The organism is Murinocardiopsis flavida (genome assembly GCF_003014485.1).
Lineage (GTDB): Bacteria > Actinomycetota > Actinomycetes > Streptosporangiales > Streptosporangiaceae > Murinocardiopsis > Murinocardiopsis flavida.
Genome location: NZ_PYGA01000010.1, coordinates 56,579 through 114,249 on the forward strand (window position 1 = coordinate 56,579; position 57,671 = coordinate 114,249).

General features: G+C 72.8%; 39 protein-coding genes (2 of these 39 running past the window's edge). 11 read left to right on the top strand and 28 right to left on the bottom strand.

The window, feature by feature from the left end; all coding sequences use genetic code 11:
• From CLV63_RS15075 to CLV63_RS15110, 8 genes are all read right to left on the bottom strand, one after another.
• On the bottom strand, positions 1-1,943 hold the 5' portion of the coding sequence (locus CLV63_RS15075) for a hypothetical protein (protein WP_146165570.1). 178 nt of this gene lie to the left of the window's left edge; 1,943 of the gene's 2,121 nt are visible here — the first part of the coding sequence; the start codon lies at positions 1,941-1,943; the stop codon falls past the left edge of the window.
• Positions 1,940-5,932 carry a DUF5682 family protein gene (locus tag CLV63_RS34585; RefSeq protein WP_245928834.1) on the bottom strand — a complete coding sequence of 1,331 codons (3,993 nt, stop codon included), beginning with the start codon at positions 5,930-5,932 and terminating at the stop codon, positions 1,940-1,942. The genes CLV63_RS15075 and CLV63_RS34585 overlap by 4 nt, the downstream gene beginning before the upstream one ends.
• A gap of 846 nt (positions 5,933-6,778) precedes the next feature.
• Complete coding sequence (locus tag CLV63_RS15085) at positions 6,779-7,954, bottom strand: ATP-binding protein (protein WP_106583655.1); 1,176 nt, start codon at positions 7,952-7,954, stop codon at positions 6,779-6,781.
• Positions 7,955-8,163: 209 nt separating this feature from the next.
• Positions 8,164-10,596, bottom strand: coding sequence for a hypothetical protein (locus tag CLV63_RS15090; RefSeq protein ID WP_106583656.1), 2,433 nt, complete (start codon positions 10,594-10,596; stop codon positions 8,164-8,166).
• 172 nt (positions 10,597-10,768) lie between these two features.
• Positions 10,769-11,806, bottom strand: a complete 1,038-nt coding sequence (locus CLV63_RS15095; RefSeq protein ID WP_106583657.1) for an abortive infection protein — start codon at positions 11,804-11,806, stop codon at positions 10,769-10,771.
• A 126-nt stretch (positions 11,807-11,932) separates the two neighbouring features.
• The gene (locus CLV63_RS15100; RefSeq protein WP_106583658.1) at positions 11,933-16,810 is read right to left on the bottom strand and encodes a hypothetical protein; all 4,878 of its coding nucleotides are present in this window, start codon (positions 16,808-16,810) and stop codon (positions 11,933-11,935) included.
• The gene (locus CLV63_RS15105) at positions 16,807-17,706 is read right to left on the bottom strand and encodes a DUF4132 domain-containing protein (protein WP_106583659.1); all 900 of its coding nucleotides are present in this window, start codon (positions 17,704-17,706) and stop codon (positions 16,807-16,809) included. The genes CLV63_RS15100 and CLV63_RS15105 overlap by 4 nt, the downstream gene beginning before the upstream one ends.
• A 247-nt stretch (positions 17,707-17,953) precedes the next feature.
• Positions 17,954-18,907 (bottom strand): heme o synthase, encoded by a 954-nt coding sequence (locus CLV63_RS15110; protein ID WP_106583660.1) that lies wholly within the window; start codon positions 18,905-18,907, stop codon positions 17,954-17,956.
• A 698-nt stretch (positions 18,908-19,605) separates the two neighbouring features.
• Between CLV63_RS15110 and tkt the strand changes: the two genes are divergently transcribed.
• The 4 genes from tkt to zwf all read left to right on the top strand — a co-directional run bounded on the left by tkt (position 19,606) and on the right by zwf (position 26,225).
• Positions 19,606-21,648 (top strand): transketolase, encoded by a 2,043-nt coding sequence (tkt, locus tag CLV63_RS15115; protein WP_394339781.1) that lies wholly within the window; start codon positions 19,606-19,608, stop codon positions 21,646-21,648.
• An 81-nt stretch (positions 21,649-21,729) separates the two neighbouring features.
• Complete coding sequence (gene tal, locus CLV63_RS15120) at positions 21,730-22,836, top strand: transaldolase (protein ID WP_106583662.1); 1,107 nt, start codon at positions 21,730-21,732, stop codon at positions 22,834-22,836.
• A gap of 127 nt (positions 22,837-22,963) precedes the next feature.
• The gene (locus CLV63_RS15125; protein WP_106583663.1) at positions 22,964-24,610 is read left to right on the top strand and encodes a glucose-6-phosphate isomerase; all 1,647 of its coding nucleotides are present in this window, start codon (positions 22,964-22,966) and stop codon (positions 24,608-24,610) included.
• A gap of 85 nt (positions 24,611-24,695) precedes the next feature.
• On the top strand, positions 24,696-26,225 hold the full coding sequence (gene zwf / locus CLV63_RS15130) for a glucose-6-phosphate dehydrogenase (protein ID WP_106583664.1): 1,530 nt from the start codon (positions 24,696-24,698) through the stop codon (positions 26,223-26,225).
• 84 nt (positions 26,226-26,309) lie between these two features.
• Here zwf and CLV63_RS15135 read toward each other — a convergent pair whose 3' ends face one another.
• From CLV63_RS15135 to CLV63_RS15170, 8 genes are all read right to left on the bottom strand, one after another.
• Positions 26,310-26,714 (bottom strand): hypothetical protein, encoded by a 405-nt coding sequence (locus tag CLV63_RS15135; RefSeq protein ID WP_106583665.1) that lies wholly within the window; start codon positions 26,712-26,714, stop codon positions 26,310-26,312.
• Between the two features lie 69 nt (positions 26,715-26,783).
• On the bottom strand, positions 26,784-28,346 hold the full coding sequence (locus CLV63_RS15140; RefSeq protein ID WP_106583666.1) for a polymorphic toxin-type HINT domain-containing protein: 1,563 nt from the start codon (positions 28,344-28,346) through the stop codon (positions 26,784-26,786).
• Positions 28,347-28,610: 264 nt separating this feature from the next.
• Positions 28,611-29,018: a hypothetical protein gene (locus tag CLV63_RS15145; protein WP_106583667.1), complete on the bottom strand. Its 408-nt coding sequence runs from the start codon at positions 29,016-29,018 to the stop codon at positions 28,611-28,613.
• A 44-nt stretch (positions 29,019-29,062) separates the two neighbouring features.
• On the bottom strand, positions 29,063-29,533 hold the full coding sequence (locus tag CLV63_RS15150; RefSeq protein ID WP_146165571.1) for a hypothetical protein: 471 nt from the start codon (positions 29,531-29,533) through the stop codon (positions 29,063-29,065).
• 37 nt (positions 29,534-29,570) lie between these two features.
• Positions 29,571-30,980, bottom strand: a complete 1,410-nt coding sequence (locus CLV63_RS15155) for a polymorphic toxin-type HINT domain-containing protein (protein ID WP_106583669.1) — start codon at positions 30,978-30,980, stop codon at positions 29,571-29,573.
• 120 nt (positions 30,981-31,100) lie between these two features.
• Positions 31,101-31,337: a hypothetical protein gene (locus CLV63_RS15160; protein ID WP_146165572.1), complete on the bottom strand. Its 237-nt coding sequence runs from the start codon at positions 31,335-31,337 to the stop codon at positions 31,101-31,103.
• A gap of 77 nt (positions 31,338-31,414) precedes the next feature.
• Positions 31,415-32,917 carry a polymorphic toxin-type HINT domain-containing protein gene (locus CLV63_RS15165; RefSeq protein WP_106583671.1) on the bottom strand — a complete coding sequence of 501 codons (1,503 nt, stop codon included), beginning with the start codon at positions 32,915-32,917 and terminating at the stop codon, positions 31,415-31,417.
• 158 nt (positions 32,918-33,075) lie between these two features.
• Positions 33,076-34,551 carry an aminotransferase-like domain-containing protein gene (locus CLV63_RS15170; protein WP_106583672.1) on the bottom strand — a complete coding sequence of 492 codons (1,476 nt, stop codon included), beginning with the start codon at positions 34,549-34,551 and terminating at the stop codon, positions 33,076-33,078.
• A 60-nt stretch (positions 34,552-34,611) separates the two neighbouring features.
• Between CLV63_RS15170 and CLV63_RS15175 the strand changes: the two genes are divergently transcribed.
• A complete protein-coding gene (locus tag CLV63_RS15175) occupies positions 34,612-35,814 on the top strand; it encodes a trans-sulfuration enzyme family protein (RefSeq protein ID WP_106583673.1) in 1,203 nt (400 codons plus the stop codon).
• A 757-nt stretch (positions 35,815-36,571) separates the two neighbouring features.
• Here CLV63_RS15175 and CLV63_RS15180 read toward each other — a convergent pair.
• The 5 genes from CLV63_RS15180 to CLV63_RS15200 all read right to left on the bottom strand — a co-directional run bounded on the left by CLV63_RS15180 (position 36,572) and on the right by CLV63_RS15200 (position 43,235).
• Positions 36,572-38,845 carry a serine/threonine-protein kinase gene (locus CLV63_RS15180; RefSeq protein WP_106583674.1) on the bottom strand — a complete coding sequence of 758 codons (2,274 nt, stop codon included), beginning with the start codon at positions 38,843-38,845 and terminating at the stop codon, positions 36,572-36,574.
• Between the two features lie 301 nt (positions 38,846-39,146).
• The gene (locus CLV63_RS15185; protein WP_211301321.1) at positions 39,147-40,319 is read right to left on the bottom strand and encodes an MFS transporter; all 1,173 of its coding nucleotides are present in this window, start codon (positions 40,317-40,319) and stop codon (positions 39,147-39,149) included.
• A gap of 131 nt (positions 40,320-40,450) precedes the next feature.
• Complete coding sequence (locus CLV63_RS15190) at positions 40,451-40,867, bottom strand: Dabb family protein (protein WP_106583676.1); 417 nt, start codon at positions 40,865-40,867, stop codon at positions 40,451-40,453.
• 35 nt (positions 40,868-40,902) lie between these two features.
• Positions 40,903-41,757 (bottom strand): SDR family oxidoreductase, encoded by an 855-nt coding sequence (locus CLV63_RS15195; protein ID WP_106583677.1) that lies wholly within the window; start codon positions 41,755-41,757, stop codon positions 40,903-40,905.
• 56 nt (positions 41,758-41,813) lie between these two features.
• On the bottom strand, positions 41,814-43,235 hold the full coding sequence (locus tag CLV63_RS15200; protein ID WP_245928835.1) for an MFS transporter: 1,422 nt from the start codon (positions 43,233-43,235) through the stop codon (positions 41,814-41,816).
• Positions 43,236-43,428: 193 nt separating this feature from the next.
• Here CLV63_RS15200 and CLV63_RS15205 point away from each other — a divergent pair, with 193 nt between their 5' ends.
• The 6 genes from CLV63_RS15205 (at position 43,429) to CLV63_RS15235 (ending at position 50,790) form a co-directional block, all read left to right on the top strand.
• Positions 43,429-46,107: an AAA family ATPase gene (locus CLV63_RS15205; RefSeq protein ID WP_106583679.1), complete on the top strand. Its 2,679-nt coding sequence runs from the start codon at positions 43,429-43,431 to the stop codon at positions 46,105-46,107.
• A 184-nt stretch (positions 46,108-46,291) separates the two neighbouring features.
• Positions 46,292-46,732, top strand: a complete 441-nt coding sequence (locus CLV63_RS15210; protein WP_106583680.1) for an SRPBCC family protein — start codon at positions 46,292-46,294, stop codon at positions 46,730-46,732.
• A gap of 264 nt (positions 46,733-46,996) precedes the next feature.
• Entirely contained in the window at positions 46,997-47,914 is a 918-nt protein-coding gene (locus CLV63_RS15220; protein WP_106583682.1) for a glucose-6-phosphate dehydrogenase assembly protein OpcA, read from the top strand.
• Positions 47,911-48,696 carry a 6-phosphogluconolactonase gene (gene pgl / locus CLV63_RS15225; RefSeq protein WP_106583683.1) on the top strand — a complete coding sequence of 262 codons (786 nt, stop codon included), beginning with the start codon at positions 47,911-47,913 and terminating at the stop codon, positions 48,694-48,696. Before CLV63_RS15220 ends, pgl begins: the two co-directional genes overlap by 4 nt.
• Positions 48,697-49,233: 537 nt before the next feature.
• Entirely contained in the window at positions 49,234-50,274 is a 1,041-nt protein-coding gene (locus CLV63_RS15230) for a methyltransferase domain-containing protein (protein WP_106583794.1), read from the top strand.
• A gap of 33 nt (positions 50,275-50,307) precedes the next feature.
• Positions 50,308-50,790, top strand: coding sequence for a hypothetical protein (locus tag CLV63_RS15235; protein ID WP_106583684.1), 483 nt, complete (start codon positions 50,308-50,310; stop codon positions 50,788-50,790).
• Positions 50,791-51,316: 526 nt separating this feature from the next.
• Here the strand turns inward: CLV63_RS15235 and CLV63_RS15240 are convergent.
• The 7 genes from CLV63_RS15240 to CLV63_RS34595 all read right to left on the bottom strand — a co-directional run.
• Positions 51,317-51,568: a DUF397 domain-containing protein gene (locus CLV63_RS15240; RefSeq protein WP_106583685.1), complete on the bottom strand. Its 252-nt coding sequence runs from the start codon at positions 51,566-51,568 to the stop codon at positions 51,317-51,319.
• Positions 51,568-52,428, bottom strand: a complete 861-nt coding sequence (locus CLV63_RS15245) for a helix-turn-helix domain-containing protein (protein WP_245928836.1) — start codon at positions 52,426-52,428, stop codon at positions 51,568-51,570. The genes CLV63_RS15240 and CLV63_RS15245 overlap by 1 nt, the downstream gene beginning before the upstream one ends.
• A 223-nt stretch (positions 52,429-52,651) precedes the next feature.
• Entirely contained in the window at positions 52,652-52,933 is a 282-nt protein-coding gene (locus tag CLV63_RS15250) for a hypothetical protein (protein WP_106583687.1), read from the bottom strand.
• Between the two features lie 25 nt (positions 52,934-52,958).
• The gene (locus tag CLV63_RS15255; protein WP_106583688.1) at positions 52,959-54,614 is read right to left on the bottom strand and encodes a sodium:solute symporter family protein; all 1,656 of its coding nucleotides are present in this window, start codon (positions 54,612-54,614) and stop codon (positions 52,959-52,961) included.
• Between the two features lie 221 nt (positions 54,615-54,835).
• Complete coding sequence (locus CLV63_RS15260) at positions 54,836-56,533, bottom strand: solute symporter family protein (RefSeq protein ID WP_106583689.1); 1,698 nt, start codon at positions 56,531-56,533, stop codon at positions 54,836-54,838.
• Positions 56,530-56,844 carry a DUF485 domain-containing protein gene (locus tag CLV63_RS34590; protein WP_245928837.1) on the bottom strand — a complete coding sequence of 105 codons (315 nt, stop codon included), beginning with the start codon at positions 56,842-56,844 and terminating at the stop codon, positions 56,530-56,532. Before CLV63_RS34590 ends, CLV63_RS15260 begins: the two co-directional genes overlap by 4 nt.
• Positions 56,845-57,617: 773 nt before the next feature.
• Positions 57,618-57,671: the final stretch of an OmpA family protein gene (locus CLV63_RS34595; protein ID WP_106583691.1), read on the bottom strand. 1,095 nt of this gene lie beyond the right edge of the window; 54 of the gene's 1,149 nt are visible here — the last part of the coding sequence; the start codon falls outside the window, past its right edge — the gene reads right to left on this strand; the stop codon is at positions 57,618-57,620.

Below are 57,671 nucleotides of genomic sequence, written 5' to 3' on the forward strand. Positions count from 1 at the left end.
TCGGCGGCGCCGCCCATCCCGGACCTTTTCAGGGTGGGCACCAGTGCCGCGATCGCCGGGGCGGCGCCGCGCCCGCCCTCAGCGATGCGATGCAGTGCCCGGCGCAGTGCACCGGTAGGCGGCCGAGGTCCGGGGGCGGGCTTCGCCGCTGTCGCTGAGCCTCTTCCGGACGCCACTGCGGGCGCGTCGACCGTCGCCTCGGACTCCCCCGCCGCGGCGGCACCGGGAGGGCCTTCTCGCGAGGATGGCGGCGGGCTCGGCGGTGGGGCGTCCAGCTCGTCAAGTCCCAGGTTCACCCGGCCCGCGTACCGTTCGGGCAGCGGGTATCCCTGTCCCGTGGCGGAACGAGAGGCGGGTCCGAAGGAGGCGCCAAAGACGGGACCAGAGGCGGGTCCTTGGGCCGGGGCGAGGGCGATGGGGACCAGCGTGCGCGGCCGACCCGGGACGGGGCGGGCGACGATGCGGGCCGCCGTGCCGGGTCGGGCCGCCACCCGTGCCAGGTTGCGCGCCGTCATGCGGTCGTCGGGCGCCGCCGGTGCCAGGGACACTCGGCCGTCAAGACCGACCACCGCGGCCGTGACGGTGCCGTCCGGGCCCGGCCCGATGTCGGTGACGTCGGCGAACACGAAGTCCTCGCCCGTCCGGTGGGACGGTGCGGCCAGTGCCGCCAGCGCGCGTTCGACCTGCCTGCCCGCCGGCTCCTCCCACAGGCTGCTCAGCGGCTCTTCCCACCACGTGGCGCCGCCGACGGCAGCGGCGGTGGCGGCCGTGCCGCCGCTCAGCCTGCCGTCGGCGCTGCCGCTCGCCGCCTGCGCGAGGGCCCCCGAGCGGGTGAGGTCGCGGTGGCTCATCGTCAGCCCGCCGAACTCGACCGGCCCCCGGTACGCGGCGGTCACCTGGCCGGGGCCGCCCGGAACGACGCCGCCGATGCGCCACAACGTCGGCGGCCCGTACGACCCCGCGGCGACGACGTGGCTCACCACCCCCGCGTAGCCCGACCCGGTGACCACGCGCTCGCACGCCAGCCCGTAGAGGCGCAGGCCACCGATTTCCGTATAGGCGCGGCGGGCCACCCCGGCGTCGGCGAGCACCGCCGCGGGGCGCGGCCCTTCAGGGCCGCCGCCCAGCCGCCAGGCGAGTTCGAGCAGGTCGGAGAGTGCCGCCGCGTAGCCGGAGAGCGCGAAATCAGGGGTCTCCGCGTCGCGGATCCCTGCGGCGGCGGTCGTGCACGCCGCCGCCAGCCGCGGCAGCCGGGCGGCGCGCGCCGCCGACGCGGCCCGGAGCAGGCCGGTGCGGTGCGGGACGCCGGCCGCCCGGACTCCCGTTGCAAGCAGGTCGGCGCCCGCGGCCCAGGCCAGGCGCGCGGACTCGGCTGCGTCGGCGCCGAGTGCGACCGGAGTTCGGAGACCGGCTGAGGGCTGGACACCGGCCGGGGCCTGGGACCCGTCCGGGGCCCGGCGACCGGCCGGTACGCTGCGACCGGCGGGATCCTGGAGACCGGCCGAATCCTGGGGCCCTGCCACTTCGGGCCCCGGGCCGGGCGCTCCGTCCGCAGCGGGGCTCCCCCCGGCGGGCTCCTCCGGGTCATCGGTGGCAACGTCGAGGACGCCGATGACGGCGAGCAGGTGCAGGCAGCGGGGGCCGAGCAGGCAGCTGCACCCGACCTCGGACGCGTCGGTGAGCACGGCCGCGTCCAGCCGCACGGTCTCCGCTCCCGCTGCGACGCGCCACCCGCCGTCCTCGCGCGTCCACTGCCATTCCCGCGCGGCACGCGGGTCGGCGTCGAGCTTGCGGCGGACCCGCGCCGGCGCCGCCTCCAGCAGCCGCGCCGCAAGCCCTGCCTCGATCACGGGACGCTCGGGGCCCGCAGCGGGCTCCCGTCCCTCTGCCTGTTCCTGTGACTGTCCCTCTGCCTGTCCCTCTGCCTGTCCCTGTGCTGTCATCCGCGCACCTTCGACCCGATCCAGGCGGCGAGCTCCTCGGGAGACAGCGCCGCAACGGGCATGCCCGCCGCTGCGAACCGCTCGGCAAGGGCCCGGTTGTACACCGGTTTCCCGGTGTCATCGAGTGCGGCCAGCCCGAGGACGTGGGCGCCGCTGCCGACCAGGGCCCTGACCTCGCCGAGGGTCCGCGACAACCGCCCGCCCTCCTCGAAGTCGGTGATCAGCGCGACGATGCTGCGCCGGGGCACGGTGACGCGCGACCGCGCGTGCGCGAGCCCTGCGCCGATGTCGGTACCGCCGCCGACCTTCACCTCCAAGAGCAGGCTCAACGGGTCGCCGACCCGGTCGGTGAGGTCGACGACCTCGGTCGAGAACGCCGTGAACGACACGCTCAGGGCCGGGAGCCCGTGCAGGACTGCGGCGACCAGCGCGGCGTAGATCGTGGAGCGCTCCATGGACCCCGACACGTCGACCACGATGTGCACGTGCCAGTCGGCGCTGCGCCTGGCGCGGCTGCGGAACACCGGCCGCTCGGGGATGACGATCGGGGCGCCGTCGTCCCCGCTGCGCGCCGTGTGCAGGTTCGCGCGGATGGTCCGCCCGAGGTCGAGCCGCCCCGACTGGCGGCGCGTGGGCCGGGGCACGCTCAGCCCCGCCAGTGCCGGTCGCATGCGCCGCGCCAGCTGTGCGACGAGCATCCGGGTCAGCGCGGCGACGAGCGGCCGGAGCCGGGCGAGCCGGGACTCCGGCAGCGCGCCGCTCAACGCCAGGACGTGTTCGAGCAGGCCGACCGATGGGACGACCCGTTCGGGGTCGAGCTCGGTCAGGACGTCGGAGCGGCCCCGCTCGGCCGCGCGACCGATGACCTCCTCGCGGACCCGCGTCCCGAACAGCGCCTCCAGTTCGGCGGCCCATTCCCGGACCGACGGGGCGGACGCCCCGGTCCCCCCGGTGGTGCCGCCGCCTCCCGTGCCGAACGGCCCCCCGTCCCGCGAGCCTTCACCATGGCCGCGCCCGTAGAGCTGGTCGAGTGCCGCGGCGGCGCGGCCCCCGTCGGATCCGGCCGAGCAGCCGGGGGGTTGGCCGAGGATCAGCCGCCAGCGTTCCAGTGGTCCGATGACGGGGACGGGGCTGGGACGGATGGGGGCGGGCGGCCGGGCGCCACCGCCGCCACCAGTCCGCGGTTCACCCGCGGGAAGGGACATGCCCGGAGCCGGAGGGAGGGGCGCGCCCGCGGAAAGGAGCACACCCTCCGAAAGGGCCGCGCCCGGTGGGAGGGCCGCGCCCGCAGGAAGGGCCGCGCCCGCGGCGGCGTCGCCCAGCACACCGGGGGCGAGGGCCTCGGCGGCGGAACGCCCCGCGAGGTCGGCCGCCACCCATGCGGCGCGGCGGTCGGCGTCGAGGACGAGGTCGCCTTCCGCGAGCTCGCCATGGTGCTCGGTGATGGCATCGAGGAAACGGGAGCGGGCAGCGGCCGACAGGGCGTCGAACCCCTCGCGGAGTGCGGGGAGCCGGGTGAGGAAGTCGCGGTCGGGCCACGACTCGATGCGGTCGCTCATGGCGTCGAGGACGGCGGGGTCGGCCTCGATCAGGGGCGCCGCGACAATCAGGACACCGGCGAGGCGGTGCGCGAGCGCGCGACCGCCGGAGCCCTCAGCGCCGTCAGCCTCCGCGGGCCGCACCATTGCACGCCCGGCGTCCTGATCCACCGCTCCCCCAGCCGGGCTTGCCGCTCCCCCAGCCGGCCCTGGCGAGCCACCGACCGGACCCGAAGCGCCACCAACCGCGTCCGGCGCGCCACCACCCGACCCCTCAGCGCCACCAGCCGCCACCGGCCGCACACCGGCACGCCCCGCGTCCGGCCCGCTCCCCGCGCCGATCGGACCGTCCACTCCCCCTCGCTGAACCGGCGCGTCCGCCGCCCCGGGCGAAGGTCCCGACAGGTCGAGCCAGCCTGCGAGGCGGGCGGCGAGGTCGGCCGGGGTGAGGGCGTCGACCAGGACCAGGGCGGACGTTGCCGCGCCCTGGGCCAGGGGTCCGCCGTCGGCCGCGAGTCGGCGCAGGTGCCACAGCAGCCGTTGGGGGCCGACCGCGCCGGGGATCGCGGCCTGGGCCTGGACCAGGCGGACGACGTGCAGGAGCGCCGCCGCGTCGGCGCGGTCGGTGCTGCCCGCGATGCCGGGCACCGATGCGACGGCGGCCTCGGCGAGCCGGGTCCGCAGCAGCGGGATCGCCGACGGCGCCGCGGCCATGCCGGGAACGCCCCCGTCCGCGACACGGTGCACCTGGTCGTGCAGCGCGACCGCCTCTGCCAGTCCGGCCCGCGGCAGTACCGCGGATCCGATGCGCTCGCCCAGTTCGGCGACGAGATCGGGCAGCCCGCACTCGGCGGCGTGCACGAGCAGTGCGCCCGCTGCGGCCGGGGTGAGGTCGTCGCCCGCCGCGCGCAGGTCGGCGGAGAGGCGCCCGCGCGCCGCGCCTTCGAGGGTGACGCCGAAGCACGACGCGATCTCCAAGGTGGCGTCGGTCGTGGCGAGCCACTGGGCGCGCCACCGGCGGCCCAGCGGTTCGGCGCCGCCGAGGCCCGAGACGTCGGACTCCTCTGCGTAGGAGACTCCGGCGGCGCGGGTGCGGCTCAGCGCGACGTGGCGGGCGCGGTCGCGCTCGTTGCGGAACGGTTCGAGGCGCAGGTCGCGGCGCTCCCTGCCGCCGGGCCCCGGCAGCCCCAGTTCGGTGAGCACCGCGGCGGCATGGACGAGGAGCCCGGACGCCGGGGCGTCGGACGCCGGTGTGCCGCGGCGGTCGCCGACGAGTTCCCGCTGTGCCGCCGCTGCGACGGCGCGGGCCCTACCGAGTGGCTCACCCTGCGCGAGAGCGCTGGTCATGCCTTCGATCAGTTCGCGCCGCCCCGGGGCGGGCAGGCCGCGGATGGCGGCGAGGTCGCGGGCCATGCGGAACGCGGCGGTGGAGTCGGGCACCCCTGCGGCGTGGCCGGTGTCGCGCAGGCGGCGCGTCACAGCGGCGAGGCGGCGGGCGGCCGCCTGCGCGACGAGCGCGGGGTCGCCGCCGGAGCGGTGGACGTCCTGCTGCCACTCGGGGTCGCGGATGCCCGCCGGGTAGCCCGACCGGGAGTCGAGCAGGTCGAAGGTGTAAGGGATCAGCGCGGTGCGGATCGTCCCCGCGCCACCGGGCTCGGGGACGGGGACCTCGTGGGTGGCCGGCAGCGCAGGGAGGCCGGGCTCGGGGACAGGAACCTCGTGGGCGGCCGGCAGCGCAGGGTGACCGGCCCCCGGACCGCCGTCCTCGGGCAGCAGAGCGGGGGCGTGGAACGCTCCGACGACCGCGACGGGGCGGCGCGCGCCCACTTCGGCGACCGTCTCCTCGACGCGGCGGCGCATCCACGCCTCGCGCATCAGGTCGCGGGGCGCCACACCGCCCCGCGCGTCCTCGTCGGCGCGGTTCAGCCAGCCCATGGCGAGCCCGGCGCGGCGGACCCTCTCGGGGTCGGCGCCGTAGGACCGCGCCTCGACCAGCCGGTCCCATAGCTCCTCGCCGCCGTCGACGCCCTCGGCGCGGGCGACCGCCGCCGCCGGGCCTGCTCCGGGCGGAGCGAGCGCCGGGCGGTCCTGCGGGGAGGGGACGGACGCGGGAAGGTCGATCGCGCGCACCGGCACCCCGTTGTCGCGTGCCCACCGCACCGCTGCGAGCTCCGGGGAGAAGTCGGCGAACGGGTAGCAGCCGTAGTCCCACTGCTCCCCCACCACGAGCGCCACCGGAGCGGTGGTGTCGGGATGGGCAAGCCACGGCAGCCACGGCTCGGCCTCCAGCGGCAGTTCAACGAGGAGGAGGTCGGGCCGTGCCCGGTCGAGCAGAGTGGGCATGGCCGCGGACAGCACGGGTGAATGGTGCCGGATGCCGATGAGATACGGGGTGTCGGCCGCCGCCAGAGCGTCGGCCGCACCGGCGGGATCAGTGTCGCTACTGCTCACAACGGCCTCCGCTCGTCGGCAGCCGCAGCGATGACGCGGCGTGGGTCCGCCGAGACACAACGGCGCGAGGAACACGAAGGCGCTCTCGCGGCCCTGCTGGTCGGCGGAGGTGGCCTGCCGCCGCGGGCCCCCGCTGCGCGATACTCCGCGAAGCAGGCGCAGTAGGGAGTGCGGAACACCCGGCGGCGCGGAACACCGCACTCGGGTGTTCTCTCCGGCCCCGCGCCCGCGAAGGCAGCGGCCCGCCGCCCGGGATCCGATGCCTCAACGGGACCGTCGCGCTATGTGCCGCTCCTATGCCGTTGACTTCAAGCGTGGATCTCGGTCCTGCGCAGAGGGGGGTCGACGCCGAGAGCGTCCTTTCCCACAGCGGGCCTGGGCAAGGCTCCTGTTCCTTGGGGTCAATGACGCCCTCGCCCCTGGAGGCCAGCTCTCCTGAGCGCTCGTGCTCTGGGGCGGCCTTGCTCCGGGACGCTCCCGCCCCGAGGCGGTATCGCCTCCAAATGCTCGCACCGGGATGCCCTTTTCTGGGACGCCCTCGCTCCCGGACGGTCTCGGCCCTGGATGCGAGGCCCGGCGCAGATTGCTCAGACTCCTGGCGGGACAACCTCGGCATGTCGCTGCGCACGCACCTCCCGCGCCCGCTTCGCGGAGTCACGCACGTCCCGCGCCCGCTTCGCGGAGTATCGCGAAGCAGGGGCCCGCGCGGCACCCCGATCGAATGTCCACCGGGCGGGCCCACGGCCGTGCGCGCCTCGGGTTCCGGCGACGCCCCGCGATCCGACGGCGTCCCGGGCTCCGGGGTCGTCCCGGGTTTCGGCGACGCCCCGGGTTCCGGCGGGGTCATCAGTCCCCCAGCACGTGGCGGAGTTCGTAGAGGTGTTTCCACAGGCGGGCGCCGTCCTCGGCGCGGTGTCGGACGGTGGAGTCCCAGTAGGCGAGCAGCCTCCCCTGGTCCTCGGCGTCGTCCTTGCGCACCGTTCCCAGCAGGTAGCCGGGCAGCAGCGACACGGGGTCGCGCACGTCGAAGTAGGCCGTCTGCAACGCGAGGGAGGTGGTGACTCCGACCGCCTCGGCCGTGCTCATGACGGTCGTGGGGCGGTCAACGGCCCAGCCCTCCGCCGACCGGCCCGAGCGGAGGTCGCGAAACGCGGTGACCAGCGCTTCGATCACGGCGTCATCGACGCCGAGCCCGCGGTCGTGGCGGGCGATCGCCGCACCGGCCTGCCGCCGCACCAGGGCGACCTCGGCGTCGAGGTCGGCGATGGGCGGTACCACCTCGAAGTTGAAGCGGCGCTTCAGCGCTGCGCTCATCTCCGAGACACCGCGGTCGCGCAGGTTCGCGGTCGCGATGACGTTGAATCCCGGGCGCGCCAGGAAACCCCCTTCGTCGGCGGCGGAGCCGTCGCCGTCCGCCGTACCCGCCAGCTCGGGCACCGCCATGCGGCGGTCGGACAGGATCGACACGAGGGCGTCCTGCACCTCGGGAAGGCAGCGGGTGACCTCCTCGACCCGGGCGAGCCGGCCGGAGCGCAGCGCGGTGAGGACCGGGGAGGGCGCGAGCGCCGCCCGGCTCGGGCCCTTGGCGAGCAGCAAGGCGAAGTTCCAGCCGTAGCGCAGGTGCTCTTCGGTGGTGCCGGCGGTGCCCTGGACGGTGAGCCCGCTGGTGCCGCTGATGGCTGCGGACAGCAGCTCCGACAGCATGGACTTTGCGGTGCCCGGCTCGCCGACCAGCAGCAGCCCGCGTTCGCCCGCGAGGGTGACGACGCTGCGTTCGACGAGCCCGCGCTCGCCGACGAATTTGGGGGTGACCTCCGCACTGGACGGCACGCCGTCGACCGGCGCGGGCAGGTGGAGCACACCGTCGCCGCCCATGATGAAGGTGACGACGGCGCGCGGGGTCATCAGCCACCCGGGCGGGCGGGGCCCTGGGTCGTAGGCGGCGAGGAACGTCAGCTCAGCGGCGTGGCGCAGCTCGGCGGGTTCGATCTGGGCGGTCTCCGAGGGGTTGTGCGCGCTCACTCCGGTCCATTCTTCGCAGTGGTTCTCGGGTTACGGGGTCCGGGGTCCGGGGGTCCAGAGTCCGGGGTCCGGGTCGGACCGGTCTGGCTCACGGTGGGCACGACGTGCGTCGGCCGCCGCGGGCACCGCTGCGCGATAATCGCGAAGCGGCGCAGGGGGCGCGGAAGCGGGCACCGCCCGCCGCCGACCGGCACCCGCGCGCGGCGGCGTCATGAAATGCGCGCGCGGAGGGACGCAAGGTCCTTCCCCAGGTTGGCGGCCTCGCGGACCAGGCCGGTGACGCCGTCGGCGAGCCGGGGGTCGACCCCCGGAAGCAGGCGTTCGACCTCGGCGCGGGTCTCGGGGAGCTGGGTCCGGTCGTAGCGGCTACGCGTGCCGATCTCCGCGTCGGCCGTGCGGATGAGGGCGTGCGCGGCGTCCTCGGTCGTGGCACGCAACCGGGCCGAGGAGTCGGGGTCGCGCGGGACCAGGTGGGCCACGTACTCGGGACGCAGGGGTTCGGTGGAACCGTCGGCATCGCGCCAAGTCAGGTTGTGAGGGAGAACGTCCATGCGTACCGACCAGAGGATCTCCTCGCGCTCGCCGCTGCGGTCGACGATCTCCAGTCGCGGATTCCCTCGGTAACGGTGCGACCGGTCGCGCACGACCACGTCGGCCGGGTCGGCCCCGGGCGGGCACCACCGGCCGGGCGGGTCGTCCTTGCGCACCTCGATGACGTCGTCGGCCGATCGCGGCGCGCCTCGGCGCAGCACGATGCTCGTGAAGCTAATCGAGCGCGTGTCTCCGGTGCCTTCAGGCTCCCCGGGAGGATCGAGGGTCTCGGACTCCCCGGAGAGAGCGGTGGAATCGCCCTCCCCGGAAAGCGCGGGGTTGCCGTCATCGAGCACCGCGCCCAACATGGGGGCGCCGGTGCCCATGACACCGTCGTCTGGATATATCGAGGTGTGCAGCTCCAGGAGCTGCGCGTGGCCCGCCGTTCCCTTGGGCCAGTCGCGGGGCCGGCTCGTCTGGATGATCCGTTTCTGCTCGGGGATGTGCAGCTCGTCGATGATGCCGCGGCGGAGCGTGCGCGCGAGGACGGCGTGCGCCTCGGCGCCGCGGACCCCCTCCGCGAGGTGCGGCGCGGCGGTCCAGCACCGCGGGTCGACGCCGACCAGGCGCGCCAGCGCCGCGCGGGCCGTGTGCAGCCCCGCGTGGAGTTCGGCGATGTGCTCCGCGAGGCGCGCCTCTGCGAGCGGGCGCAGGGGCGGCACCGTCCAGAGGCCGTAGGCGCCGTGGTGGGACACGCTGCGGTCGACCAGCGCGGCGACTGTGTCGGCGTGGCGGGGGTCGGCAAGGAGGGGCGCGTACCCGTGGGGCCCGAGAGGCAGGTCGGTGCGCCGCCCGGACAGCAGCGAGGGGATGTCGGCCTTGGCGCCGCCCTCATCGACCGGAACGCGCTCGCCCACGGCGGTGTCGAGTAGGGCGAAGCGCAGCAGGCGGTGCCCCTGGCGCAACTCGGTCCAGACCCGCACCGGGACGGCGTCGGCCCGCAGGCGTTCGGCGAGCGGCGCGACCAGGGTGAGGACGGCGTTGTCGGGCTGGCCCCGCCACGGGTCGTGGATCGCGGCGGTGACGATGCGCTCCAGCCATTGTGCGGCCTCGCCGTGTTCGCCCGTGGCGGCGAGGTGGTCGACGGCGCGGCCGTCGACCAGCAGCGGAACCCAGTACTCGGGGTCGGCGCGGATGGTGCCCTCGGCGAGGCGCAGCAGCGCGGCGCGGATGGCGGGGTCCTCGCGTGCGTGTTCGGTGATGGCGGCCGCGTTCTTAGTCCAGAAGCCGTCCTCGGCCTGGGCGGTGGCGGGCAGTTCGAGGAGGTCGCGCAGGAGGTCGCGCCGGTCGGCCTTGTGGTCGCGGCCGGCCCGCCGCGCCCAGGTGCCGACTTGGGCGACGAGGTCGACCCACGGGGCGACTCCGCCGCGGCAGCGGCGCAGTGCGAGGTCGCGCAGGCCGTCGTGGGCGCGGGCGGGGCCGTGGCGCGCGCCGAGGTCCTCGACGTACTCCTTGACCTCCCGCACGCCGACCGCGCCGACCAGCGAGAACTCAAGGTAGGTGGCGCGGACGGATTCGAGGTCGGGCGGCTCGGGAAGGGCGCGTTCGGCCGCGCGCGCGGTGGAGAAGCAGCGCTGGGCGTAGGTGCGCCGCTCGGCCGCTGTGAAGGCCCGCGCGGCTTCGTCCCACATGGGTGCGGCGTGGCGGGCCGGGAGCCGGGCGGCGATCTCGGCGTAGTCGGTGTGGGCGTGCCCGGGCTTGGTCGCGGCGCGCCGCGCGGCGGCCTCCAGCCGCCGCGTGACGGCGAGCGCCGTCGTCGCGTGGTCGGGGTCGTGCACCAGCGCCCAATACGGGTAGCGGAGCGCGGTGTCGGCGTGTCCGCGGGTCAGCGGGCTGCCCGGCTGCGCGGGGCCGAACCCCAGGTGGGCCAGTGCGGCGTCCTCGGCCGGGGCGACGGGGTCGGCGACGTGGCGCACGACCGGCCGGGCGAGGGCGGGATGGCGGTAGGTGCGCACGCGGAACGGCTGCGTGCCGGGTGTGCCGGTGTCGGGCGGCGCCAGGCCGGCCGCCGCGAGCGCCTGGTGGTGGTCGTGGGCTGCGGTGGGGGCCACGGCGTCTCCTCGTCTGCTTCGTCGGGTCCCCATGCTTACCAGTGGGTGGGGACGAAAGCCCCATCCCGTACGGGGTTCGCGGCCGACGCGGACGTCCGGCGCGCGGCGACTCCGGGCGCCCGCGCTCCCGGTGGCTCACGAGGGACGGCAGGGCGCAGCGGACGCCCGGCGGTCATAGCGCGGCGTAGCTGCGCGCGACCGCGTCGAAGGCGGACTTGGTGGGGCGGCTGCCGCCGGAGTAGGGGGTGGGCCCGTCTTCGGCGCCGACCTTGACCAGGCCGTAGCCCGCGCGGTCGAGGTCGTGCCGCGGGTCGTCGGGGTCGTGCGGGTTGTAGGGCTCGATGAACTCGAAGACGAACGCGCCGTGCAGTCCCTCGCTGGCGTAGACGCTGATCAGGTCGGCGAGGTAGGCGGCTTGGACGGTTTCGTCTCGGGGCGGCGGGGGGTCGGTGAGCGCGGGCCGCTCGCCGGTCCAGTCGATGATCCCGTGGGACGCGGGGCCCTTGGCCGCCGCGCCCTCGTGCGCGCCGCAGCCGAACTCGGTGATGGCGACCGGCTTGCCGTGCCGGTAGTGGCGGCGCAGCCCGGTGATGTACCGCCGCTGGTTGTAGGCGAGCCGGTAGTAGTTGAGGCCGACCACGTCGAACGGGGTCCAGTCGACCTGTTCCCACAGCGCTCCGGAGTAGGTGAGGGTGCCTGCGAAGTGTCGGCGGGCCGTCGCCGCCGCCTGTGCGAGGAGGGCGTTGAGCCGCCGGTTGAACAGCGGGAACCGGATCCAGCCGAGGGGGTTGGACAGCAGGCCGGTGCGCGCCTCGAAGTCGTCGCCGGGCATGATTCCCGCGGTGAAGATGGTCATCTCGCAGCCGACGTTGAGCACGGTCCCGGAGCCGCGGCGGTCGAGGTCGGCGGCGAGTACGGCGGCCTTGTCGAGGTGGGTGAGGTAGGGCTCGGAGGCGGCCTCGATCAGCCGGGGCTGCAACCAGACCTGCAAGCCGTGGTCCTGGGCGGTCTCGGCGGCCTCGGCGAGGCGGTCGAGGTCGGTGCCGTAGACGCAGACGGCGTTGCAGTGCAGCTCTTCGGCGATGCTGCGCATCTCGTCGCGGACGAGGTCGGAGCGCCACACGGCGCGCGAGGTCCGGCCCGGGGTGTACTCGGTTCCGACGTCGTAGTTGATGCCCTTGAGGGTGAGCCCTGTGCCGTTCCCGGACATTGCGCGGCTCCTCGCCGTCCATGTTCTGTATATATCGTAAACAATTATGTTTCTACCATACACAGAACATGCATCGGATGGGATGGCCGCCCGGCCGTGCGAGCACGCCCGGGCGGCCGCCGGGGGTCAGCCCTGACGGTCGCGCTCCGCCCACGCCTGCGCGAAGATCTCCGGCAGCGGCCGCAGGACCGCGAAACGCTCATGCGGCCCCGAGGGACGGCCGAGGGTGTCGGTCACCAGGCCGTACAGTGCGCACTTCGCCGCCTCGAACGGCTTGTTCGGAGCCTTCGCGTCGAGCCACCCACCCGGGAGGAACAGCGAGCGGCCCGCGCGGGCCCGCTTGTCCGACACCACGAGCCCGTGGTCGGCCAGCTCCCGCCCCGCCGCCCGCAGCCGCGCCGAGGTCCACCCGTTCCACCGCTTCACGTTCGCGTCCGTGGGCTCCAGCAGCGCCAGGTACTGGAGGTACAGCCGCGCGGCGTCGGCGGAGACCCCGAGGTGCCCGGCCGCCTCGGCGGCCAGGGCGGGCACTGCCACCGCCGGGTCCGACTCGCAGCCCGCACCGGTGCCGCCGCCCGCGGCCGCGACGCGCTCGGCGATGGCGGTGAAGCCGTCGCTGCGCAGCAGGTCGATCCGCGCCGGCAGCCGCACCCCGTAGGGGTCCTGCTCGGTCGCGGCGCGCAGTGCGGTACTGCGCGCGTCGTGTCCGAGCAGCGCGGGGCGCATGAACAGCGTGATGTCGTACCGCCCGGCGGCCGCCACGGTGAGCCCGTCGTCGCGGACGTCGCCGTCGATCTCCGCGCCGCCGGGGGCCCGGTACGGCTCGGTGCCGAACAGGTCGGCGATCCGCTTGTCCGTATGGAAGAAGCACGCCTTGAACAGCAGCCCCGGGTCGGCGAGGCGCGCGCGGAGCAGCCGCAGCGCGGCGGGGATCCCCGCGCGGACGGGGTCGCCGACCGGCAGCTCCGCGTACGCCCACGGGATGAGCGCCGCGAACGTCGACACGATGTCCGGCAGCCGCTCGGTCGCCTCGTCCTCGTACCGGACGATCGGCCGTGACCCGCTGTCGCCGACGAGTCGCGCCCGGGCCTCGGTGGTCAGCGGCGCGGACGACTCGGGGGCGCGCAGCGCCGCCAGCATCGCGGGGAGCCCGCCGCCGAGCCCGGCGCCCGCCGCGAGGGCGAGCGTCGCCTCCGCGATCGGCTCCTTGCGGCCGAACTGTTCGACCCACGCGTCGGCGATCCGCTCGGCGGCGGTGCGCATGCCGCCGGGCCGCCACAGGGCCGCGATCTCCGCCTCCGGGTCGGGGAACACCGAGGCGAGGACGTCGCGGCGCGTTCCCAGCCCGCCCTGGCCGAGCTCGCTCTGGCCGATGCGCGCCTCGGCCGCCGTCACGCCGAGGATCCCGCGCAGGTCCTTGCCGAGGAAGTCGGCCGCCCAGCTGTGGCCCCGGGGCCAGCCCGCCAGCAACTGCGCCGCGGCGCCGCGGCCGAGGCCGGTCCGCTCGGACAGCACCCCGACCGCGTCAGGGTCCCAGGGGATCGGGCCGTGCGCGGCGACCTGGTCGAGCACCGCGCCGATCTGCGCGGCCGTCCCCCACCGCAGGTCGGCGGCCGCGCGGCGCAGCACGATGTCGTCGCCGTGCGGCGGCAGCGGCGTGCCGGACGTGCCGACCTCGATGAAGTAGCGGAGCTTCCCCTCCTCGGCGCGGTCGTCGAAGAGGCCGCGGTCGAAGAAGCTCTCCCACACGTCGGCCCGGCGGCGCCCGTCGACCGCCTCGAACACGGCCTTCTTCCCCCGGCGCAGCACCACGCCGAACGCCAGGTCCGCCGCCGGGTCGGCGAACGGGGTGGTGGACCACAGGCGCAGGAACGCCGTCAGCGCCTCACGGACGCCGTCGCCGGTGGACGGGAGCGCGGCCAGCCACGCGGCGGCGCCGATCCGCCCGGTGAGCCCGGCCCAGTTGAGCCCGGAATCGCCGTGCCCGGTCATGGCGTCGGGAGCCAGTTCGCCGCCGAGGAACGCCGCGACCCGGCGCAGCTCCGCTTCGGCGTTCTTGAGGCGGCCCCGCGCCTGGACCAGGTCGCCCAGCCCCTTGCCCAGCAGGGCCGGGTCGAACGCCGGGGCCGCTTCCCGCTCCCGCTGCCCGCGCGTGAGGAACGCGGTCCGGCGGCGCGCCACCTTCGCCACGCCCTCGACCGCGTCGAGGACGCCGTCGGCGACGGCCGGGTGCGCGTCGGCCCCGAGGAGCTCCTCGACCAGCTTCTCCGTTGCGGGCAGGCTCCCGGCGGGGACCTCGCGGTCCGCGCGCGCATCGAGGTCGGCGATCGCGGCGTCGAGCAGGGCGCGCGCCCGCTCGTCGCCGACCGCGCGCAGCACCGCCGAGGCGCGCGGGTCGCGCGGCCGCAGGAAGTGCCAGAACATCGGCTCGGGCACGAACCGGACCGGTCCGCGGCGCAGGTGGTCGCCGAACCCGACGCGCCACAACGGCCCGGTGCCGTCGGCGGCGTGCAGCTCGACCCCCTTGTCCACGTGGACGAGGACGTGCCGGGCGCCGCCGGGGTAGGCGAGGTGGCCGAACGGCTTCGCGCCGCCGCTGGACCGGATCCCGCTCAGCGCGACCCGGGACTCGGCGCCGTCGGCCCCGACGATGCGGAACCCGGTCGGGCCAGCCCCGCGCTCGTGCCAGGGGCGGGCGTCGCCGAACACGGCGAACCCGGCGAGCCCCCCTGCCGCGCCGAGAGGGCTGTCGGCCGCTTCGGCGGGCAGCGGCGCCAGGGTGGAGTACCGGGGCATCAGCCGCTCCGCGCCGCCCGCCGGCTGCGCCGCCAGGAACGCCGGGAGGCTCGTGCGCCCTGCCGCACCGGTGGCGGGGTCGACCTCGTTCGGGTGGCGGTCGAACTCGCCGCGCCAGACGGTGGCGCCGTCGAAGAGCAGGCCGTGGAAGCGGTGCAGGAGTCGGCCGCCGCGGTCGCCCGGGCGGATGGCATGGCCGGTCTCGATCCGGCCGCCGTCGGGGCCGGCCAGCGGCGACCCGGACCCGTAGGACAGGTGCAGGTCGGACATCGTGCGCAGCCCCGCGTAGTGGTCCTTGACGATGTCGGCCGGGTCGTGCGACCAGTAGAACGACCACTCGTTCGCGAGGCGGAACGCGACCAGGAACTCCCCCGGCGCCGCGCCCCTGGCGTCGACCGGCCCGGTCGGCACGTACGCCGCACGCGGTTCGACGGCGCCGCCGGGCAGCCGCAGGGTGTGCTCGGCGACCCGCCCGCACGGGCCAACGGCGATGGCCTTGGCGGAGGTGCACAGGGTGAGGATCGGCCAGGTGCCGGCGGCGTGCACGGGCGGGCGCACGGGCTGGTCGCCGACGAGTTCCCGCGCGGCGTCGTCAAGGGCCTGCCAGCCGTACTCGTCGTGGACCCCGGCCCGCAGGGTCGCGCCGAGGACCGGGGCGAGGTCGGCGCCCGCGAGGGCGTCGCGCTGCGCGCCGAACGCGTCCAGGGCGGGCCCGGCGATCTCGCTCTCCAGGCGGTCGATGCGGCGCCGGGCGTTGCGCCAGCCGCCCGCTGCGAAGCCGTCGATCAGCGCCGTGAGGTGCTCGCCCACCAGCGGAGCCAGGGCCGGGAAGGCGAGGAAGGCGTCGATGCCCTCCCGCTCGCCGTGCTCGGCCAGCGCGGCGGCCAGGCGGGCGCGCCACGCGGGGTCGGCGACGGCGGAGGCGAGGTCGCGCTGCGGGGCGCCGCCCTGGGCCGCCAGCCACGCGGTGAGGTTCACGCGGGTGAGCGCGCGGGGCGCCACCACCGGGACGCCATGGGCGAGGCAGGCGTCGAGGAGGTCGGCGTCGACGGCTCCGCCGTGCTCGCCGCCCTTGTCGATCGGGACCGGCACCGCGTCGGCGATGAGGCGCCCGGCGACGCGCGGCACCAGCGCGTACAGTCCCGCCGGCATCCTCCAGCGCCCGACCTGCACGTAGTCGGACAGGCGCGCGAACCACGCGGCGGCACCGCCGGGGACGTCCGCCGCGGGGTCGGCGACCAGGTCGAGCGCTCCGGAGGCGTCGAGGAGCCCCAGCCACCACTCCCGGAACCCGTTCGCGTCGGAGCGGGGGAACAGGCCGAGGAGGGTGCGCCGCAGCCCGGCGTCGGCCTTGGCGAGCCGCAGCAGAGCGGGGCGAAAGCCCTTCCAGAAGCCCGCGGCCGCCGCGGCGGTCGCGGGGAGCTCGATGAGTTCGCCCAGCGCGCGATCGGCGGACCCGCCGGGGTCGTGCCCTGCCGCCGCCGCCAGCCCGCGGAGCTGCTTGGGCAGCTCCGCCCAGGGCGGCAGCCCGCCGAGCGTGCGGCGCAGCGCCAGCTCCCAGAACTCGGTGTAGGCGCGCTCGGGCGGGTAGCGCCCGGCGAGTTCGGCGGCGTAGCCGGACAGCGCCTTGACGGTGAGCGCGCCCGCGAACGCGAACTCCAGGAACACGTCGCGCCGGGTGGCCTCGTCCACAGGGAGGGCGTGCACCTGCTCCGCCTCGCGGGCGCGGCCGAACATGGCGGCGGCCTGCCCCGTGGACTCGGCGGCGAGGAAGGCGCGGCCGGCCTGCTCCCAGAACGCGGGGAGGTGCCCGTGCGGGAGGGTCGCCGCGAGGGCGGTGAACGCGTCGGCGGCGGCACCGGGGCGGCTGCGCGCCATGCGCGCGGCGCGCTGGAGGGGGTCGACGGCGGCGAGCGCCGCCCCGGCGTTCGCCGGGTCGTGCACCAGCGCCCATTCCGGGTAGCCGAGCCCCTGCGGGCTGCCGAGGGCGAGCGGGGCGGAGGCCGCGGGCGCGCCGAACCCGAAGAAGCCGAGGACGGCGTCCTCGGCCGGGGACCTGGTGTCGCCGGCGAGCCGCACCACGGGCCGGTCGCCCAGTGCGGGGTGCGTGTAGCGGCGGGCGCGGACCGGTTCGCCGCCGGGCGCCGAACCGAGCGGGGCAAGGCCGGCGTCGAGGAGGGCCGCACCCGGCCCGGATGCGGTGCTCATGCGCGCGGCCCCCCGTCGTCGTCCACCTTGCGCCCGGCGTAGATCGTCTCGGCCATGCGGATGCCCTCGGACCAGGCGATCGGGCCGATGTCCGCCAAAGGCAGCGGGCGCTCGTCGGCGCCGACCCAGATGAGGTCGCCGGTGTAGGCGGGCATGTCGGGGGCGTCGGAGCCGATCCAGTAGCGCGCCTGGACGGTGCGCCCGGCGTCGACGGCGCGGCACACCGCGTAGCCGCCGCGCACGGCGAACCCGCCGCGCTCGGCGCGCCCGGTGGCCTCGCTGAGCCGGTGGAACTCGGCGCCGTCGTAGTCGGCGACACTGCGGGCGTGGGCGGCCGGCTCGGCGGCCCTGCGGTACACCTCGCGGGTGAGCTGCGCGACACCCTGCCGGATGTCGAGTTCGACAGCGAACGCGCGGACGTCGTCGAGGTCCTCGATGTGCACGGGGTGCGCGATGACGACGCGCTCGGCGGTGATCCACGCGGTCTCGGCGTCGAGGTCGACCACGCCGATGCGGCCGTCCTCGCCGACACCGCGCAGGAACCCGCCGTCGCCGCCCGCCTCGGGCACGACGTAGAGGTTCTCCAGCAGGCCGCGCCAGGAGGGGTCGGGCCACACCTCGGCGAGCAGCGCGGCGGGGACGGGCAGCGACCCGAGCATCCAGGTCTCGATCCGCTCGCGGCACTCGCGCTCGTGGCGCTGGAGCCACTGGGTGAGCGCGACCAGCTGCTCGGCCTCCGCTGAGTCGCGGACCTTCTTGGGGACCGACTTGAGCCGCTTGCCCTTGGCGTTGCGGCAGGCGAGCGTGGTTCCGTCGATACCGAGGGAGTAGCCGTCTGGGCCGTCGACCCAGAGGGGCTCCGCAGCGGCGGGCGTGGCGGGAGGGGTGGTTGGCATGCGGCCCGTTATATCGGGACGGTCCGACACGAAGCGAACGCTCTCTGCCTCCTCCCTTCGGGAGAAGGAGGTGAGCTGCCGTCGCGGGCCCCCGCTGCGCGACAATCCGCGAAGCGGGCGCAGTAGGGGACTGCGAAGCACCCGGCGGCACGAAGCACCACGCTGGAGTGTTCCCGCCAGTCCTGTCCGCCGCGACTGGCGGTGCCGTGTCCGAAGCCCCGCGCGGCGGGACCGCGTCGACGGGGTGCTAGCCGAGCCAGCCGGCCAGGATCGGGTCGATCGTCACCGCGGTGAACAGCAGCGCGAGGTAGGCGTTGGACAGGTGGAAGAAACCCATCGTGCGCAGCTTCGCCCCCGTGACCCCGGCGCGGACCTGGGCGAGCAGGCGGTGCGCCTGGACGAGCAGGATGCCGCCCAGCACCGCGGCGACCAGCGGGTAGAGCAGCGTGGTGTCGGCGACCGGCCACAGCGCCAAGGACACCGCCACGGTGGCCCAGCTGTAGAGGACGCACTCCAGCAGCACGCGCTGCTCTGTGGCCACCACGGGCAGCATGGGGACCCCGGCGTTGGCGTAGTCCTCGCGGTAGCGCATGGCCAGCGCCCAGGTGTGCGGCGGGGTCCAGAAGAACACCACCAGGAAGAGCACGAACGGGGCCCAGTCGAGCCGCCCGGCAATCGCCGACCAGCCGATGAGCACCGGCATGCAGCCCGCGATGCCGCCCCACACGACGTTCTGCACGGTGCGCCGCTTCAGCAGCATCGTGTACACGAAGATGTAGAAGCCGATGGCGAACAGCGACAGCGCCGCCGAGAGCCAGTTCACCAGTGCCGCGAACCCGATGGTCGACGCCGCGGCGAGCACCAGCCCGTAGGTCATGGCGCCGCGCGGGGTGACCTGGTCCATGGCCACGGGGCGGCGCCGGGTCCGGCGCATCTCCTGGTCGATGTCGCGGTCGATGTAGCAGTTGATGGCGTTGGCGCTCGCGGCCGACATGGTGCCGAAGACCAGTGTCGCGGCGGCGATCCCCAGCGGGGGGACCCCGCCGGCGGCCACGAACATCACCGGGATGGTGGTGATGAGCAGCAGTTCGATGACGCGCGGCTTCGACAGCGCGGTGTAGGCGCGCACGTAGGCGCCGAGCGTGTGCGTGCGCGGTGCGGGTGCGGCGCCGGCGTGGGGGGCGTGGTTCGACACCGTCATCAGCGCCGTCGGGGCAAGGTCAGGTCGGCGTGCCCATGCACACCGGGACATCTCCGCACACGGATCACAGCCACGCGAAACCTCAACCGACTAGGGAAAGTTCACTGCTCGCCACAGGCCCCGCACGAGTGCCCGGACCTGGCCCGGGGCAGCAGCGGAAGCCTTCAACGACATACTGTAGTACTCGCCCGGCGGGCGCCCCCACCAGGGTCGCGACGGCGCCCTGCCGACCGGTGCCCGCCGGCGCGGGTGCGCCCGCCGCGGGACGCACTCCCCCGCATTGAGCGGCCGGAACAGGCCGCGCGAATGAGATGTGTCGAACATCGGCGCCGAGCCCCGCGGACGATAGGCTCGGTGGCGGTCGCCTCTGCTCCGTTCGGCCGCAGCCACCGGGATTCCCGCCGAGGACCGTGGGCGGCGTCGGGCACCGCCGCCACGATACCGCGCGGCGGCGGTTCCGCGGAGCGGCCCGGGGTAGTGGGACCGCGGTGCTCCCCCGCGTCCGCGGGGGCGGGCCCACCCGGTGCCTCGACCACGCAACAGTCCACATCGGCCAACGTCGGGCGTGTCCGCAGGGCACGCCGGTGCGCTGGTCCCCCCGAAAGGAGCCCTGAGCCCGCGTGAACACCGACACCTCGAAGACCCTTGAGTGGTCCGACCTGGATCGGCGCGCCGTCGACGTGGTCCGCGCCCTTGCCATGGACGCGGTGGAGGAGGCGGGCTCCGGTCACCCCGGAACCGCGATGAGCCTGGCTCCGGCCGCGTACCTGCTGTTCCAGAAGATCATGCGGCACGACCCCAGCGAACCGTCGTGGGAGGGCCGCGACCGCTTCGTGCTCTCGGCCGGGCACTCCAGCCTGACCCTGTACATCCAGCTGTACCTGGCCGGGTACGGCCTGAGCCTGGACGACCTCAAGCGGCTGCGCCAGTGGGACAGCCTCACACCCGGCCACCCCGAGCACGGGCACACCCCCGGTGTCGAGACGACCACGGGCCCGCTGGGCCAGGGCGTCGGCAACGCCGTCGGCATGGCCATGGCCGCACGCCGCGAGCGCGGGCTGTTCGACCCCGGCACGGCGCCCGGCGAGAGCCCCTTCGACCACTTCGTCTACGCCATCTGCTCCGACGGCGACGTCCAGGAGGGCGTCAGCCACGAGGCGAGCGCGCTGGCGGGCACCCAGAAGCTCGGCAACCTGGTGCTGATCTACGACCAGAACCACATCTCCATCGAGGACGACACCCAGATCGCGTTCTCCGAGGACGTCGGCGCCCGCTACGAGGCGTACGGCTGGCACGTCCAGTCGATCGACTGGACCTCCAGCGGCTCCTACCGCGAGGACGTCGAGGCGCTGCACGCGGCGATCCTCGCCGCGCAGGCCGAGACCGAGCGCCCCTCGTTCATCACGCTGCGCACGATCATCGGCTGGCCGGCGCCCAACAAGCAGAACACCGGCGCGGCCCACGGCTCCGCTCTGGGCGCCGAGGAGGTCGCCGCCACCAAGCAGGTCCTCGGGCTCTCCCCCGACACCTCCTTCGACGTGCCCGACGACGTCATCGAGCACACCCGCGGCGCGGTGGCCCGCGGCCGCGAGGCGCGCGGCGAGTGGGATGGCTTCATCGCGGCGTGGCGCCGCGGCGCCGAGGACCGCGCCGACCTGTACGACCGGCTCGCCTCCGGCGCGCTGCCCGAGGGGTGGGAGCGGGCCCTTCCGGAGTTCGACGCCGACGACAAGGGCATGGCCACCCGCAAGGCCAGCGGCGAGATCCTGAGCGCGCTCGCGCCGGTGCTGCCGGAACTGTGGGGCGGCTCGGCCGACCTCGCCGGCTCCAACAACACCACGCCCAAGGGCGAGCCGTCGTTCATCCCGGAGGAGTACTCCACCAAGGCGTTCTCCGGCAACCGCTTCGGCCGGGTGCTGCACTTCGGTATCCGCGAGCACGGCATGGGCGCGATCCTGAACGGCATCGCGCTGCACGGGCCCACCCGCCCCTACGGCGGCACGTTCCTCGTCTTCAGCGACTACATGCGGCCCGCGGTGCGGCTGGCGGCGCTCATGGGGCTGCCCGTCACCTACGTGTGGACGCACGACTCCATCGGGCTGGGCGAGGACGGCCCCACCCACCAGCCGGTCGAGCAGTTGTGGGCGCTGCGCGCCATCCACGGGCTCGACGTCGTGCGCCCCGCCGACGCCAACGAGACCGTCGTGGCGTGGCGGACCGTCCTCGGCAAGTCCGACGGCCCGGCCGGGCTCGCGCTGACCCGGCAGAACGTCCCGACCTTCGACCGCTCCCGGTTCGCCTCCGCCGAGGGCACCGCCAAGGGCGGGTACGTGCTCGCCGAGGCGTCCGGCGGCACACCCGAGGCGATCGTCATCGCGACCGGCAGCGAGGTCGCCATCGCCGTCGACGCCCGCGAGCGCCTGGAGGCCGAGGGCACCCCCACCCGCGTCGTGTCCATGCCGTGCGTGGAGTGGTTCGAGCAGCAGGACGAGTCCTACCGGCACCAGGTGCTGCCGCCGCTGGTGCGCGCCCGCGTGTCGGTGGAGGCGGGGGTCGCCCTGGGGTGGCGCGGCTACGTCGGCGACCACGGCGAGTCCGTCAGCCTGGAGCACTTCGGCGCCTCGGCGCCCTACCAGACCCTGTACGAGCAGTTCGGCCTGACCGCCGACCGCGTCGTCGCCGCAGTGCACGCGAGTATCGCGAAGACCGGCAAAGAGTACGGAACCACAACAGGGAACTGACGTCCGGCGCCGAGGGCCCCACCCCCGAGGGGCCCTCGCGCCGTTGCCCGTCGCAAACCCGTCGAGAGAGGCGAGAGGCACATGGCTACTCCACTTCAGGCGCTCACCGGCTCCGGTGTCGCCGTCTGGTTGGACGACATCAGCCGCGAGCGGCTGCGCACCGGCAACCTCGCGCAGCTGATGCGCGAGCGCGGCGTCGTCGGGGTGACGTCGAACCCCACCATCTTCGAGAAGGCCCTCAAGGAGGGCGACGCCTACGACGACCAGCTCCACGACCTCGCCATCCGCGGGGTGTCGGTGGAGGAGGCCGTGCGCGCCGTCACCGCCTACGACATCCGCTGGGCCGCCGACGTGCTGCGTCCCGTCTACGAGGCGAGCAACGGCGTCGACGGCCGGGTGTCCCTGGAGGTCGACCCGCGGTTGGCGCGCGAGACCGAGCGCACCGTCGCCGAGGCGCGCGCCCTGTGGTGGCTGGTCGACCGCCCGAACCTGTTCATCAAGATCCCGGCGACCGAGCAGGGCCTGCCGGCGATCACCGCGGCGCTCGCCGAGGGCATCAGCGTCAACGTCACGCTGATCTTCTCGCTGGAGCGCTACCGCGGTGTGATGGACGCGTTCATGAGCGGGCTGGAGCAGGCGCGCGCCAACGGGCACGACCTCCACGACATCCAGTCCGTGGCGTCGTTCTTCGTCAGCCGGGTCGACACCGAGGCCGACAAGCGCCTCGACGCCATCGGCACCGCCGAGGCGAAGGCGCTGAAGGGCCGCGCGGCCATCGCCAACGCCCGGTTGGCGTACGAGGCGTACGAGGAGCGGTTCGCCACCGAGCGCTGGCGGGCGCTGGCGGCGTCCGGCGCGGCGCCGCAGCGCCCGCTGTGGGCGTCCACCGGTGTCAAGGACCCCGACCTGGACGACACCCTCTACGTCACCGAACTGGTGGCGCCGGGCACCGTGAACACCATGCCCGAGGCCACGCTCGAAGCGGTCGCCGACCACGCCGCGATCACCGGCGACACGGTCACGGGCGGCTACGCCGGGGCGCGCGCCGACATCGACGCGCTCGCCGCGGCCGGTGTCGACTACGACGACGTCGTCCGGGTACTTGAGGACGAAGGCGTCGAGAAGTTCGAGAAGTCCTGGGAGGGCCTGCTGGCCGGCCTTTCCGAGCAGTTGTCCGCTCAGGCGTAGCACCGGCCGCCCCGCGCGGCCCACCGGTGGGCCGCGCGGGGCGGCCGTGCCGCTCCTGGGCGGCTTCGGGCGGCAACCGGCGGCCGACCCAGGCCGGCGCGGGGATCAACGAGGAGGTTCGTTCGCTGTGAGCAGTGGTCAGGTAGAGGGCGGCAACGTCACGGTCGTGCTCGGCGAGGCCGTGGCCGAGGCCGCCGACGTCGCCATCGCGTCGCTGGTGGCCGAGGGCGTCCCAGCGCGGCTCGCCGCCAAGGACGCGTCGCTGTGGGGGCCCGATGCCGCAGAGGAGGCCGCGGTCCGGCTCGGCTGGGTCGATCTCGCCCGCTCCTCGCGCGCGCTGCTCCCCGAGCTCGGCCGCCAGGTCGACGCGAAGCGCGCCGCGGGGCTCGACCGGGTCGTCCTCGCGGGCATGGGCGGGTCGTCCCTCGCCCCCGAGGTCATCGCCGCGACCGCGGGCAAACCGCTGGTCACACTCGACACCACCGACCCGGCGCAGGTGCGCCGCGCGCTCGGCACCGACCTCGACCGCACCGTGCTGGTGGTGTCGTCCAAGAGCGGCGGGACCGTCGAGACCGACAGCCAGCGCCGCGCGTTCGAGGCGGCGCTGGAGGAGGCGGGGCTCGACCCCGCCGCGCACATCGTCGTGGTCACCGACCCCGGTTCGCCCCTGGCGGCGACCGCCGCCGAGAAGGGGTACCCGACCTTCCTCGCCGACCCCGAGGTGGGCGGCCGCTACAGCGCGCTGACCGCGTTCGGGCTGGTCCCGTCCGCGTTGGCGGGGGTCGACGTCGAGGCGCTGCTCGACCAGGCCGAGGCGCTGTCGGCGACCCTTGCGTCGGAGCCGACCGGGAACCCCGCGCTCGCGCTGGGCGCGGCCCTGGGCGGGTTCACCGGGCACGACAAGGTCGTCCTCGCCGGTTCGGCGCCCGCGGGGTTGGGCGACTGGATCGAGCAGCTCGTCGCCGAGTCCACCGGCAAGAACGGCACCGGCCTGCTGCCGGTCGTCGTCGAGGACGCCGCGGCGCCGGGCTTCGCCCCCGAGGCCGACACCCACCTGGTCGCGTTCGGCGAGACCGGGCCGCCCGACGCGCCGCTCGCCGACACCACCGTCTGGGGTCCGCTCGGCGGGCAGTTCCTGGCCTGGGAGTTCGCCACGGCGATCGCGGGACGGCTGCTCGGCATCGACCCGTTCGACCAGCCCAACGTCCAGGAGTCCAAGGACAACACCAAGGCGCTGCTGGAGAAGTCCGGCGACGGCCCCCTGCCGGTCGACACCCCCCTGCTGGTCGACGGGCCGGTGGAGGTGCACGCCGGTGCCGCGGCCGACTCCGCTGCGGGCCTCGCCGGGGCGGCCGACCTCGACGCCGTCCTGCGCACCCTGCTGCGCGCGGTCCCCGAGGACGGCTACCTGGCGCTGCTGTGCTACCTCGACCGCGGCGAGGACACCGTCGCCGCCGGGCTGCGCCCGGCGCTCGCCGCGCTCACCCCGCGCCCGGTGACCTTCGGGTGGGGGCCGCGGTTCCTGCACTCCACCGGCCAGTACCACAAGGGCGGCCCGGCCAACGGCGTCTTCCTCCAGGTCACCGGCGACAACCCGGCCGACCTCGCCATCCCCGGGCGGCCCTACACCTTCGCCCGGTTGCAGCTCGCCCAGGCGCTGGGCGACTTCGGCGCGCTGGCCGAGCGCGACCGCCCCGTCGTCCGGCTGCACCTGCGCGACCGCGCGGCCGGCCTCGAACGCGTCGCCCAGGCGCTGGGCCGGGTCAGCCCGTGACCCGGCCCTGCGGCCGGGCACCCCGCGCCGCGGCCCCGACACCGTCCACCACTCAACGGGAAGCAGCGTTGTGAAAGAACCGGTGATGCAGGGAGCGGTGCCCAACCCCCTGCGCAACGTCCTCGACAAGCGGCTGCCGCGCATCGCGGGGCCGAGCGTGCTCGTCCTGTTCGGGGTCACCGGCGACCTCGCACGCAAGAAGCTGCTGCCGGCGATCTACGACCTCGCCAACCGGGGGCTGCTGCCGCCGGGCTTCGGCCTGGTCGGCTTCGCGCGCCGCGACTGGGCCGACCAGGACTTCGCGGCGCAGGCCCACGAGGCGGTGCGCAAGTACGCGCGGACCCCCTTCCGCGAGGACGTGTGGCGCCAGCTCAGCGAGGGCGTCCGGTTCGTGCAGGGCGAGCTCGACGACGATGACGCGTTCGACCGGCTCGCCGACACCGTGAACCGGCTCGACCAGGAGCGGGGCACCGGCGGCAACTACGCGTTCTACCTGTCGCTGCCGCCGAAGCTGTTCCCCAGCGTCGTCAAGCAGCTCAAGCGGTCCGGCTTGGCGCAGTCGGACGACGACGCCTGGCGGCGGGTCATCATCGAGAAGCCGTTCGGGCACGACCTCGCCAGCGCCAAGGACCTGCACGCCGTCGTCGACGACGTCTTCCCGCCGCAGTCGGTGTTCCGCATCGACCACTACCTCGGCAAGGAGACCGTCCAGAACATCATGGCGCTGCGGTTCGCCAACACCCTGTTCGAGCCCATGTGGAGCCGGTCGTTCATCGACCACGTACAGATCACCATGGCCGAGGACATCGGGGTCGGCGGCCGCGCCGGGTACTACGACGGCATCGGCGCCGCGCGCGACGTCATCCAGAACCACCTGCTGCAACTCCTCGCCCTGGTGGCCATGGAGGAGCCGGTGTCGTTCACCGCCGACGCGATCCGCGCCGAGAAGGAGAAGGTGCTCTCGGCCGTCACCCTGCCCGACGACCTCGCCAAGGGAACGGCGCGCGGCCAGTACGCCGCCGGGTGGCAGGGCGGCGAGCAGGTCGTGGGCTACCTCGAAGAGGACGGGATCCCGGGCGACTCCGGCACCGAGACGTTCGCGGCGCTGCGGCTCGACGTCAACACCCGGCGCTGGGCCAACGTCCCGTTCTACCTGCGCACGGGCAAGCGGCTGGGACGGCGGGTGACCGAGGTCGCCCTCGTGTTCCAGGCCGCGGCGCACCAGATGTTCAGCCACAACGAGATCGAGGAGCAGGGCCGCAACGCGCTGGTGCTGCGCATCCAGCCCGACGAAGGCGTCACCCTGCGCTTCGGCTCCAAGGTCCCCGGCGCCTCGATGGAGGTGCGCGACGTCAGCATGGACTTCACCTACGGGATGAGCTTCACCGAGGCGAGCCCTGAGGCGTACGAGCGGCTCATCCTGGACGTCCTCATCGGCGACCCGCCGCTGTTCCCCCGCCAGGAGGAGGTCGAGCTGTCCTGGCGGATCCTCGACCCGGTGGAGGAGTTCTGGGCCACGCAGGGCAAGCCCGAGCAGTACGAGTCGGGCAACTGGGGCCCGGAGTCGGCCCACGACCTCCTCGCGCGCGACGGCCGCCAGTGGCGCCGCCCGTAGGCGGCGCACGGCGGTAGCCCGCCGTCAGATCCGGCCGTGTGGGGCGCCCGCTGTACGGGCGCCCCACACGTGCGACCGGCCGGGTCAGCCGACCGGCGGCGCACCCGTGCGGCCCGTGACCCGCACCGTGTTGGTGTGGAAGTCGCCGGCGTAATGGCCGGCCTCGAAGCCCGCCGCCGCCAGCAGCCCGCGCAGGGTCTCGGCCATGGTGGCCATGGCCGTGTGCCAGTAGTCGGCGCGCGCCTCCGCGATCTCCGGGGGGCATTCGCCGTAGACCGCCTGGCGGCGCAGGATCTCGTGGGTCCGCCAGGTGACGTAAACCCCGCCCTGTTCGTCGGCGAGCGGGTCGACCGTGACCTCCACCCCCGACTGATAGGTGGGGCTGATCTCGCTGACGACCGGCAGGCCGGCCGCTGCGAGGTCCTCGACGACCTGCATGGCGAGCCGGTTGCGTTCGTCCATGACCTCGCGGTCGGCGTGCTCGGGCACGGGGCTCCTCAAGGGGCGTGCGGCTGGGACGGGGCGGCCCGGGCGGGCCCGTTGCGGCAACCGGTGCCGCTAGCGTCCCCGCCGTGCGCCGCGGATCATATCGGCGAGCCGCTCGTTGCTCTGGGTGCGCTTGCGGTCGAAATCAGGGTCGTTGGCCCGCGGCCATTCTACGGCGAACTTGACCTTCGCATCGGGGTGCAGGTTCTCCTCGAGGAGTTTCTGGCATCGGGAACACGGCTGCCGGTCGGAGTAGAGCTCTTCGATGTCCTCGGCGACGAAGTCGTTCTTGTTCTCCTTGAGCAGCCGGTCGAGGACGTCGTCCTCGGAATGCCATGATTCGTCCTTGGTCCCGGCGGAATACCCGCACACGTAATCGGACCGGCCCTTGACCTTCACGGCGACCACATTGCGCCACGCGGGGATCGCATTGTCGCGGCGGCACTTGTCGGCGGCCTTGCTCAATTCATCGACCCCGTATTCGACCAGCCCTTCGCACTTGTAGTTGTGCGTGAGGACGTCGGAGTCGCCGACCTGCACGTAGTAGGTCGCCAACCCCGCGACGGTCAGATTGTGCACGCGCTGGTCCGGCGCGGTGCGCGGGCGCGCACCGCGAAGCTCCGGCCATCGGCCGTCGGCCGAGCGCAGCGGGGTGCCGACCGCCAATTCGCCCGCTGTGACCCACTCGGCGGTGCCCGGCGCCCAGAACGGGTGCTCGGCGGTCGCGGTGACCCGGCCCCCGCTGCCGCCCGGTGTCGTGAACCCCAGGTCCACAAGCTCCTTGGGGCCGGTGTCGGACAGCGTGTCGACAACGGTGCGGGGGCCTTCGGTACCGGTGCGCGGGTCGAAGGCGTGGACGGCGTCGCCGACATCGATGGACTCGATCGGCGCGTAGGCGCCGTCGGCCATGCGCACGCGGGTGCCCGGCACGAAGCTGTTCCCGGACGCGAGGCACGGCGCCCGGCGCTTGGTGTCGCGCTTCTTCTTGAGGTCGTCGAGCTTCTTCTTCTGGTCGTCGAGGCGCTTCTTGGCCTGCTCGTACGCCTTGCTGCCCTTGCGCCACTTGTCGAAGAGCTTGTACGCCTTGGGGATCTTGGAGACGACCTTCAGCGCCTTGCCCCACGGGATGGCGGTGAGCGCGGTCTCCAGGCAGGCCAGGATGTCGCCCTTGGTGAAGCAGTCCTTGGCCTTGTCCCAGCCGATCAGCTCTTTCAGCAGCTCGATCAGGAGCTTGTCGGTCTGGTCGGCGTCGCCCTTCTTCTGGTCGTGCTCCTTGGCCAGCCGGTCGTACTCCCGCTGCGCTTCGTCGATCTCGCGGTCGAGCGCGGGGTCGCCCGATGTGCCGGGGTCGCCCGAGGTGGCGGGGCCGTCGGTGGGCCCACCGGTGGGGTCGGCCGCGGCAGCGGTGGGGTCGCCCCCTGCCCCGGGGCCGTCACCGGGCCCGCCGGGGCCGCCCTTCTTGGGATCGCAGTGGTCTGCGTCGTACAGCTCGCACACCGCCGAGGTGACCGCGGGCGTGACCGAAGCCGGTAGGCCGGAAGCGATGAGGGCCGCGAGCACCACCGCGGCGAGAATGACCAGGGCGCCGTATTCGATCTTTCCGGCACCCGATTCGGCACGCCAGACCCAGTGCATTGGATCTCGCCTTCGAGAGGGAGGAGAGCACTCCGGTGCACCATACCGAGACAATGGTCACAATACACTTCCCCGACCCCTGGCCGACTCCGGCCAGAAAGCGCACCCCAGCCCCACCACACCGCGATTATCCGGCCGGAATCCGCGAAATCGGGAACCCGTTCAAGATCGCGAATTCAACGGAATCCGCATTCGCCCACGCACTTCCCCATAATGATCTTCCCGATGATCTTCACTCCGCCCTCGGCGACCCGAACGGCCCTTTCAGCCGAAGACGCCTAAACGGTCGCGGTGGTGTGCCCACCGTTCGGCCACCTCCGCGGGGCGCAGGAGTTCCCGCTGCCCCCGGACGACGATGCCGTACTTCGCCGCCATGGCGGCGATGAAGCGCACCGCGAACTCCTCGGATCCCGGGGTGCGCGAGACCTGAAGGCTGACCAGGAACCCGGGCGGCTCCCCGAGGGCCTCGGTGAGTTCGGCGCCGTGGTCCTCCAGGTGACCGGGGGTCGGGAAGTCCGGGTCATAGAAGAACCAGACGGTCTTGTCGCCGTCCTGCCACTGCCCCGACGTCCATTCATCGGGGTTGCGCTCGGCACCGGCGGCCCCCAGAACGCCCAGGAACCCCGATTCGCCGATGGACCCGCCGCCGATGACGTCGATCGTGTACGACAACCCTGCTCCCCTGGCGCGCCTCCGAGCACGGTCGGCACCGACCGTCAGCGGGACTCGCGTGCGAGCCGCCTGATCCGCTTGGTCCTGCCGCCGGTGGTGAGGTGGCCGAGGACCCGCGGATCAGCGGACTCTTCCACGATCTTCAGTTGCAGCCAGTCCGACCAGTTCGGCGAGTCCTCTTCGACACGCTCGCCCGGATAGTCTCCGGAGAGCACGTCCTCCAGCACGCCCCACTCCTCGGCGCGCCTGCGGGCGAAGTCCGCGAACTCCGGGGGGAGCGCGCCGACCCAGGCGTCCCGCTCACTCCGGTCGACCCGACCCAGGACGCCGACCACGACCGAGGACGCCAGCGCAGGGTCGTCCTCACCCGCAACGCACTCGTGGAGCAGGCCGAACGCCTCGGGCCGTTCGATCGCCTGCCGGTAGACCTGCCACCGACCGTGGTCGGACCCGAGGTCCGACCCCTCGACCCCGACAAGCCGCTGAAGCCGCACCACCGCTGCGCGGTCCGTCAACTGGTCCCCCTCGCACACGCCGACCCCGACAACGGCATCAGCAGTCCTTCTTCTTCTTGGCGTCCTCATTCTCCTTGTTCCGCTTCATGTCCTCGCGGATCGCCTTGCGGATCTTGCCGATGTTCTCGTCCACGACCTTCCGCTGCTTGGGGGACAGCTCCGGATCGCCCTTCAGCGGCTTTCCGTTCTGACCGATCCGCACCTCTTTTCCGCCGCCCTTGACGTGGGCGTGCGGTGGTGCGTGGTCATTGGAGTAGATGACGATCTTGACCTTGTTGACCTCGACGACCGTTCCGGTGGTACCGCCCTTGCCCGTGTTGTGCACGAGCAATGGGGACCCGCCGGCGGCCACGAAGTAGGTGTGGAGGTCGTCGACGGTGAGGTTGTGGACGGTCTCCCGTTCGCTTTCGCGCTCGTCGACGCCGGTGACCCGCGCCCACTCACCCGAACTCGTTCGGAGCCGGGTTCCGGGGTCCAGGTCGGCGGCATCGACCCACTGGGCCTCCTCGGGAACCCAGAACGGGTGCCCGGCGGTGGCGGTGACACTCGAATCCCCGCCATCACCGTCGGCCACGGTGATGGTGACGAGGGACTTCGTACCGGTCCCCTCCACCAGGTCGGTGACGGAGCGCGGCCCCTCCTCACCCGTTCGGGGGTCGAAGGCGAGAACCTGGTCGCCCATCTCGACGTCCTTGATGGGCACGGTCGACCCGTCGGCGAGCACAACGGGGGTACCGGGAAGGAAGCTATTCGGCGCCCGATGGGTGTCGGGCTTCGTGACCGGGCAGCTCTCCTTCTTCTTTCTCTTCTCCTTGAGGTCGTCGAGCTTCTTCTTCTGTTTGTCGAGCCGGCCCTTGATCTTGTCGTAGGCCTTGCTGCCCTTGCGCCACTTGTCGAAGAGCTTGTACGCCTTGGGGATCTTGGAGACGAACTTCAGCGCCTTGCCCCACGGAAGGGCAGTGATCGCCGTTTTCAGGCACGCGAGGATGTCGCCCTCGGTGAAGCACTTCTTGGCGTCCTCCCAGCCGATCAACTCCTTGAGGAGATCCATCAACTCCTTGTCGATGTCGCCGGCTTCGCCCTTCTTCTCGTCGTGCTCCTTGAGAAGGTCGTCGTACTCCTTCTGCGCGTCCTCGATCTCCTTGTCGAGCTTGGGGTCGCCGCTGGGACCGCCATCGCCGTCGCCGCTGTCGGCGGCGGCGGTGGCGTCAGGGCCCGCCGTCGGGTCGCCCGAGGAGTCGGGGTCGCCGGGTCCGCCCGGGCCGCCGTTCTCCGGCTTGCAGTGCTCCGCGGTGTACAGCTCGCAGACGGCGGCGGTGACCGCCGGAGTCACTCCGCTCGGCAGGCCCGCGCTGAGCAGTGCCGCGACGATGACACCGGCCAGCACGACCAGGGCGCCGTACTCGATCGCTCCGGCACCGGACTCGGCACGCCACACCCACCGCATAAGGGTCAACTCTCAGAAAGCGGGACAAATGACAACCGGACGAACGATACTCATCATCCGATGTCGGACAACCCGCCTCCGTGGCCGGTTCTGGCCGGGGTGGGGACGAGCGCGGTGCGCTCAGTCGCCGGAGATCCAGAGGTAGCCGCGGTCGAGGACCGCCTTGTCGATGAGGATCTCCAGGACTTCGACGCTGGTGCGCAGGTCGGGGTGTGCGTCCCTGATCCGCGCCAGTTCCCGCTTGATGCGGTTCATCTGGGGGACGTTGAACATGGTGTCGCCGTGCTGGTAGACGGAGTCGAGCAGGCTCCCCTCCTCGGCGTTGTCCAGGACCGGCGCCAGGTGCCTGCTGTGCACCGGCCCCACATACTCCCGATCGTGGACCTGGTTCTCGATATAGACCGCGTATCCGATGGTCGCCCCCTGGCCCGGCTCTAAAGTGGATGCATGGTGATGACCGCGCCGTACTTGTCCTGTACAACGCGGTAGCGGGTCGTGGATGCGCCGCCGCTTTCCTGGGACTTCCGCCCGATGATACGTCCGGCGTCGACGTCGCGTTCGTAGTTCCCGTCCTTGTTCGGCCCCTTGGCCTCGACCTTGTTCGCCTTCTCCACAAGGTCGTCGAGATCCTGGTCCTTGCCGAACACGCTCTTGTCCGGCGTGACGTTCTTCCCACCCTCGACGTGCTTGTCCTTGACGTATTTCTCACCGACGTCGTCGAACTGGGCGGGCTGGCAGTCGTCGTTGTGGACGAGAACCGCGGAATCAGCGGGGGAGACGAAATAGGTGTCGATACCGGCGACATCCAGGTTGTGGACACGCTGGTCGGCGACCTCGCGGACGTCGGTGCCGGTGACCCGCGCCCAGGCGCCGCTCGAGGTGCGCAGCGTCGTGCCCGGGTCCAGGTCGGCGGCGTCGACCCATTGGGCGCTCCCGGGAACCCAGAACGGGTGCTCGGCGGTTGCAGTGACACTGCCGGTGGCGCCCTCTGCGTCGGTCACGGTGAGGGTGACGAGGGTCTTCTTGCCCGTTCCCTTGATCAGTCCGGCGACCGGGCGCGGCCCCTCCTCGCCGGTGCGCGGGTCGAACGCGTACACCCGGTCGCCGACCTCGATGTCGGCAATGGGCAGCGTCGAACCGTCGGCGAGCAGGACGGGGGTGCCGGGCAGGAAGCTGTTGGGCGTGTTGCGGTTGTCGGCATTGGGGAGCGGGCAGCTCGTCTTGTCCTTCTCTTTCTCCTTTTTCTTCTTCTTGAGGTCGTCGAGCTTCTTCTTCTGCTTGTCGAGCTGGCCCTTGATCTTGTCGTAGGCCTTACTGCCCTTGCGCCACTTGTCGAAGAGCTTGTACGCCTTCGGGATCTTGGAGACGAACTTCAGCGCCTTGCCCCACGGGATGGCGGTGAGCGCGGTCTCCAGGCACGCGAGGATGTCGCCCTCGGTGAAGCACTTCTTGGCGTCGTTCCAGCCGATCAACTCCTTGAGGAGATCCATCAACTCCTTGTCGATGTTGCCGGCTTCGCGCTCCTGCTTGTCGTGCTCCTTCTTGAGCTCGTCGTACTCCTTCTGCGCGTCCTCGATCTCCTTGTCGAGCGCGGGGTCGGCGCCGGCCTCCTCGGGCTCCCCGCCGGGGTCGCCGTTGCCGCCGTCGGGATCGCCCGTACCGCCGTCGGGATCGCCGTTGCCGCCGTCGGGATCGCCGTTACCGCCGTCGGGGTCGCCGTTGCCGCCGTCGGGATCGGTGGAATCGCCCGGGCCGCCGTTCTCCGGCTTGCAGTGCTCGGCTGTGTACAGCTCGCAGACGGCCGCGCTGACCGCGGGGGTCACCGCGGTCGGCAGCCCGGCGCCGATGAGCGCCGCGACGATGACACCGGCCAGGACAACGAGGGCGCCGTACTCGATGGCACCGGCCCCGGACTCGCCCCGCCACACCCAACGCATGATGGATCAACTTTCAGATACAGGGGGATGCTCACGACGGCCGGGGAAACGATACCCACAACGGCCTCACCAAAGGCGGTTCCGTCCGCTACCGGCCACCTGCCCCACCAGCCACGTCTGCGATACCGCACGGTCACCGGGCGCGGTCGACGGGCGCGCTACACCGCTATCGCGTTGAGCGCCGGCGCCGTCGTCGCGCGCGGGCTTCCCGCGCCGGTGTAGGCGTCCCATGCGCTCCGCAGCCGCCGCACCGCTGTGTCGAGGGTGGCCGGAGGGGCGATGAACGGCAGCCGCATCCACTCCGCTGCGCCGCCGTCGGGGACCATCGCGCCGCCCGGGAGCAGGGCGACCCCGTGACGCAGGGCGACCTGCGCCAACGACGCTGCGTCGCCGTGCGGCAGCCGTACCCAGATCGACTGCCCGCCCGCCGCCCGCCAGTAGCACCAGTCGGGCAGCAGCCGGTCGAGCCCGGCCGTCAGGTGGTCGTGGTGCGCGCGGAGTTCGGCGCGGCGCCTGCCGATCAGCGCGTCGGGGTCCGCGAGCAGGTCGGCCGCCGCGAGCTGGCCGAGGACGTCGCCGCCCAGGTCGTCGAGGGCCTTCACGCGCGCCAACCGGTCGATGTCGGCCGTGTGCCCCCTGACCCAGCCGACCCGCAGCCCGCCCCAGGCCAGCTTGCTCAGCGAGCCGACGGTGAGCACGCGGCCGCCGCCGGGGAAGGACGCCAGCGGCGCGGGGGCGTCGCCGTGGAAGCCGAGGTCGACCGTTGTCTCGTCCTCGACGACGAGCAGCCCCGACTCCCCCGCGGCAGCAGCGATCCGGCGCCGGTGCAGCGGGCTGATCAGGGTTCCGGTCGGGTTGTGGAACGACGGGATGAGGTAGGTGAGGGCGGGCCGCAGCTCCGCCATCGCGGGCAGCAGCGCCGCCGCGTCCAGCCCCTCGGGACCCACCGGGGCGGTCCGCACGCTCGCCGCGGCCTCCCCGAACAGCGCGAGCGCGCCCGGGTAGCTGGGGCGCTCGGCGAGCACCGTGTCGCCCGCTGCGACGTTGCAGCGCACCGCGAGGGCGAGCGCCTGCTGCGCCCCGTTGGTGATGAGCACCTGGTCGGCCGTTGTGGGCAGGCCGCGCCGGGTGAACCGCGCCGCGACCGCCGCGCGCAGTTCGGGGTGCCCGGCCGGGTGATATCCGATGTCGTCGGAGAGGGTCGCCAACCGCGCCACCGCGCGGCCGTAGGACGCCCGCAGCTCCGGCGGCGGCGAGTCGGGCGCGGCGCAGGTGAGCGCCAGTGTGCCGGGAGCGGGGTCGAAGAGGGCGAGGAACCGGGAGCTGTGCGCGGCGCGCCCGGGCGAGGGCAGCGCAGGCGACGGGCCCGGCGCCACCCGGGTGCCGCTGCCCTGCCTGCGGGTCACCCGCCCCTCCTCGCGGAGCCGCTCGTAGGCGCCGACGACCGTGCCCCTGCCGACCGACAGCCGCGCCGCGAGCGTGCGCTCGGCGGGCAAGGGGCAACCGGGCGGGATGGCGCCCTCCTCGACGAGGGCGCGCAGGCGGCCGGCGAGCAGCAGGTAGAGCGGGCCACGGCCGACCGCCCAGCGTCCCAGCAGCGAAACGAGGTCATCGGCGGGGATTGGATCCGTCATAAAGCCAATTGTCGCCGATTGGCTCTGTCGTAGCGCAGTGGGGGCGGCGAGTGTGGAGGCATGGCTTCGAACAACGCACCGTCCACCGGCGTCGGCATCCGCCCGTCCTCGCGGACCGTCCACGTCGCCGTCCCCCCGGTCGAGGGCAGCAGCCCGCTGGGGGTCCCCCTGTACCAGGGGCACACGTTCACGTTCCCCGACGCGGACTCCATGGGGGCCGCGTTCGCCGACCCGGGCGGCCCGTTCGTCTACGCCCGCTACAACAACCCCACGGCCCGCGCCCTGGAAGACGCGGTGGCGGGCCTCGAAGGCGGCGCGGCCGCCATCGGCTCGGCGTCCGGCATGGGGTCGATCACCTCGACCCTGTGGGCGCTCCTGCGCCCCGGCGACCACGTGGTCGCGCAGAACCGCCTCTACGGCGGCACCCTCGGCATCCTCGGCGACCTGGACCAGCGCTGGGGTGTGCAGGTGACCCGGGTCGCCGCCGGGGACCCGGCCGCGGTCGAAGCGGCGATCACACCGCGGACGCGCGTCCTGTTCCTGGAGACCATCGCGAACCCGACCGGCGAGGTCGTGGACCTGCCCGCGCTCACGGCCATCGCGGCGCGCAATGGGGTCACCGCCATCGTCGACAACACCTTCGCGACGCCGTTGCTGTGCCGCCCGATCGAGCACGGGGCCGACATCGTCGTCCACTCGGCGACCAAGTACCTGGGCGGCCACTCCGACGTCATCGGCGGCCTGGCCGTGTTCGCCGACGACGCCCTCCACCGCGAGGTCAGGGGACGGACGCTGGAGTTCGGCTCGGTCCTCGACCCGGCCTCGGCGTGGCTGGCCATCCGCGGCTTGCAGACACTCGGCGTGCGGGTGCCCCGGCAGAGCGAGAATGCCCAGACCCTCGCCGAGCGCCTGGCCGAGCACCCGGCGGTCGACACGGTGCACTACCCGGGGCTGCCCGGCCATCCCTCGCACGCGACGGCGCGCGCACTGCTGACGGGCGGGTTCGGCGGGGTGCTGTCGTTCGACCTGGCGGGCGGCGCGGACGCGGGCCGCAAGTTCGTCAACAGCGTGCGCCTGGCCGCGCTGGCGCCGTCCCTCGGCGATGTGCGATCACTGGTCATGCACCCGGCCAGCACCTCGCACCGCAACCTGGACCCCGAGGAGCTGGCGGCGGCGGGGATCGGCCCGGGCCTGGTCCGCGTCAGCACCGGCATCGAAGACGTCGAGGACCTCTGGACAGACCTGGAGCAGGCCCTCGCCTGACGGCCGAGCCGAACCGCCACCCGCGAACGATCCCGCCCCACGAGGGGAAGGCACTCCCGGTTGAGGACGAGGACGACCCTGGGCGCCATCGTTCGGGGGCAAGGGCGTCCCAGAGGCAAGAGCGCCCGGAAGCGCGAGCATCCGGGAGCGAGCGCGCCCGGAAGCACGGGCATCCGGGAGCGAGCGCGCCCCAGAGGCGAGAGCGCCTGGGAGAGCTGGCGTCCGGGGGCAAGGCCGTCCCAGAGGCGAGAGCGCCTGGGAGAGCTGGCGTCCAGGGGCGAGGGCGTCCTTGACCCCAGGGAACAGGAGCCAGGCTGCCGGGAAGCCTGCGCAGCAGCGACGGCCGACACACATCCTGCACGTTGCTCGCCGGGCCCAGCGCCGCACGGAATCCACCGCAACCACGCCCGGACGCCCAGCCCGCCCCATCACCGCAGCGCCCCCGCCGCGCGATCAGTGCGTGGCGGGGCCTGGCGTCGATCCCTGGGGTCTGCTTCGGCCGTCGCTGCTGCGCAGGCTTTCCGGCAGCCTTGCCCAGGTCCGCTGTGGGCACGGACGCTCTCGGCACCTACCCCCGGCACGGAGTCCGGGTCACGACCCACGCCACACGGCACGGAGTCCGGGTCACGGCCCACGCCACACGGCAGCGCCGCACAGAGCAGCAGCCCAGCCCAGTCCACTGCGGCGAGGGAGACCCTCGGCACTCACCTCCCAACTCCAGGCCGAGGACGCGACCGACGCTTGATTCCGGCGCCGGTCAGGACGGGCTGGGCACCGGGTGCGGCGGCGCGGTGGGGGTGGGCGACCAGTGGCCCTCATCGGTGGGCTCCACGGTGTGACCGCCGCCCCCAGACCCGGGCACCTGCGACTCCTCCGGCGTCCAATCGGGTTCGTGCGACGCCGTCGGGTCGGTGACCGGTTCCTCGGTCGGCGGCGGCGTGTTCTCCGCATCCCAGCTGGGACTCGCGCTCGGCGAATCGGAGACGACCCCTGCGGGGTCCGCCGTCTCCGGCGGCGCACCGAGCATCCCGCCCTGCACGATCCAGACGACGACGCCGCCGAGCAGCAGCACCAGCACAGCCGCCATGGCCCATTCCATGGACCGGCGGCGGCTCCCGCGCTTCCGCGGGTCCTGGGCGGTGCCGTCGTTCCCTGCACCGTCGGTGCCTCCGCCGTCGGTGCCTCCGCCGTCGGTCCCTGCTGCGGGGCCTGTGGGCGGCGGTGTGCCGGGCGGCGGGTCGGCCACGGGCTGCGGGCCGCTCAGCTCCGGCGGCACCGCCCACCCGTGCGGGGACGTCCCGCTGTACGGCGGGATCCCGCCGAGAGGCGGCGTGCCACCGGGAGGTGGGGCCTCGCCTTGGGGTGGGGTCCCGCCGTGACCCGGAGTTCCGCCGGGTGGTGCGGTCCCACCTTGGGGAGGAGTGCCCCCTGGGCCTGGGATCCCGCCGGGGGGTACGGCAGGCGGGACGGCTCCCCCGGGCACGACTCCCCCGGCGACGACTCCCCCGGCCGCGCCCGCAGCGCCCGCCGCTCCCGCCGCGCCGGGGGGTGCGGCAGGCGGGACGGCTCCCCCGGGCACGACTCCCCCGGCCGCGCCCGCAGCGCCTGCCGCTCCCGCCGCGCCGCGCAGCGCGGCTCCCCCAGCTCCCCCAGCTCCCCCGGGCGGTGCCGCACCGCCGTGCGGCGGCGTGCCCCCATGCGGGTCCGGTGCGCCCGGTGCCCCACCGCCGGGCGGCGGGGTGCCGCCGCGGGGTTCGGCGAGCTCGGGCGGGACGGCCCAGCCGTGCGGCGACGTACCGCCGTGCGGAACCCCGCCGCCCGTGGCGCCTCCGGCCGCGGGTGCGGCCGCCGCCCCGGACGTTCCCGGGTCGATGACGGTCCCGCTCGGTTCGGAGTCGGCGCGGGTCGCGTCCCCGGCGACCGTGGCACCTTCGGCGCGGGTCGCATCCCCGGCAAGGGTGCCGTCCTCCGCCCGGGCCACCCCTTCGGCAGGCGTCGCCCCCTCCGCGCGGGTCGCGCCCTCGGCGCCGCCGACCGCGTCCTGTCCCCCGCCCGACTGCCCTTCGTCGGCCGCCGCCGCGGCGGCCCCGGCGAGTCCCGCGGCGGCGATCGGCGGCGCCGCGAGTGCGACCATCGCCGCCGTCGGCGCGATCTTGGTCTGCTCCTGCGAGGCCGCGGTGTAGCCGTCGGCAAGGACCATCGTCACCGGCAGCTCCCGCACCGCGACCGGGTCGTGCCCGACGAGCATGCCGAGCACCTGGACCGCCGTCGGGCGCTTTGCCGCGTCCTTGTCGAGGCAGGCGGCGAGCAGCGGGCTCAGCGATTCGGGGACGCCGTCGAGCTTCGGCGGCTTGTGCAGGACCCGGTTGATCACCGCGGTGAGCGTGTCGGCCTTGAACGGTGAGACCCCCGTCGCCGCGAACGCCATGACACCGGCCCAGGCGAACACGTCGATGGGCGCCTCAGCGGGGTCGCCCTGGATCTGCTCCGGCGCCATGTACGCCGGCGTCCCGAGGATGCCGCCCGTCTGGGTGAGCGTGGCGTCGGTGGACCGCGCGATGCCGAAGTCGATCACCCGGGGCCCGTCGGCGCCGAGCAGGACGTTCGCGGGCTTGAAGTCGCGGTGCACCACTCCCGCCTGGTGGATGGCGACCAGCGCGGTGGCGGTGGCGATGGCGAGCCGGTCGAGCGCCGAGCCGGTGCGCGGCCCATCGTTGAGCACGGCCTCGCGCAGCGACGGGCCGTCGATGTACTCGCTCACCACGTAGGGGCGTTCGGCGTCGAGGTCCATGTCGAGGACCGCCGCCGTGCAGAACGCCGCGACGCGCTTGCTGGCGGCGACCTCCTTGGCGAAGCGGGACAGCGCCCGCTTGTCCGAGGCCCAGCCGCTGTTCAGCACTTTGACGGCGACCTGCCCGTGCTTGGGCGCGTAGCTCAGGTAGACGGTCCCTTGACCGCCCTCGCCGATTCGCGCGGTCAGATCGTAGTCGCCGACCCTGGTCGGGTCACCAGGACGAAGCGGACCAGCCATGCGTGTGCTCCCCTCCACGCAATACCGTCCCTGGAAACCGGAAGCCTGGCGGGGGCGGCGCCACCGGGCCTGACAGACCTGACGCCAGAGAACCACGCCCCGCCCCTACCTGAGAGGGCACATTTCCCTAGCCTTTATCAGGCGAGACGGGACACCGAGAACGAACCGGCCCCGCAGCGGACATGGCCAGGGGTTCCCGACTGAATCCCTATGGGGTTTCCGAAGACTCGTGGAGCGGCCGCGTACCCCTGGTGACGTTCTCGACGGTCCCGGCATGACATTCGGCCACGTGAGACGTCTTTCAGTGGGTGTTTCGTTTCCACGCTCCGACGGCGGCGAGACCCGCGCCGGCGACCATGGCGGTCCCGGCCCAGGAGAAGACGCCGCCGACACCGACGGCCTCGATCAGGGGTTGGGCCGCCAGCGGCGAGAGGAACTGGCCGAGGAAGATCCCGGAGATGAGTCCGCTGAGGATGCGGCCACGCCAGGCGGGTGGGGCGAGCTCGGACAGGCGCAGGGTGACGTTGGGGACGGCGAGCCCGACACCGATGCCTCCGAGGAGCAGCCCGGCCGCGGTACCGAACGCCGTGCCGGTGCTGCCGACCAGCAGCCAGCCCGCGCCGAGCAGGGCGACGGCGACTGTCGTGATCGCTGCGAACCGCAGGCGCCGGCGCAGCATCGGGAACCAGAGCGCGCCGAGCGCGCCGGTCAGCGTGCTCCCTGCGAGGACGACACCCACGATGGCCGGCCCGATGCCGAGATCATCCAGCAGGAACGGCACCTGTGTCGGCGCCATGTAGAACGCCATTGTCACGCCGAGCGCCAGGGCGTAGATGCCGAACACGCGGCCGGTCGGCGCTCGCTCACGGCCGGCGGTCACCGCGGGCGTGTCCCGCGGCGTGTCCCGCACGGCGAGGATCGCGAACACCGCGACCACGGCCCCCAGGCTGTAGAGCCAGAACGGGACCCGCCAGCTGACCGTGGCGAGTACTCCGGCCAACGGCAGGAACACCATGCCGCCGAGGCTCGCGAACGCCTGCTGGAGCCCGAGGAAGGATGCCCGCTCCGGCCCGTCGAACCAGTCGGTGATCGTCGCGCTGACCGCCGTCATGACCCCGCCGATGGCGATGCCGAGCAGCGCTCTGGTCACCACCAACAGGGGGAGGTCGGTCACGAAGTACCCGGCGGTGCCGCTGGCCGTGTACAGCACGAGGCTGGACACGAGCAGCGGGCGGCGCCCGATTCGGTCGGCGACCAGGCCGGACACCGGAGCGCTGATGGCGATCATGAGCGAGGTGATCGTCATCGCGAGGCGGACCAGCAGGGACGCCCCGGGCTCGGCGGCGAAGGTCTGCTCCATCGCCGGAAGGCTTGGGGCGACGACGGCCGGCGCCATGATCGTCAACGTCGCAGCGGCGAGGATTGTGCCGCGTGCGAGGCGGGGCGGCGCCATGCGTTCGGCTTGTGTCGTCATGCCACCACGATCGCGCCGCCCTGCTCGCGCTCGCGTCGGTGACAATCACCTACTTGTTCGGATCCGCGCGCAGAATGCACAACGGCGGGCGTGATCCAGGATCACGCCCGCCGGGGGGTCGCTGTGGTTCGTCAGTTTCCGTGCTTGCCGGGCGCGGCGCTGCCGCTGTACTCACCAAGGTCGGAGACCAGTTCGGCGATGTCGGGCATGGTGTCGTACCGGCGCTGGTGGATCTCGGCGATCCTCGCGCCCACCGCCGGGTCCGGATCGTCGGTGATATCGAACGACACGAACTTGTCGATCAGCGGCAACCCGACCCGGTCCATGTCCAGGTGCGCAGGGTGATTCATGTACTCCTCGTAGCCGTCGAGGTCCTCGATCACCGAGACAGCACCGTAATCGTAGTCCCCGCCGATGTCGGGACCCACCACGCGCGCCTTGATAGCAGGGATGGCGTTGATATGCTCGCGCATCTGCGCGAGGCCGGCCTCCCTCTCCTCCTCCGAAACGTCGGGCTTGAGGGTGAAACGGATGCAGTGGTAGATCATCGGACTTCCCTTTCAGTTGGTGGTCACTCGGGCGGTCAGGCCCGGGTGAAAGCGGCGGCGTACTCCTGGGCGAAACCGGTGATATCGCGAGCGGGGCTCCCGGTGAGGTCGGCAACGGACGTGTACACGTCGGCGGCCTCGCCCCTGGCGTAGTGGGCGTAGTCCTCGACGAGGCCGTCGAGCTGCCATGGCGGGAGAAGCCCGGTCAGTGCGGCGGTGAACTGCTCGGCGGGTGCGTCGTGGAAGGCGATGTCCCGCCCGGTGGCGGTGGAGAGCGCCTGGGCGATCTGATCGTGGGTGACGGCGCGGGGTCCGGTCAGCGTGTAGGTGCGGCCGGTGTGCCCGGTGCCGGTCAGCACGGCCGCGGCAGCGTCCGCGATGTCCCTGGTGTCGATGGCGCTGACGGCGGCGCCGCCGATAGGTGCGGCGAACCAGCCCTGGGCGATGGTGCCGGCGAAGCCGAGCAGCGCCTGCATGTAGAGGTTGGGGCGCAGCACAGTGTGGTCGAGGCCGAGCCGCTGGACGTGTGCTTCGACGTCGGCGTGCCAGCGCAGGAACCGCACCGGGGAGTCGGCGCGCGCCGCGTACTGCGAGAGCAGCACGATCCGGTTGACGCCGGCGTCGCGGGCGAGGTCGGCGAATCGGATCTGGAGGTCGGCGGCGTCGGGTGCCGAAGGGCTGTTGAGGAAGGCCGCGTCGACGCCCTTCAGTGCGGCGGTGACTGATTCCGGATCGTGCAGGTCGGCGACGGCGTTCTCCACGCCGGGGACGGGCCGGTCGGGGTCGCGGGTCATCGCGCGGACGGTGACGCCGAGCGTTCGCAGGGCGGGGACCAGAGCGGATCCCACGGTTCCGGTCGCGCCGGTCACGAGCACAGTGGGGGTGTCCATCGAGGTATCTCCATTCGTCGGTGGCACCGGGGGGTGTCCCCGGCACGGTCCTGGGGTCAGCGCGCGCCCGCGGTGGCCCTATCCGCCCGTGTCCTTGCCGTGGGGACGAACGACAGGGCGAGGGCGATGAGGATGAGCGCGGCCACGCCCAGGAACGCGGTCGTGAACTCGATGTCGTCGTTCGCCCCGGCGGCGCCGACGGAGATCCCGATGAGTACTGCGAGCCCGACAGCGCTGCCCACCTGCTGTGCGGCGTTGATCAGACCGCTGAGCAGGCCCGATTCGCCTTCCCTGCTGTCGCGCACCGCCATCGCGGTGGCGGAGACGGAGCCGAGCCCGAGGCCGGTGCCGGTCAGCAGGAACGCGCCCAGCAGACTGGCGGAGAAGCCGCTGGTCGTCGGATCCACCGCCAGCCACAGGAGGCCGACGAGCAGAACGGCGAGACCGGCCGGCAGCGCGCGGCCCAGCCCGATGCGCTTGGCCAGCATTGGCGCGACGACGCTGCCCACGATGATCATGACGGCGATGGGGATCTGGGCCATCCCGGTCGCCAGCGCACTCATGCCCAGGACCTCCTGCTGGTAGAGGGGCAGGAAGAAGAACACGCCCGTCAGGGTCGCGCCGATCATCATCATCACGACGCTGGCCGTGACCACCGGCCGATTGCGGAAGACTCCGAGCGGGACCAGGGGGTCTGCGGAGCGCTGCTCGGCGATCACGAACGCGGTCAGGGAGGCGAAGCCGACGGTGAGGCCGATGAGCGTGGCGGGCTCGCCCCACCCGGCCTCGGCCGCGGAGACCGTGCCGAGTGCGATGGCGGAGATCCCGACGGTGATGGTGAGGGCGCCGAGCAGATCGAAGCGGCCGGGCCGCCGGGGGAACGACGGCACCGTGCGCCACACGATGACCGCGCTGGTGATGCCGATCGGTATCGGGGTCAGGAACACCGACTGCCAGCCCAGCAGGTCGGTCAGCGTTCCGCCGAGGAAGACGCCGATGAGGCTGCCCGCGCCCGCGACCGCGCCCCAGATGCCCATCGCCCGGGTGCGTTCCGCGCGGGAGGAGTAGAGGGAGAGCACGAGCGCGAGCGCGGCCGGTACCACGATCGCGGACCCGATCCCCTGCCCGACCCGCCCGACGGTCAGCATCGGTCCGCTGACGGCCAGAGCAGAACAGACCGATGCCGCGATGTAGACGGCCATTCCGGTCAGGTACACCTTCCGGCCGCCGAGTACGTCGGCGAGCCGGCCGCCGAGCAGCAGCAGGCCGGCGAACGCCACCAGGTAGCTGTTCACGGCGATCGCGAGTTCGGGGACCGAGAGCCCGAGGCCCTCGCGGATCGCCGGCCCGGCGAGGTTCACCATCGCGCTGTCGAGGATGACCAGGAACATGGAGGCCGCCAGGCCGGCCACCGCCACACCCCGCCGCGCCCGGGGGCGGGCGGGCACCGTGGCCGGTGCGGTTTCGTTGCTCATCATTTCGTCTTTCTCTAGTAGGGATGTGGCGCCGACGAACCCTGCGACGGGCCCACCGAGGACGACGTCACGCCAGGCCGGTGGGGTGAGAGCCCGGAACCGTGCCGCGAGCTCGTGTCTCCATGCAATGACGATCGCGCGGGCACACCCCTGCTCGCGTCGGCGACATTCACCTACTTCGCCTAGGGTTCGCACCATGCCCACGACGTCCCTCCGCTCGCTCATTGGCCGGCACGACGAGATCAATCGCCTCCTTGTCCTCGTGCGCGCCGCGGAACAGGGCGAGGGCGGTGTGCTCGTCCTCCGCGGCGAGCCGGGCATCGGCAAGAGCGCGCTGCTGGACCACCTCGAACACGCGGCACCTGAGGGGTTCCAGATCATTCGCGCGTCGGGGTCGGAGTTCGAGGGTGAGCTGCCGTTCGCGGCGCTGCACCAGCTGTGTGTTCCGGTGCTGGCGCACCTCGAAACGCTGGCGGCCCCCTACCGCGACTCCCTCCTGGTCGCGTTCGGGTTGTCCGACGGCGCGCCGGACCCGTTCCGCGTCGGCCTTGCCGCGCTCGAACTGCTCGCGGCCGCCGCGACGGAACGTCCATTGCTGTGCGTCGTCGATGACGCGCACTGGATGGACGCCGCCTCGGCGAAGGCGTTGACGTTCCTGGCGAGGCGCATCGCAGCTGAGCCGATCGCGATGGTGTTCGCGGCCCGCCACCAGGACGCCGCCCGTGGGCTGGACGAGCTGCCCGGGCTGACGGTCGGTGGCCTGAGCGACGCGCATGCGCGCGCGTTGCTGGCCGAGGAGAAGACCACGACGCTCGATGAGCGGGTGCGTGATCGCCTCCTCGCCGAGGCGCGCGGAAACCCGCTGGCCCTGATCGAGTTGCCGAAAGCAGGCGGCTTCGCGCTGCCGACCCCGTCGCCGGTCGCGAGCCGGATCGAGCGGAGCTTCCGGGCCAGGATGGTGGAACTGCCCCTGGACGCACGGCTGCTGCTGATTCTCGCGAGCGCCGATCCCACCGGCGACCCAGGGCTGCTGTGGGCGGCCGCGCTGCGGTTGGACATCGACGTGCCCGTCGCGAGCGCCGCCGCCGAGGCGTCCGGGCTGGTGCGGTTCGACACCCGCGCACGGTTCTGCCACCCGCTGGCGCGCTCTGCCGCATACGGTGCGGCCGAGCCGGAGCGGCGCCAAGCGGCGCATCGGGCACTGGCCGATGCCACCGACCCGGTCGCCGCTCCGGACCGGCGGGCCTGGCACCGTGCTCAGGCCACCACCGGGCCGGACGAACAGGTCGCAACGGAGCTGGAGTCGTCGGCGTCGCGTGCGCAGGCGCGTGGGGGCGTCGCGGCCGCCGCCGCGTTCCTCTCGCGTGCGGCGGCGCTGTCGCTCGCCCCCGGCAAGCAGACCGAGCGCACGCTCGCGGCCGCGCGGGCGACACTCGAAGCGGGCGGAGCGAACGCGGCGGAGGACATGCTCGCCAGCATCGACACCGAGACACTGGATGACCCCCAGCACGCGTCCGTCGACCTGCTGCGCGGGCGGATCGCGTTCGTCCGCGGTGCCGACGGGGTCACCAGAGGGTCGGAACTCATCCTGCGGGCAGGGCAGCGGCTCGCTGCCAGTGATCCGGAACAGTCGCGCAGGTGCTTCGTGGCGGCTCTGGAGATGGGCCTCGTCGTCGGCAGGGCCGCGGGGGTGATGGACAGGGTGCTCGCCGCGGCCCGCTCGGCGCCGCCGGCATCGCGGCCGCCGGATCTGCTCGACGCGCTGGTGCTGTTGAGCACCGAGGGCCACCGTACGGGAGTGCCGGCGCTTCGGCAGGTCCTCACCGGCTGCGATTCCGACTGGACGCGTGTTCCGGCGCTGGCCGCGGTGCTCGCGGGCGAACTGTGGGACCTCGACCTGCACGCGGCGGTCACCGATTGGCTGGTGCGGACCGGGCGGGACACGGGGTCGCCGATGACCATCCGGCTCGGCCTGTCGCAGGTGGCGATATCCGCGGTGTTCGCCGGCGACTTCGGGCGGGCGATGGCCGCGATCGCCGAGGAGGAAGCGATCGCCGATGCCCTCGGCGACCTACCGCAGCTGTACCCGAGAGGGCACCTGGCGGCGATGCGCGGCCGCCGCCAGGAGGTGCTCGACCTGTTCTCCGAGGTGATGAGCCGGGGTACCGGTCAGCTGACCGCGAATGCCCACTGGGCGACGGCCGTGCTGTACAACGGCCTGGGCGACTACCCGGTCGCGCTGGACGCGGCCACGCGAGCCGTGGCGGGCGGCGACCTCTTCCTCACCGGCATCGCGCTGCCCGAGTTGGTGGAGGCCGCGGTCCGGTGCGGCGAGAACGCCGTCGCGCAGTCGGCGCTGGAGTCCCTGATCGAGCGCACGGAGCCCGCGGGAACCGCCTTCGCCCGTGGCGTAGCGGCAGGCGCGCGGGCGCTGGTCAGCGACGCGGAAGCCGACTACGTGGAGGCGCTCGAACACCTGACGGGTAGCTCACTGGCGCTGCACCTCGCACGGGCGCACCTGCGGTACGGGGAGTGGCTGCGCCGGGCGGGTCGTCGTCGCGACGCACGCGAACACCTGCGTACCGCGCACGAGCAGCTGTCGGGGATCGGGCTGGAGGCGTTCGCCCGGCGGGCCGCGGACGAGCTGCGCGCAACCGGGGAAGTGGCCCGCAGTCGCTCCGAGCACACCTACGACCGCCTGACCATGCAGGAGATGCATATCGCGCGCCAGGTCGCGGCGGGCGCGACGTCGAAGGAGGTGGCCACGCGCCTGTTCCTCAGCCCGCGTACGGTGGACGCCCACTTGCGCAACATCTTCCGCAAGCTCGGAATCACGTCGCGCAGGCAGCTCAAGGACATGCCCGACCTAGGGTGACGCGGGCCCGCTCGTGCTGCGTCACGCGGCGTCTGCCCTGTATCGGCGACGCGGCGGCACGTCCTCGCGGTCCGATATCGGGAGAAGTTGGGTGATTCTCACCGACGCGAACCGCGTCGATGTCGCGCGACCGTGTTCGGTGACGCGTGGAGCCTGTCGCTCCAGCCCCAGGGAAGGCGTGCGAATGATCACCGAAATCGACGTGGCAGCACCGGTGGTGGTGCGCTGTGACAACGTCATCGACGCACCGCCGTGGCGCGTGTGGCAGTTGCTCACAGACGTGTCCTCGTGGCCTGACTGGCAACCCGACATCACCGCCGCGGCGGCCGATCGTCCCCTGCGGACGGACAGCACCTTCCGGTGGAGCACAGCCGGGCTGGACATCGAGTTCACCGTGTACGTGCTCCAGCCCCGGCGCCGGATCCTCTGGGGCGGAACCAGCCACGGAATCACCGGCATCCACCTGTGGACGTTCGACACGATCGGTTCTTCGGTGCACGTCCACACAGAGGAGTCATGGGACGGGAACCCGGTACGCTCCGACATCGACGGCACCCGGGCCGCCCTCCGCGAATCCCTGACCGCATGGCTCGGCCACCTCAGGAGGGCCGCGGAGGCCTCCTGACACCGGGGTGATGCGGGTGTGCAGCGGCGGGCGGGCGCCGGCGGCGGCAACTCCTGGCCGCCGACCTGCCCCAGTACCGGCACACCCGCCACGCCCGGCACGCCCGCCACGCCCGCCACGCCCGCCACGCCCGCCACCAAGGAACCTGCACCTGTGCGCATCTCCAGGCCGTGGAATCCGCGGGTTCGGGGCCCGGTTGACTAGGCTTGCGGTGACACCAATGGACAGCGCGCCCCGTTGCGGGGCCTGGACGGGGATTCTGCGATGACGCTCTACCTTCCGCGCACCACCACCTCGCAGATCAGCGAGACGCTGGCGGCCGAGCGGCACAGCGTCGGCGGCGGCGCCATGAACCTGGTGCTGACCCTGATCATCGTCACCAACGAGGCCGACCACTACGACGCGGTGCGCACCGCCACCGAGGCCGGGCACGAGCACCCCTCGCGGATCCTGGCGCTGATCCGGCGCGACCCCGAGGCCGAGTCGGCCATCGACGCCGAGATCCGCCGCCCCGGGACCGCCGGTCCGGGCGAGGCACTGCTGCTGCGCATCTTCGGCCCGCTCGGCGAGCACGTCGACTCCGTGGTGACGCCCCTGCTGGTGCCCGACGCGCCGGCCGTTGTGTGGTGGCCGGGCGAGGGCCCGGCCGACCCCGCGTCCGACCCGGTGGGCCGCCTCGCCCAGCGCCGCATCACCGACGCGCTGCGGGCCGCCGACCCGGTCGCCGACATGATCGGGCGGGTCCGGAACTACCGTCCCGGCGACACCGACCTCACCTGGACCCGGGTCACGCCGTGGCGCTCGCTGCTGGCGTCGACCATGGACCAGCGCATCGGCTGGGTGCGGTCGGCCACGGTCGCCGCCGAACCGCACTTCCCCAGCGCCGACCTGCTCGCGGCGTGGCTGTCGCAGCAGCTCGACGTCCCCGTCGAACGCGAGATCTCCAAGGGGCCGGCGATCACCGGCGCCGTCCTGCACACCGACGAGGGCGACATCTCCATCAACCGGCTCGACGGCCGCGTCGCGTCGCTGACCCGGCCGGGTCAGCCCGAGCAGGCGGTGGCGCTCCCGCTGCGCCGCCCCACGGACGCCCTGACCGAGGAGCTGCGCCGCCTCGACCCCGACGAGATCTACGAGCGTTCCGCCAAGCACATGGCGGAACTCGTCGAGGCGAACGCGTGACCGGCCACCACGCGACTCCGTCGGTTTCGGTGCACGTCAGCGCCGACGACCTGGCGAAGGTCACCGCGGCACGCATCGTCCCCGTCCTGGTCGACGCCCAGTCGGCGCGGGGGGCCGCGTCCATCGTCCTGACCGGCGGCGGCATCGGCACCGCCGTGCTCGCCGAACTCGCGAAGTCCCCCGCGCGCGACGCCGTCGACTGGCGGCGGCTCGACGTGTGGTGGGGCGACGAGCGCTTCCTGCCTTCGGGCGACCCGGAGCGCAACGAGACCGGCGCGCGCGCCGCGCTGCTCGACCACGTCGACCTCGACCCGGCACGGGTGCACCCGATGCCGACGCCCGGCGAGGGCACCCCCGAGGACGGCGCGGCCCGCTACGCCGAGGCCCTGCGCGCCGCGGCCCGGCCGGAGGACCACGCCGACGTCCCGTCCTTCGACATCTGCCTGCTCGGTATCGGCCCCGACACCCACGTCGCCTCGCTGTTCCCCGAGCAGCCCGCGCTGTACGAGGGCGAGCGGACGGTGGTGGCGGTGCACGGCGCGCCGAAACCGCCGCCCACCCGGGTTTCGCTGACCCTGCCCGCCATCGGGGCGGCCCGCGAGGTGTGGCTGCTCGCCTCGGGCGAGGCGAAGGCCGACGCCGTGCGCCTCGCCCTGGGCGCGGCGGGCCCGGTCCAGGTCCCCGCTTCAGGGGCGCGCGGCCGCTCGCGGACCCTGGTCCTCCTCGACCGCGCCGCCGCAGGCCGCCTCCCCGCCGCCCTAGCCGTCCCCGGCCACTCCTGAACGCCCCCGGCGGCAGGCACCGCATCGGGGACGGCACGCGTCCGGCGCCTCGAATCGGCCGACCACCCCCGTACCGCGGTGTGAGGGCGGTCGGACTCCGCGGTTCGCATGATCCCGCTCATCGGACAGGGCCGCCGGGCCGACCGGCCCTGGCAGAAGGGCTGGCGAAGACGGCAGGCGAGACCGCACGTTCGGAGCACGACCGGTCGCGGCCGTTCCTCTGACACGGGGCGGACCACACGATTACAGTCGAGGAGGCCGTCCGACCGCAGGAGGCACGTTGAACACGACCACCGCCAGACGCGATGCCCGCGGACCCGCCGTAACGCCCGGCAGAAACGACCACCCGGTCTCCTTGCCCCTGTCCACCCGTGCTGCCGACTGCTCCAACTGCGGTGGGTCGGGAAAGATCTGGCTGGAGAGCGACGGGAGCGGCCCGTGAAAGGGCAAGCAGCTAGTTGACTGCCCCTCGTGCAACGGAAGCGGTCAGGCGTGAATCCGGACCTGGACGACCTGCACACCCGGCTCATCGAGCGGATGAAGGCCCCCGACGAGATCCGGGCCGCCTTCGCCGCCCACCCCCGCCACCGCTTCATACCCGACCTGGTATGGCCCGAACCCCAAGGGTTGCCGCTCGCCCGCTCCGCCGATCCCCGGCGCTGGGCCGCCTACGTCTACGACGACGACGCGGTGGTCACGCAGGCCAACGACGGCGGCAGTGGAATGATCAACACCCCCTCGTCCTCCTCCTCCGCGCCCGAGATGATGGCCGGCATGATCGAAGCGGCCGGGGTGGCGCCCGGCGCTCGGGTGCTTGAGATCGGCACCGGAACCGGGTGGAACGCCGCCGTCCTGGCCTCCTTGGTCGGGCCCTCCGGCAGTGTCACCTCGGTGGAGATCGAACGCGAGGTGGCGGAGCAGGCGCGCGAACGTCTCGCCGGGACCGGGGTGCGGGTGATCGTCGGCGCTGTGCCGACAGAGGGGGTCTACGACGCGGTCATTGCCACTTGCTCGGCCCACCGTGTCCCCCTGGAGTGGGTGCGCCACCTGTCCGCCGAAGGAGTCCTGGTCCTACCGTGGGCGCCCTACGAGTCGGGCGGTCCGACCCCAATCGCCGCACTGTCCGGGGGCCGCGAAGGGCGTTTCACTGGGGACGGATCGTTCATGCGCGACCGCACCCAGCGTGTGCCCGCCCCGCGCTTCCCCGGCATGGGCAGGGAGATCGAGCGGAAGGGCGCAGTGCCCTTCGGTGCTGAGGAGTTGCTGGAGCGGGACCTGCTGACCCGCCTGGTGCTCGCCTCTCCCGGCATCTGGATCACTCTGGGAGCGCGGCCCTGGCAGGAGGCGACGGCCCCGATCATCGCTCTGGAAGCCGGGGAGTCCTGGGCCTATCTGTGGCCGGACGGCTCCACCACCGGCGGCGGCCCCAGCGACCTGCCCGCCGAGCTTGCGGAGATCCACGCTGTCCTGGACGGCGCGGGGTGGCCGGAGTTGACGGAGTTCACCCTGGAGGTATTGGACGACCGACCTCACCGTGTCCGGGCTGCGGGCCTCGGCCCCTGGGACCACCATCTGTAGGCAGCAACGAGAGTTCGATCCTGAGGAGATGGCATGACGCGGATCGGGATCACCGGTCACTCGAATCTTTCGGCCGACAGTGTTCCCCTCGTGCGCGAGGCGCTGGCCGAGTTGCTCGCGCCGTACAGCGACGGCGACCTGGTCGGCCTGTCCTGCCTCGCGCGCGGTGCCGACCAGATCTTCGCCGAGGTCGTGTTGGACGCCCGCGGGAAGTTGGAGGTGGTGCTCCCCTCGGTCGACTACCGCGAGGCCAAGGTCAAGCCGCACAATCTCGACCAGTTCGACGCTCTCTTGATGCGCTCGACGCTGGTCCGCTACATGCCGCACAGGACCGCGGGCCGAGAAGCCTACGAGGACGCGAACGAAGCGATCCTGGGCGGAGTCGACCGGCTCGTCGCCGTCTGGGACGGGCAACCATCGGGCGGAAAGGGCGGCACCGGCGACGCGGTCGAGGCCGCACGCGGGCGCGGTGTGCCGGTGGACGTGGTCTGGCCGAACGGCGCTCGCCGAGAGTGAGTCGTCGCCTGACAGATAGAGGACCGGTCGCGCACCCCCGCCTCCGCCCCCGACGATCATTACGTGTTCCCTCGACCGCAGGCGGATTTTCCGTTTCGTGAGTTCGGAACGCCTGCGGGGCGGCCTTGTCGCCGAGCCGCGTGCGGGCATGCGGTAGGAAAAAGCAGCGCCAAAGGCGGGTGAGTGCCGAGGTGGACGGTCTTCCGCGGCTCGCCAGCACTCCGCCCACCCCCTTCGCCGATCTTGACGAACCGGTTCCCTCAATCGCGATTGAGGGAACCGGTTCGTCAAGATCGGCAACAGAACTCGGCACGCCGTCGATCACCGCCGACCTGGGCCGCCTGCCGCCCTTGGTTCCGCCTTTTCCTACCGCAGGCCGCTCAGGTGATCACCCACCCCAAGCACCCACGGCCCTTGGCGCCGCTTTTCCCGCAGACCACCCGCATCCCGGCAGCGCACAAGGCCGCCCAACGAAGCGGAGCCGCCGGCGAGCGCACGGGGAGTTTGAGGCGGTAGTAAGCGGCGTTCAGCCGAGGTGGAAGTCGAACTCTCCGGCGCGCATGCCCTGCGCGAAGGCAGCCCACTCCTCACGGGTGTAGACGATCACCGCACCCTCAGGGTGGTGACTGTGCCGCACCGCGACCCGGCCGGAGCCGTCGTCCAACGGGCCAGCCTCGACGCAGCTCCCGCCGCCGTTGGTGCTGTAGCTGCTGATGTGCCAAGCGACGCCCGCCCGCTCTTGCTCCGGAAGCTCCTGCGGCGTCGAGCTGGTGGTCACTATCTCTCCTCGATCAAGCCCGAGATGAACTCGGCGGACTCGGTGGGGGACATTGATGCCTCCCACAACCGATCGTAGCGCCGAGCAATCGATTCGGAATCGGGGGATTCTATGTAGAGAGCGCCTTTCAGCGTCTCCACATACGCGACTTCGGGGTAAGGGTCGGCCATCGTGAAGAGATTGAAGGGACCCGTCGGGCTCGCGTGCGCCCCGGCTCTGAACGGCAGGACCCGTACGGTGATTGCATCCCGTTCCGACATCTCCAGCAGGTGACGCATCTGCGTCCGCATGACCTCTGGTCCGCCGACCTGGCGGCGCAGCACCGCCTCGTCCAGGACCGAACGGAGCGTCGGCGGATCATCGCGGTCGAGGATGGCTTGGCGCGCCATGCGCAGTTCGATCCATCGGTCGATCTGCGCGGCTGTCGCTGTCCGATCGTCCGCGACCATGACCGCGCGTGCGTACTCCCTGGTTTGCAGGAGACCCGGCAGGACGGTGTTGTCGAACAGCAACTGCTCGGTGGCCAACTCTTCGACCCAGACGAAGTCGATGAACCAGTCCTCGACCTCTCCCGTGTAGCCGTCCCACCAACCGGGCTGCCATACGGCATCCGCCAGGTGCAGCATGTTCTTCCGCTGCTTGGCGTCGCTGACCCCGTAGAAGTCCAGGAGTGCCAGCACTTCCGAGGAGCGAATCGGGTACATCCCGCTCTCGAACCGGCTGATCGTGCCCGCGCTGCGCTTCAGGAACTCCCCGACCTCATCGAGTTTGACCCCGTTGGCATCGCGCAGGGTTCGCAGCTTCTCCCCCAGCCAGCGGGCACGGAGTGTGGCCCGTTTGGGTCGTCCGATGGAAGCCACGGGATCTCCTTCGTAGGGGGGCGCTCGATCCACTCCCTCGCGGACCCGAGGCGCTTCGCCGAGCGGGTCGGCGGCCTGCTCGTCTGGGCTTGATGTGGGAGTGACGTCCCTATAGGCGGCACGGGGTGAGCGGGGCGCTCTCATCGGAGGTCCTGCTCACCCCGTGCCGGACGCCGCGGTGCTCGGGTGCCGCCCGCCGACGTCCGGTCCGGTCGGCGCGGGGTCAGGGGCGGTTGCGCCGCGAGACGTAGGTGCCGAGGAAGCCGAGGCCGCCGCAGGCGATCATGACCAGTCCCCACCACAGGTTGATGTTGTAGCCGAGGCTCTTCTCCGTCTGCTCGGGCGGGCCGAACAGGCCGTACAGGGCGATGAGCACCCCGAACACGGCAAGCAGGGCGCCGATGTAGTTCCCGATGGCGATGACGTGGCTGCCGCCCTCGGAACCGCTGTGCTCCGTACCGCTGTGCTCCGTACCGCCGGGCTCAGTGCCGCTGGGTTCCGTCATGGGACCGACCCTCCTTCCCTCCTTGCTAGAAGAACACGATGTTGACGCCGAGGGTCAGCACCAGCGCCCCGGTGGCGAGCAGCCAGGGCTTCTTGTACCAGGCCGGTTCGTGCGCCCGGGCGCGCTCGGTGAGGCTGTACACCAGGCCGCGCAGGTCCGCCTCGGGCTTGGGCGCGGTGAGCATCGACACCGCCACCCCCACGACCATGGCGACGCCCCAGGCGATGCACGCGCGCCAGAGGTTGCCCGCCATGGGGCTGCCCCAGACGAGGACCCCGGCGAGCTCGGCGGCGAAGATCGCGAGCGCCACCGCCGTGCCGGACACCAGGCCGGCGAACCCGCCCCAGGGCGTGGTGCGCTTCCAGAACATGCCGAGCAGGAAGGTCGCGAACAGTGGGGCGAAGAAGACGCCGTGCAGCAGCTGCACGTAGTCCATGATGCTCGCGAACCCGAGCACGATGTAGGCCGCGCCGACGCTGAGCACCATCCCGCCGATGGTGGCGATGCGACCCATGCGGACGTAGTGCGCGTCGTCGGCGTCGGGCTTGATGTAGGCGCGGTAGATGTCGTAGGTCCACACCGTGTTCATGGCGGTGACGTTGCCGGCCATGCCGCTCATGAACGACGCGAGGAGCGCCACCAGGCCGACGCCGAGCATCCCCGAGGGGAAGTACTGCGCCATGGCGTAGGGGATGGCCATGTTGTAGGAGTTCCCGATCCCGCCGCCGCCCTGGCCGAGTTCGGGCATCACCGACAGCACGATGAGGCCGGGGAAGATCGCGAGGACCCCGTAGAGGATCTTGGGGAACGCGGCGATCAGGGGTGTGCGCTGCGCCGCCGCCTCGTCCTCGGCGGCCAGCGCCCGCTGCACGACGAGGAAGTCGGTGCACCAGTACCCGAAGGACAGGAAGAACCCGAGCCCCAGCGCGATACCGAACCACTGGATGGCCATGGGGTTGTCGGTGCCGCCGGTGTCGGCCCACAGGTGGAAGAACTCCGGTTTCGCGACGGCCTCCTTCAGGCCGTCCCACCCGCCGACGTCGATCAGGCCGATGACCACCAGCGGCACGAGGCCGAGGGTGATCAGGAAGAACTGGAGCACCTCGTTGTAGATGGAGGACGACAGCCCGCCCAGCGTCACGTACGCCAGCACGATGACCGCCGAGACGAGGATGCTGATGTGCAGCGACCAGCCGAGGACCAGTTGCAGCACGATCGCCATGGCGTACATGTTGATGCCGCTCATGAGCACCATCAGCACGGCGAAGGTGATCGCGTTGAACCCGCGGGTGGCCTCGTTGTAGCGGAGCTTCAGGAAGCCGGGCACCGAGTGGGTCCGGCTGCCGTAGTAGAAGGGGATCATGAACAGCGCGACGAACACCATCGCGGGGATGGCGCCGATCCAGTAGAAGTGCGCCTGCATGATGCCGTACTGGGCGGCGCCCGCGCCCATGCCGAGGACTTCGAGCGCGCCCAGGTTGGCGCCGAGGAACGCCAGCCCGGTGACCCAGCTCGGCAGCGAGCGCCCGGAGAGGAAGTAGTCCTCGGAAGACTTCATCCGGCTGCGCAGCGCGAGACCGATTCCGATCGTGAATGCGAAGTAGAGAGCGATGAGCAGGTAGTCGAGCCACGAGTCGTCGATGGAGATCGGCGGCTGGGACGCGGCCGCGAGATTCGTCATCGGGCCTCCAGCGGTCCTTTGTTGTGTGTGCGCCCCCCGTTTTCCCGGTGTGCCGCGGCCAAAACGTCGCCCTCCCCAGCAGCCCTGGCCGTGCCAGCCGCCCGCCCGGCCGCCCCACACCAGCCGTCCCGGCCGCGATCCCGCGGGGACACGACCGATCGACAGTGATCGGCAGGCGTCCCGCCGTCCCCGTTGCTCCGGGACGGCGGGACGCCGGGTGCTCAGTGGGCGCCGATGCCCGTCAGGGACCGGACGCGGAGCTCGTGGTAGCGGGGGGTGTTGCGCTCACCCGAGGCGAGCGTGCCGATCACGGCGCACAGGAAGCCGATGGGGATGGACACCAGGCCGGGGTTCTCCAACGGGAACAGCTGGATGTCGATCCAGGCCGGCAGCAGCGACAGGTTCTCCCCCGCGGGCGACACCTTCCCCGACATCACCGGCGACAGCACCACCAGCACCAGCGAGGCGATCAGCCCGCCGTACACGGCGCTCTCCACGCCCTGGGTGTTGAACCGGCGCCAGAACATCGAGAGGACGATCACCGGCAGGTTCGCCGCCGCCGCTATGGCGAAGGCGAGGCCCACGAGGAAGGCGACGTTCAGGTTCTGCGCGAAGATCGCCAGGGCGACGGCGATGGTGCCGACGACCGCGGCGGAGAACCGCGCGGCGCCGACCTCCTGCGACTCGCGGGGCCGCCCCCACATCAGGATGTGCCCGAACACGTCGTGCGCGATCGACGTGGACGACGCCAGGGTCAGGCTCGCGATGACGGCGAGGATGGTCGCCAGCGCCACAGCGGCGATGAACGCCAGCAGCACGGCGCCGCCCACGGGCCCGGCGAGGCGGGTCCCCAGCTCCTCGGCGAGCATCGGCACCGCGGTGTTGCCGGACGGGTCCTGCGCGGCGATGCGCTCGGGCCCCACCAGCGCCGCTGCGCCGAAGCCGAGGGCGAGCGTCATCAGATAGAACGCGCCCACCAGGACGATGGTGCGGTTGACCGAGGCGCGCGCCGATCTGCCGTCGGGCACCGTGTAGAAGCGGATGAGGATGTGTGGCAGCGCCGCCGTCCCCAACACCAGGCCCAGGCCCAGGCTGAACAGGTCGAGCTTGTTGGCAAGGGTCTGCATCGGGTCGCCGGGGACGTCGACGCCGTAGCGCTGCCCGGGTTCGAGGAACGCGGTGCCCTGGCCGCTCGCGTCGGCCGCGGCGGTGAGCAGCCCGCTGACGTTGAACCCGAACACCCCGAGGACGCCGACGGTCAGCAGCGCCGAACCCGCGAGGAGCAGCAGCGCCTTGGTGATCTGCAACCAGGTGGCCGCCTTCATCCCGCCGTACATCACGTAGATGATCATCAGCACGCCGACACCGACGATGGCGAGGACCCTGGCCTGCCCGGCGTCCATCCCGAGGAAGGTGCCGCCGTTGTGGATGCCGAACAGCAGGGTGACCAGGGCTCCCGCGCCGACCATCTGCGCGACCAGGTAGCAGATGGAGACGGTGACCGTGGAGATGGAGCAGGCCAGCCTGACGCGCATCCGGCGCATGCGGAACGCCGGGATGTCGGCCATGGTGAACCGGCCGGCGTTGCGCATGAGCTGCGACAGCGGCAGCACCAGCAGCCAGGCGACGAGGAATCCAACGGAGTACAGGAAGCCGTCGTAGCCGTTCAGCGAGATCATGCCAGCGATGCCGAGGAACGAGGCCGCCGACAGGTAGTCGCCGGTGAGGGCGAGTCCGTTCTGGGTGCTGGAGTACGCGCGCCCGCCGGCGTAGAAGTCGTCGGCGCCGCTGGTGGTGCGGCGCGCGCGGATGGTGATGGCGAGGGTCCCCCCGATGAACACGGCGAACAGGCCGAGGGTCCACGCGTGCCGGGTGCTGAAGCCCTCCCCTGCCGCAGCTGCGAGATCACTGAGGTTCACGGCTGCACCACTCTCCCGTTCCGGGCGGCGGAGCGGTCGGATTCGGCGTGGATCTCATCGGCGAGCGGGTCGATGCACCGCTCGGCGTATCGGGCGAATGCCCACGCGAACACGAGGGTCGTCGCGAATTGCCCGATTCCGAACAGCAGCGCCACATTGATGTCGCCGAGTACCTGAATGGACATGAAATCGCGCGCATACGCCGTGAGGTAGAGGTAGCACAGGTACCAGCCGAGGCATACCGTGACGAGAATTGCGGTGGCGGCGGCGAATCGTCGCCGCAATCTGACGAATCGGGTGTCGGTCCCCACTCGGACGGTGTACGGTCCGCGTTCGGCGAGGCGGCTCCTGCCGTCGCCGTCGCGCGGCCCGCCCCCCACAACGGGCAGCCGCGGCGCGGGCGGCGCCTTGCGAGGCGCCTTTCGCGACGCCTCTTGGACATGGTCGACCACGTTATTCCCCCCAAATACCGGACGGACCGAGGCGTGCGACGCCGGGCCCGCCGTTTCCCCCCGCGGCCGTTCCGCCGCGCGCATTCGGCGGCGGGGACCGCGCACTTCGAGAACGCCCCGCCGCTCAACGGCGGGCCGCATGGGGTCCCGCGGCGAACGGGGCACCCACCACGTTAACCGGATACCGGCAGGCTCGTTCGGGTTATCCGAAATTCGGCCGATGAGATTCCGATCGAACCGGACATGGTCCGATAAAGCGCGCGAACGTGCGGTGCGAATGCGAAATACGGTCGCTACCCGGCGGGTGCGCGCGGAAAAGGATGCGCACAATTCCGCTTCGACGGCCGCTACCCGCCGGAGAACAGCCGAGGAAAATGGACATCAGGTAACAAGCGGTTACCGAATGCCGGTGCGCATTGCCCTCGCGCGCGCGGCGTGGTTGATTGGAAGACACGGTCAGTGATCATTCGATCACAATGCGGCAGCGTGGTCGAGCCGGCTCCGCCGCCCCACCGGACGGTGGCGCCGCGGCAGCCGCACCCGCGATCCGCGACCGGATCGAACGGGTGCCCCAGGGTGCCCCGGTTCGCAGGAGGGGGCGGACCGGGGCACCGCCGCGTGTCCGTCCCGGATCAGTCCTTGCGCGCCGAGACGACCACCCGGCGGTTCTCCGGGGTGCCGGCGTC

Coding starts and splice junctions, on each gene's coding strand:
- CLV63_RS15095 (WP_106583657.1), bottom strand. CDS start 11,806: ATGTCCGGGAACGGCACAGGGCTCACCCTCAAGGGCATCAACTACGAC.
- CLV63_RS15100 (WP_106583658.1), bottom strand. CDS start 16,810: ATGAGCACCGCATCCGGGCCGGGTGCGGCCCTCCTCGACGCCGGCCTT.
- CLV63_RS15105 (WP_106583659.1), bottom strand. CDS start 17,706: ATGCCAACCACCCCTCCCGCCACGCCCGCCGCTGCGGAGCCCCTCTGG.
- CLV63_RS15110 (WP_106583660.1), bottom strand. CDS start 18,907: ATGACGGTGTCGAACCACGCCCCCCACGCCGGCGCCGCACCCGCACCG.
- tkt (WP_394339781.1), top strand. CDS start 19,606: ATGGACGCGGTGGAGGAGGCGGGCTCCGGTCACCCCGGAACCGCGATG.
- tal (WP_106583662.1), top strand. CDS start 21,730: ATGGCTACTCCACTTCAGGCGCTCACCGGCTCCGGTGTCGCCGTCTGG.
- zwf (WP_106583664.1), top strand. CDS start 24,696: ATGCAGGGAGCGGTGCCCAACCCCCTGCGCAACGTCCTCGACAAGCGG.
- CLV63_RS15140 (WP_106583666.1), bottom strand. CDS start 28,346: ATGCACTGGGTCTGGCGTGCCGAATCGGGTGCCGGAAAGATCGAATAC.
- CLV63_RS15155 (WP_106583669.1), bottom strand. CDS start 30,980: ATGCGGTGGGTGTGGCGTGCCGAGTCCGGTGCCGGAGCGATCGAGTAC.
- CLV63_RS15165 (WP_106583671.1), bottom strand. CDS start 32,917: ATGCGTTGGGTGTGGCGGGGCGAGTCCGGGGCCGGTGCCATCGAGTAC.
- CLV63_RS15170 (WP_106583672.1), bottom strand. CDS start 34,551: ATGACGGATCCAATCCCCGCCGATGACCTCGTTTCGCTGCTGGGACGC.
- CLV63_RS15175 (WP_106583673.1), top strand. CDS start 34,612: ATGGCTTCGAACAACGCACCGTCCACCGGCGTCGGCATCCGCCCGTCC.
- CLV63_RS15180 (WP_106583674.1), bottom strand. CDS start 38,845: ATGGCTGGTCCGCTTCGTCCTGGTGACCCGACCAGGGTCGGCGACTAC.
- CLV63_RS15185 (WP_211301321.1), bottom strand. CDS start 40,319: ATGACGACACAAGCCGAACGCATGGCGCCGCCCCGCCTCGCACGCGGC.
- CLV63_RS15190 (WP_106583676.1), bottom strand. CDS start 40,867: ATGATCTACCACTGCATCCGTTTCACCCTCAAGCCCGACGTTTCGGAG.
- CLV63_RS15195 (WP_106583677.1), bottom strand. CDS start 41,757: ATGGACACCCCCACTGTGCTCGTGACCGGCGCGACCGGAACCGTGGGA.
- CLV63_RS15200 (WP_245928835.1), bottom strand. CDS start 43,235: ATGATGAGCAACGAAACCGCACCGGCCACGGTGCCCGCCCGCCCCCGG.
- CLV63_RS15205 (WP_106583679.1), top strand. CDS start 43,429: ATGCCCACGACGTCCCTCCGCTCGCTCATTGGCCGGCACGACGAGATC.
- CLV63_RS15210 (WP_106583680.1), top strand. CDS start 46,292: ATGATCACCGAAATCGACGTGGCAGCACCGGTGGTGGTGCGCTGTGAC.
- CLV63_RS15220 (WP_106583682.1), top strand. CDS start 46,997: ATGACGCTCTACCTTCCGCGCACCACCACCTCGCAGATCAGCGAGACG.
- CLV63_RS15230 (WP_106583794.1), top strand. CDS start 49,234: ATGAAGGCCCCCGACGAGATCCGGGCCGCCTTCGCCGCCCACCCCCGC.
- CLV63_RS15235 (WP_106583684.1), top strand. CDS start 50,308: ATGACGCGGATCGGGATCACCGGTCACTCGAATCTTTCGGCCGACAGT.
- CLV63_RS15250 (WP_106583687.1), bottom strand. CDS start 52,933: ATGACGGAACCCAGCGGCACTGAGCCCGGCGGTACGGAGCACAGCGGT.
- CLV63_RS15255 (WP_106583688.1), bottom strand. CDS start 54,614: ATGACGAATCTCGCGGCCGCGTCCCAGCCGCCGATCTCCATCGACGAC.